The following is a 54,423-nucleotide window of genomic DNA, read 5'->3' as shown; positions in this document are numbered from 1 at the left end:
TCGAATTGAAGGTCACAGCCCCGGAACAGGGGTGCGCCAATGCCGCCATGGCGCCGTACTTCTGCGATTACATTTCCCGCCTGATCCTGGACAATCCCGCGTTCGGGCAAAGCGAGGCCGAGCGGGAGCGGCGGTTGTACCGGGGCGGACTCACGATCGTGACCACCCTGGACAGCAGGCTCCAAGCTGCGGCCCAAGCACAGGTGGACGGGACGGCAGGCGCCAACCCGGACCGCTGGGCCGCATCCCTGGTGAGCATCCAGCCGGGCACCGGCAAGATCCTGGCGATGGCCCAGAACACGGTGTTCCTTCCACAACCGGGCAAGTTCGACACGAACCTGAATTTCAACGTGGACGCCAAGGACGCGCAGGGGAACGACCTCAACGGGGCAGGCGGGTTCCAGCCGGGATCGACCATGAAGCCGTTCACGTTTGCCGAGTGGCTGAACGAGGGGAAGGCCCTTACCGCGGTGGTGGACGCGTCACGCCGGGTCTATCCCCTCGACTTCCCGTGGAAGGACAGCTGCGGCAAAGTACTGGGCGCCTATGACACAGCGCAGAACAATCCCACGCTCGGCGCGGCGGACGACCTGCAGAACGCAGAGGACGGCTTCTACCGGCCAATGCCTGTCAATTTCGGCCTCTACAACTCGATCAACACCGCCACGTTCGCCTCGGCAGCACAGCTCGACTTCTGTGGCATCCAGAAGATGGTGGACTCGGTGGGCCTGCATAGCGGACTGGACAGCACCCCGGTCAACATGCACCAGCTGGGCAACTTGCTGGGCGGCACAGGAGTCGCACCCCTGACCCTTGCGAACGCTTTTGCCACCTTCGCCACCGAGGGCCGCTATTGCACGCCCATCGCCCTTGTGGAGGTCACTGATGGCGCAGGCGCGAAACTTCCCGTACCGGCCCCGGACTGCCGTGACGCCGTCAAGCCTGAGGTGGCCCGTGGCGTGAACTCGGTGCTGCAGGACGTTTTGAAGCGGGGATCAGGCGTGTGGATCAACCCGAAGGTGCAGGACAAGTTCCCCACCGCAGCCAAGACCGGAACGTCGAACAATAATGGCTCCACCTGGGTGGTGGGCTACACCACCGGCCTGGTCACCGCGTCCTTCTTTGGGGATGCCCTGGGAGGCCAGACGCGTGCCGGCCAGAACGTCACCATCAACGGCACGTTCTATCCCAGCCTGGACGGTTACATGATTGCCGGGCCGCAGTGGGCCAACTACATGCTCAAGGTGGCGGCCCTGTATCCCGCAGCACCGTTCGCTCCGCCGCCAGCATCGATGATTGGCCCAAATCCGACACCGAAGCCCTAATACCCGAGTCCCTGGTACCCGAAGCCCTGATACCAGCGCGGGATCGGCCTGCGCCGCAAATTGCGCTAGCCCCGGCCGGGCCCTTTCCACAGCCGCTGCCACCAGGAACGCACAGGCTCCGGCTCCGCGGGTACTTCCACAACGCGCGCTGCCCGGCGGTTCCGCCAGCGGTCCAGTTCCACTTCTACGTCCCGCGTCTTCGTGATGACCGGCGGACCGCCCTGCAATTGCCGGCGTGCATCGACAACCCGCTTGTTGAAGTCCTGCAGGAGGTCCTGCACCTGCTGCTCCGTGGACAGGGCGTCGAGAGTCGCATCAAGGTGGGCATCCTCAGCGCGGAGCAGGATGGCTGCCGGCCCCAGGCCGCTGATATTCTCCCGCTGGATCAGCCCCTTGACCCACCAGTCCGGATCATAGGAATCGCCAAGGCCGGGAATCGGTTTGCCGGCGTACTTGAGGTTGTCGAACTTGCCCTGCGCCATGGCATCGCGGACCAGGTATTCCGCGCGGGCGGCGTCGCTGACCTTCCGGCGCTTGTCGCGCTCCTGAGCGTCCAGGGCATCCAACGTGGCTTCTTCCTCGGCGCTGATGCCCGCACCGCGGTATGAACGCACTTCGGCCGCCCGCTCCAGCCGCCTCCGGAACCCCGCCGACCCGCCACTCATTGCCGCCACCGCCTCACCTCAGGTTGGTCCGCCTTCCAGTATTGCGGCGCCGGCCTGCGCGTTCAACGCCCGCAGGTGGGCGGACGACGGCGGGACGTCCCGCCGTGGTCCGCCCATTTGGCGCCGCCGCAAGGTTCCTGCCGGTTGCCGGGTTCAGATGCAGGTTCAGATGTTGGCGGGCTCTGCGAGGATGCCGTCGATCTGGCCGGCGGCCAGCGTCATCCCTTCCTCCATCCCCATGGCAACCATCTTCTCCAGCTGCTCTTCGGACTCGAACGCGGAATGGATGGTCATGCGCGTCCGCTCCCCCAGCGGCTCGAGCGTGACCGTCGCATGGGTGACGCCCAGGTCGCCCGTGGGGTTTCCGTCGCTGTCCGCGAACCCGTCGTCGAACTGAAGCTCCCGGGGTGCCTCGATGGCCGTAAACTCCCACCAGCCATGGGCCTTCTCGCCCTCCGGGCCGGTCATGTAGTAGTTTGCGCGCCCGCCGGGGACGAAGTCGTGCCGGTGGAACGTAGCCGGCCAGGTGGGTGGTCCCCACCAACGCTCGAGCTGGCGGGGATCTTCCCAGAGCTGCCAGACGCGTTCGACGCCGGCGTCGAACTCGGCGACCAACGTGAGGGAGAGCGCCTCGGGGTTCTTGTCCATACTGATGACTGCCATGGCCGTGCCTTCCTAACCTTCAGCAAGAATGTCTGCCATCCTGGCGGCCCGCTGCCGCCAGATCTGTTCGTATTCGTCGAGCAGCCGCCGGGCTTCCTGGAGCCCTTCGTGATTGCCCCGGACAACCTGCTCCCTTCCGCGTTTTTCCTTCGTGACCAGCGATGCGCGTTCCAGCACCGCCACATGCTTCTGGACGGCGGCGAAACTCATGGAATAGAAGGCCGCGAGCCCGGACACGGTGTACTCGCCCACCGTGACCCGGCGGACGATGTCACGCCGGGTGTGATCGGCGAACGCCTGGAAGAGGCGGTCACGTTCGGACTCACGGAGCTGATCTACAACCATTTGGTTGTACGTTAGTCCGCCAGTATGGAGGTGTCAATGGGTTTCTTAACAGCCTTGGACGCCGGAACGGCCGGCATACAGTTACGCCTCGAAATGGGTCCTGACGCCATTCCCGGTCAACTGCTCGATGAGTTCGTTGGCGACATCCCGGAGTTTCCGGTTGCGGTTGCTGGAGACCCGGGCGAGGATATCCATCGCCTCCTGCTGTGAGCAGCGGTTCTGCGCCATGATCACCCCACAGGCAAGGTTGATGGCGGTCCTGCTCTCCAGGGCAGCCTCCAAGTTGTCAGCACGGTTCCGGGCGGTATCGATGCGCACCGACAAATGCAGTGTGTTCTGGGCGGCGGCCGCAAAGCCGAGTGCCTTTTCGAGGACGTCCGCTGTGAATACGCCGGGCCGCGAGGCGAAAAAATTCAATGCCGCGGCGGTCTCGCCCGTGATCTCCAAGGGAACACCGAGCGAGCTGTGGACGTTGGCCGCCAGGAGCGCCCGGTTGTATTCAGGCCATCGCGAATCGGACTCGACGTCGTCGATCAACACCAATGACATCTCACGCAACGCCTTCACGCAGGGACCATCACCCAACGTCTGTTCCAGCTGGTCCAGCTCCAGGGCACGTGCACTGCTGGCCGCAGCCGTGGTGGGCCGTCGCTTCATCTTCAGGGTGACGGCACACTCCACCACACCCCCGCCTGCCTCTGAAACGGCGGCGGCGGCAAGGCGTGACAACCCGGAAAGGAACTCGATGCCATTCTCTGAGCCCACCAGGATGCTCTGGAGGTCTTGGGCAGATTCAGGGTCGGATGAACTCAACATGTCCTCCAGCGAACCGCCACCCACCCATCCAGTCAAGCCCTCGCTGCCTGGGCGGGTTTCGGACGGTCCGGGCCGCGCGGAGCCCCGGTGCGGGTATGGATCTATGCTGGGACCATGGCGCAACTTCCCCTTGACGAGCTAACCGCAGTGATCGCTCGCATCCAGGGATTACTGCTAACGGAAGAAAAGGTCACAACCGCCATCCGTTTGCTGGCCCGGGCCGCCAAGGAATCAGTCCCCGGCACCATCGGGGCAGGCGTCTCACTCATCGACGGCCGGGGACGCCGTACCAGCAGTGGATACACCGACACGATCGTTTCCCAGGCGGACACGGTTCAGTATGAATATGGCGAAGGACCTTGCCTTACGGCGTGGGCGTCAGAGCGGCCCGTGCTGGTCACCGACCTCAACGTGGAACAGCGGTGGCCCCAGTGGCGCAACGGCATCGCCGGGCTGCCCATACTCGCAGTAGTCAGCGCGCCGCTGTTGGCGGGGAAGGAATCCCTGGGTGCCCTGAAGTTGTACGCCGCAGCCCCCGACACCTACGACCACGGGAGCGCTGCACTGCTCCAGCTCTTCGCAGCGCCGGCCGCCACGTTGATCTCCCATATCCAGGCCAATGAGGCTCCGCATCGGATGACGGCGGAACTCCAGGCGTCGCTGTATACCCGCGACTTGGTCAACCGTGCCACCGGGGTCGTCATGGAACGGATGGGTTTGCGGCAGGAAGACGCCGTGCGGTTCCTCATCAGGCAGGCCCGGGAGGAAAAAACATCGCTGCAGCAGGTCAGCGAACGCGTCGTGGCCGGGACGCCGGCCTCCGGAACCTAGGTTCGCCATGGGCTTCGACCCCAACGAACCGGAACAGCGACGCCAACTCAGAGCCGCGATGAAGGCTGCCGACATCTCGGTCCCCGACCTCTGGCTGAAGTACTTTGGCCTCTCCGGAGACGCCGGCGAGTACGAAGTGGAGGCCTACCTGCAAGGGCTTCTTTCCCTCCCACCGATCCAACGGGACCTGCTTGCCTTGGCGGCGAACGAGCTGATCGACGACCTTCCCCGGCCCCGGGCGCCCTACTCCGACGATTTCAACGGCTCCCACCGCTCCGAAACGGAAGACAGCGGCGAAAAGGACGGCGGCGACCAGGACGGTGGCCACCGTGCAGGTTCCGACGGGTAGCGCGTGCCGGCGCCCGCGTACCAATTGCGGGTGCGGAGGCGTAGTGTCGGATATAGGAGATTTCCGGATAGCCAGCAGATCCAGGGGTTGCCACACGGGCCAGCCGCGCAGAGAGCGGGGGTCGCAAGCCGGGAGCAGCAACCCTGGCGTACTGAGGATCGAGGCCCGATGGCCAAGGAAAATATCATCTCCCCGTCAGACAGGCTGCAGGACCTGCTCCTGGACAGCCCCGGCTTCCCGGACTTCCTCCTTGGCCTGGCAACTATCTCCGCTGCGCAGCTGGGCGCGGACGGCCGCACCATGGAGTGCACCATCACGGTGGAGCGGAACGGCGGACTCGCCACCGTGGCCGCGAGCAGCCAGGAAGGGTACCGGCTCGACGAGACGCAGTATGGTTTCGACATTGGACCCTGCCTTACGGCCCTCCGGCAGCAAAGAACGGTACTGATTGGCGACCTGGCCAGTGATCTGCGCTGGAGCCGGTACTTGGACAGCATCGCTGAAGACAATGTCCGCTCCGTACTGGCGGTCCCCATCCACACAGACTCCACCGCACGTGCAGCGCTGAACTCCTACGCTTACACCACACATGCCTTCAATCCGGACACCATTGCCTTCGTGGAGGACCACGCGGCCTCGATGTCCCGCATCCTCCGCCTGGCGCTGCGGTTGCATGCTCCGGAGGCCCCTGGAGACGATTTCCGATCTGCGCTCAAATCCCGCGCCGTTGTGGACGCGGCCGTCGCCCTGGTCATGCTCCAGACCCGCGGCGGCAGGAACGGCGCCCTCACGGTGCTGCAGGCCGCTGCCGCATCAAACAACAAGCGGATCCGGGAAATTGCTGCCGAGATCGTTGATGGGGGCTACATCCCGGGATCGCCGGATGGACGGCAATGATGAACGCGGACTGGATGGGTGGCCCGGACCAAGTGAACGAGGCAGATGCGCACCGCCGGATTGCAGCGAAGCGGTTCCAGGCCTCCAAGGTGACGCTGGTTGAACTCTGGACGTACTACTACGGCATCGGCGGGGACGTTGACGAACTGGCTCTGGATGCCTACCTCAATGAAGCCCTGCACCTGCCCGCAGCACAGGTGGGACTCGTAACGCTGGCTATGAACGAATTCATTGGAGGCGACGGCGCATGACCGACAACGAAGGTTCCCTTCCTACCGGATTCAGGAGTGGATGGGATGCAGATTTGTCGCTGCAGGAACTCGTCCTTGAGAGCAGCGACATCAGGGCATTCATGACGGAATTGGCCGTCCTGGTGTCTTCCCGGCTGAGCGTCCCCGGCAACACCATCCACAGCGGCGTCACGGTTATCCGGCAAAAGAAACCCGAAGCCGTTGCCGCCAGTGACGCCGCCGCGAGCGCGTTGGATGAATTGCAGAACGGCTTTGGCGAAGGCCCCTGCCTGACATCGCTGCGCGAGGAGCGCACCCTCCTGGTTCCCGACCTTGCCGCCGAAACCCGCTGGCAGGACTACGTCCGGACCGCCTTGCATCAGGGGGTCTCCTCCATCCTCGCCGTCCCGTTGGATCTCGGTGGAGATGGCGAGGCAGTGCTGAACCTCTATTCCGGCCGCACCAACGGCTTCTCGGTCGAGGACATCGCAACCGTGGAGACTTTCGCCCGGCACGCGGCAAACTCGCTGCGCCTGGTCTTGCGGATTGCCCGCTTGCGTGAAACCAGGAACGACCTCTCCGCGGCCATGCAGTCCCGGACAGTCATCGATATGGCGGTGGGGGCGGTCATGGCCCAAAACCGCTGCACCCGGGACACGGCGTTCGGCATCCTCACCCGCGCCTCGAATACCCGGAACATCAAGCTCCGGCAGGTGGCCGCCGCCGTCATTGCATCAATTTCCGGAGAGCAAACGATCCCGGCGCACTTCGACGAATAGACGCCGCGCCCCGCTTAAACGTGACGAGAAACACCCGCAATAAAGCGCTTTTTGGTTTCGAGCGCCGTTCCTGCTTGGGCACTATGGATATGGAGGGCGGGCAAGCTCCCGCTCCGAAATCCTGGTGACGCAACGAGGCCCACCGGTGAGCGCAGGCCACCGATCCCCGAAGCGTGGACAGGCCACTCCAGCGGCCCGATGGGGGCCGCACTGACGAAGGAAAGTACTGAACAATGACGTTTAACGCTGCCAAATCCGTGACGCTGAAGATCTGGGACCGGGCGTCTTTCCACGAGACCCTTGATTCCGCGGTAACGGACCTTTCCGCCCGGCACAACACCACCACCTGCCGCATCGCCGTCACGTGCAGCGGCCCCAACACCTTCACGCTGAGCGTTCGAGGCGACGAAGCGGCCCTGGCGGCCGTCTAAGCAGCGCCCCACGGGGAGCGGACGACGACGGGACCTCCCGTCGTGGTCCACTCCCCTTTTTCACGCCCCCAGTCAGGTGTGACAGGGGTCACTCAAGAAACTGCGTGACGTTTTCCGCCCTGGCCCCGTCCTTACTTGTGAAGGCGCAGAACGCGCCCTTGGAACCCTTTCCAGAGCAAACAAGGAGTGACGCAATGACTACCCAGGCGCAGAACCCCGCAGCAGTCCAGCAGAAGAAGGCAGCCACCGCACCCGGCCATGAACTGTCCCCCGCCAATGGCGCGGACGGCCGCGGACGCACCACGGTGGCCGACGGCGTGGTGGCAAAAATCGCCGGCATCGCCATCCAGGAGATTGACGGCGTGTACGCGCTGGGCGGTGGGGCAGCCCGCGCCATTGGCACCCTCCGCGAGAAGGTGGGCCAGAAGGACCTCACCCAGGGTGTCAGCGTGGAGGTCGGCCAGACCCAGGTGGCCGTGGATGTCACCTTGGTGGTCGAATACCCGCACCCCCTGCAGCAGGTGGCGGACCGGGCCCGCGATGCCGTCTACACGGCAGTGGAAGACCTGGTGGGCATGGAAGTCACCGAGGTCAACATCACCATCACCGATATCCATGTCCCGTCCGAGGGCGATGACGCGGACGACGCCGAGCGCGAACCGAGGGTCGCATGACCCCCGTCGTCGCCGGCACGGCCGCAGGGGCCGTGCTGGCTGTGGCCGCCCTCGCCTTCGGTTTCTGGGGCTTCCTGCTGACGGCCATCTTCATGGCCATCGGCGCGGTCCTGGGCCGGGCGGCCGAGGGGCAACTGGACCTCGGCGCCGTGCTGGACGCCCTGCGCGGCCGGCGCTCGTCGTCGTGATCCGCCGGGGCCATACCCGGATCGCCCCGGCTGCCCTGCGGCACACCTTGGAAGCCGTGGCCGCCGGCGCGTACGGCGTGCCCCGGGATGACGTTTCCGCCGCCCTCCGGGACGATGCCGGAAAACTCGGGGTCGATCTCCAGATGCGGCTCCCTGTTCCCCCGCTCCTGGCCGCGGCCCCGGCGGGAAGGGAGCAACACTCCACATTCGAGCAGGCAAACATTGCCCGGCTGAGGATCGCCTTCGCCGGGCGGCGGATCACCGGGATGGACATTGGCCGGATCAACATCCAGCTCACCGCGGCCCCACGGGCGGCCAAAGCAGCCCGCACGGACCGGGCACGGAAACAGGACGGGAGGCAGCCATGAACCAGGGCCGCATGCAAAAGCGGATGCTCCGGAGGGAGACGCACTCATCGCGCACCGGACTGTCCTTGGCCACGGCCGTGCTGCTGCTCGCCGGCTTCGTGTGGCTGGGGGCCGAGTGCGTCCTCGCACTCCTGGGCCGCGGTCCGCTCGTGGCCGGCCCCGATGCCATGGCGAATGCCATAAGGGACCTGCCACAGGCGGTGCAACCGGCCGGGCTGACAGCAGCCGGTACCGCGGCGGCGGTACTTGGGGCAGTGCTTCTCGTGGCTGCGCTCAAGGGCGGCCGCCGGGGCCGGCGGACCATGCACAGCGAGCGCGTGGCGTTGGTGGTGGATGACGAAGCCATTGCCGCCGCCGTTTCACGCCAAGTGCGCCTGGCCGCCAACCTGGCGCCGGAGCAGGTGAGCACAACGGTAGGACGGCGCCGCGCGCACGTGTCGGTCCGGCCGACGTCGGGCCAGCCCCTTGACCGGGAAGCGCTCACCGAAGCGGCAGCCCGGGAAGTGGCTTCCTGCCGGCTGGCCAGGAACCTGGCAGCGGATGTGGCCATTGCCGCGGAAGGGGCAGTAGGACGATGAACAACACGAACAGGGCAATGAACAGGACCTTTCTGGCCCTTGCCGGAGTGATCCTGATCGGCGCTGGAATCCTGGTGGCGGCCGCCGGGCTGAGCGCGGACGTACGCACGGGCTGGACCGCCGTCGCCGGCAGCGCCTTGACGGCGTGGCAGGCCCTCCGGGACACCGCGCCGTCGCCGGAACCGCTGGGCAGCTGGTGGTCCTTGGCCGTGCCAGCGGTTCTGCTGCTGGCGGCGCTCACCACGATTCTCTGGCTGGCCCGCCAAGCCGGCGGCCGGACCAGGACGGCGGCGCGGGAAGACGACCCGGAACTGGGGGCTACCGCAGTGGAGGTCTCCTACCTGGCAGCCGCCGTGGAGGCGGCGCTGGAAGGCAACCGGTCCGTCGTCGGCAGTTCCCTGACCGCGTGGCGCCGGCGCGGCTCCAAAAACGCCGCGCGCACCTCCCTGCGCCTGACCCTCCAGGCACGCCGCGGCGCCTCGCCGCGGGAGGTGGCGGACGTGGCCGAGGAACTGGTCCGCAGCATTGATGCACTGCTGGGCCATCACACCGACGTCCTGGTCCGAATAGGAACTGGAACCAGGACCAAACTGGCCCGGGCACTGCGCGCGGGCTAGCACGAAACCGAACACGACAGAAAGGCACACCATCATGGGACTCGACGACAAGCTCAACAACGCGGCAACCAACCACCTCGGCGCCGCCAAGGAGGGTGCCGGCAAGCTGACCGGCAACGAGGAGCTGGAACGTGAAGGCCAGCGGGACCAGGCGCAGGCGAAACTCCAGGAAGCGGGCGAGAAGGTCAAGGACGCAGCCAAGAGCATCGGCAGCAACCTCAAGGACGCTGCCGCCAAGGTCAAAGAAGGTTTCCGCAAAGACTAGCCAATCCCGGCGGCAGGCCCGCGGCACCGCCACGGCGGTCCGCGGACCTGCCTGCCGCGCGTCAGGCGTTCGCGCCGATAGTGAAAGCAGGGTTCGGTGACAGGTTCACCCTTGATGCGGGACCAGTTGGATCTGGTCCCCGATGCCATTTTGGTGGGCAGGGCGGCCGACGGCGACACGGCGGCCTTTGAAGCCCTCGCCCGGCGCTACGGCCCACACATGCGGGCCTCCGCGCGCAGGCTGACAGGTTCCTACGCGGACGCCGACGACGCCGTGCAGGAAGCGCTGGTCCAAGCGTGGAAGCAACTGGACACCCTGCGCGACCCGGCGGCCGTCAAAGGGTGGCTGCTGCGGCTGACCGGCAGCCGGAGCATCGATTTGCTGCGCCGCCGCAGGAACCACACCAGCCTGGCCGGCGGGGAGGACGACGCGCCGCCGGACACTGTCTCGCCCGGAGCCGGGCCCGAGACGACAGCGGTGGCCGGCGCCGGCATCGAATCGCTGAAGGCGGCCCTGGCCACCCTGCCCGAAGAGCAGCGGCGCTGCTGGATCCTGAAAGAGATCAACGGACAGAGCTACGAAGAAATTGCGCAAACCCTGAACATCAGCCCAGCCAGTGTCCGGGGGCGGCTTGCCCGTGCCAGGACTGCCTTGGTCCGCGAAATGGAGGATTGGCGATGAGCATGCCCCACGACACATTCGAGTGCGGCCACACACTTGAGGAACTCAGCATCTACCTGGACACGGGTGAATTCGCCGACCCGCACCACCTGGAATCCTGCCCGGAATGCCGCAACGGGCTCGACTCCCTCCGCCGGCTTTCCGCCGCCGGCAACGAGCTCTTTGCCAGCGACGTTGCCGCGGCCGGCAGTGGCACGGACGAGTGGATGAAGGACATCCTGGCGAACCTGGCCTTGGAACTGCGGCCCGGCAGGACCATCCCGCTGCGGTCCGACGACTCCGCCGACACGCTGTCCGAAACGGAAGGGGCCGTGCTTGCGCTGGTCCGGTCCGTGGCTGACAACCTGCCAGGGACAGTAGCCGGACGCGTAAAGCTCGACGGCGACGTCACCCTCCCCGGAGAGCCGGTGACGGTCCGTGTGGACCTCGCCGTGCTGTTCGGCCAACACCTCATGGACAGTGCGGCATCGCTGCGGCAGGACCTGGCCGAGGCGTTGGCGAGGCACACGGAATTGACCATTGCGGCCATCGACATCACCATCACCGACGTCATCGACGCCCCCCGGGAGGAACAGTGACCACACCATTGAAGAACGTCGTCATGGCGGTCGACGGCGTCACGGAAGTATTTCCCGCACGGAGCCTGTGGCAGCGCCTTCCGGCCCGGGCCGCGTCCGTACTGAACCCGCGGGCCGCGGAGCCGGAAAACGACGCCCTGGTGGACGTCCGTGACCAGGACGGCCGCACCGAGGTGACGGTGCGGGTAGGCGTCAGCGCGGAGGCCCGTACCCCGGATGTGGTCCGTGGTGTTGCCGCCGCGGTCCGGAAGCACTTTGCCCCGGCGGACGTTTCCGTGAAGGTCACGGTGGCGCGGATTGCGCCCGCAGGCCCGGTGACGGCAGGAAGCCACGACGCCTAGGGACGTTCCCCGCACGCCCCGGCCCTGTCACGACCGGTCCATACCGGCGGCTCCATCCCCGCCGCTTCGTGCCGGAGCAGGACCGGCGTAGCATTCGTCAGGTAGGCGCAGCCGGCCCGGGAGGCATGAGTTGAACAGCGAGCGGAAACCACGTCGGTTCAGTCCCAGGTCCCTGGAACTGCCCGTCATCCAGGCGCCCATGGCGGGCGGGCCGTCCACTCCGGAGCTGGCGGTTGCGGTCAGCGCCGGCGGCGGCCTGGGTTTCCTGGCCGCCGGCTATAAGACGGCGGACGCGATGCGCGCTGACATTGAAGCCGTCAGGGAACACACGGGCGCGCCCTTCGGTGTCAACCTCTTTGTCCCCCAGCCCTCCGTTATCACTCCCGACGCCCTGCAGCGCTATGCCGCCTCGCTCGCCCCCGACGCCGAACGCTTCGGCGTCGAACTGGGGGATCCACGGCACGACGATGACGGCTGGGACAGGAAGCTCGAGGTCCTGCTGGACCTGGCACCGGCGGTGGTGTCCTTTACCTTCGATTTTCCCGGTGCAGACGTTGTGGAATCCCTGAAGAAACGCGGCGTGTACGTCATGGCCACGGTGACCGGCCGGGACGAGGCACTCCAGGCACTTACCCGGGGTGCGGATGCCCTCTGCGTCCAAGGGCCCGAGGCCGGCGGCCACCGCGGCACCTTCGACTCCGCCGGCGCCCCGCCGGAGGTGCCCCTGCACGGGATCCTCGAGGAGCTGTCCGACCTCGACGTGCCCCTGGTCGCGGCCGGCGGGATCACCACTGCGGACGAAACGCGGGCCGCCCTCAGCATCGGTGCAGCAGCCGTCCAGGCCGGCACGGCTTTCCTCCGCGCCGACGAAGCCGGAACCAAACCGGCGCACCGGGCGGCACTGGCGTCCCCGGAGCATTTCACCACCACCGCCGTTACCCGTGCATTTTCCGGCCGCAATGCCCGCGGGCTGTACAACGCGTTCATGCGCCGCCACGACGCCGATGCCCCCTACGGGTACCCGGAAATCCACCACCTCACCACTCCCCTGCGTGCCGCGGCGGCAGCCGCGGGGGATCCGGAAGGGCTGAACCTCTGGGCAGGCATCAACTACCGGACCACCATGGCGGGCCCGGCCGCGTCGATCCTGCGAAGCCTCGCGCCGTGAGGCCGGTCCGGCGTCGTCCTTCACCCACGGGTTAAGCACGACGGCGGGCCGGCCCCTTTCGGAGCCGGCCCGCCGCACGTGGTGGTGCCTTAGAGGGTGGCGGTATCGATCACGAACCGGTACCGGACATCCGAGGCGAGGACGCGCTCGTAGGCCTCGTTGATTTTCTCGGCCGGGATGACCTCGATCTCGGCGCCCAGGTGGTGCTCGGCGCAGAAGTTGAGCATCTCCTGGGTTTCACGGATGCCGCCGATCATGGAACCGGCGAAGGAGCGGCGCCCGCCGATCAGTGCGAAGGCGTTGACGGGAAGCGGCTCGGCCGGGGCACCGACGTTCACCAGCGCGCCGTCCAGCTTCAGGAGGCCCAGGTAGGAGCTGATGTCGATCGAGGCACTGACCGTGTTGATGATCAGGTCGAAGGATCCGGCGAGCTCGGAGAAGGTGTTCTCGTCGCTGGTCGCGTAGTAGTGGTCGGCGCCCAGCTTCAGGCCGTCTTCCTGCTTCTTCAGCGACTGCGACAGGACGGTCACTTCGGCGCCCATGGCGTGGGCGAGCTTGACGGCCATGTGGCCCAGCCCGCCGAGGCCGACGACGGCAACGTTCTTGCCGGGGCCGGCACCCCAGTGGCGCAGGGGTGAGTAGGTGGTGATGCCGGCGCACAGCAGCGGCGCGGCAACGTCGAGGTCGATGCCCTCGGGGATGGTCACCACGAAGTCCTCGGTGACCACGACGTGGGTGGAGTAGCCGCCCTGGGTGATGGTGCCATCGCGGTCAACGGCGCCATAGGTGCCCACGTTGCCCTTGAGGCAGTACTGCTCCTCGCCCTTCTGGCAGTTGACGCACTCCTTGCAGGAGTTGACCATGCAGCCAACACCCACGCGGTCGCCGACTGCATGCTTGGTGACGGCCGAGCCAACCTCGGTGACGATGCCGGCGATTTCGTGGCCGGGGACCAGCGGGTACTGCTGCGGGCCCCAGTCGCCGCGGACGGTGTGGATGTCCGAGTGGCAGATGCCGGCGAACTTGATTTCGATCATGACATCGTGCGGACCCACCTCGCGGCGTTCAATGGTGGTGGCCACCAGGTCCTCCGTTGCGGACGGGGATGCATAAGCCTTGACGGTAGTCATGGTTCTCCTCTGATCTGTTGGGGGATAACTCGATGCTACAAGGGCTTCCCTGGTGAAACCCTGTGCGTTGGGGCGGCCAGGGTGGCCCTGTTGTAACTGGTCTTGGGAGTCCTACCCTCGACGGCCTCCAGTCGGGGGCAGGACCGTGGTCACGGGCGCAGGAGCACCTTGATGGCCCGGCGTTCGTCCATGGCCTTGTACGCCTCCGCTGCCTGTTCCAGGGGAAGTTCAAGGTCAAACACCTTGCCGGGATTGATCTCGCCGCGGAGGATCAGGTCGATCAGCTCGGGCAGGTACTGCCTGACCGGGGCAGGGCCGCCGTGCAGGTGGACGTGCGAGTAGAAGAGGTCCCGGCCGGGCAGCGCCACATCATGGGAGACGCCCACGAACCCTACGTGGCCTCCGGCGCGGGTGGCGTGGATGGCCTGCAGCATCGATTCCTGGGTGCCCACGGCCTCCAGCACCGAATGCGCGCCAAGGCCGCCGGTGAGTTCCTTGATCTTTTTCACGCCTGCGTCACCACGTTCTTCGACAATGTCGGTGGCACCGAACTCGCGGGCCAGTGCCTGCCGGTCCGCATGCCTGGACATGGCGATGATCTTCCCGGCGCCCATCTGCTTGGCTGCCAGGATCCCCAAGAGCCCCACCGCGCCGTCGCCCACGACCGCTACAGTCTTGCCAGGGCCCACCTCGGCTGCCTTGGCGGCGAACCATCCGGTGCCCAGCACATCGGAGGCGGCAAGCAAGGATGGAATGTGTGCGTCGTCGGGCATTTCCGGGGTAGCCACCAAGGTGCCGTCCGCCAGCGGGACGCGCAGGTATTCGGCCTGGGCGCCGCCCACGCCCTGGCGGTGGACGCAGCCGCTTTGGTAGCCGGAACGGCAGATCTCACAGGTGTTGTCCGAGGCGAAGAAGGACCCCACGACGAACTGGCCCGGTTGGACGTTCTTCACGTCGGCGCCGATTTCTTCGACTATGCCCACGTACTCGTGGCCCATGGGCTGCGGCCGGGCCAGCTTGTCGGCGCCTCGGTAGGGCCACAAATCGGACCCGCACACGCAGGCGGCAACGAGCTTGATGACCGCGTCCGTGGGCCGCTGGACGGCTGGTTTGTCACGGTCCTCGACGCGGACGTCTCCGGGGGCGTGCATGATGGTTGCGCGCATGCTGGGTCCTCCAAATGCTGAACGGCTGAAAGCGGACAAGTACATCAAACCCGCAGCGCCGGCAGTTGGCGAGGGTCTTGCCGAAACTGGTTTTGGCAGACCCTCCTTACGGTTCGCGGAATCGTCGTAACGTGGTCCCTATGGATAACCGAGCCGAGGTACGGCAGTTCCTCTCCTCCCGCCGTGGACGCATCACCCCCGAGCAGGCAGGCATTGAACCGTACGGCGGCCGGCGCCGGGTCCCGGGGCTGCGGCGCGAGGAGGTAGCCCGGCTGGCGGGCGTCAGCGTGGACTACTACACGCGCCTGGAACGGGGCAACCTCAATGGCGTCTCGGACAGCGTCCTGGATGCCATTGCCGGCGCCCTGGAACTGGACCGGGCCGAACACGACCACCTCTATGACCTGGCACGGACAGCCAACACCTCGGGACGCAAGCGGGCTGCGGGCGCCGGCGGTTCCGCGTCCACGGCGGTGCGGCCGGAACTGCAGTACCTCCTGGACACCATCACGGGGGCACCGGCCTTTATTGGCAACAACCGTTTGGACATCGTGGCTGCCAACACCCTGGGCTATGCGCTCTATTCGGACATGTACCGCACTCCGTCGCGGCCGGCCAACCACTCGCGGTTCATCTTCCTGGACCCCCGAGCCCACAACTTCTATACGGACTGGGAGCGGGCAGCGAACACCAACGTGGCCATCCTCCGCCGCGAGGCCGGCCGCAACCCGCATGACAAGGGGATCGCGGAACTCATCGGCGAACTGTCCATGCGCAGCGACGAATTCCGCACCCTGTGGGCCGCGCACAACGTCCGGCGCCACTACGCGGGCACCAAGTTCTTCCAGCACCCGGTGGTGGGGCTCCTTGAGCTGAACTACCAGGTCCTCGGGCTGGAGGAGGACCCCGGACATACCCTCACCGTGTATCCGGCCACCCCCGGCAGCCCCTCCGAGGAAGCCCTCAAGCTCCTTGCGTCCTGGGCGGTCACCGAGAATATTGCCGGCTTGGCCCAGGGCCGCGTGCGGGCCTGACATCGGGCCTGACACCGGGTTACCGTTCCATCCTCAGTCAACAGAAAGCCGGTGACCTGTCCGTGCGTGACCTAAGAGCGGATCCGTTCGTCATTGAAGGGCTTGAACGGCTCAGCCGTGAGGCCTTTGGTCCCGCCGGGTTTGCCCGCGGGACTGAGGAAGTGGTGCAAGTGCTGGTCCACCGGGGCTCCAGTACCCTGGGCCACGGCTGTGCCCGTACCGGCGGCAAACTTCGTGACCTTGTGGATGGCAAGGAAGAGTTCTCCTACGAGGCGCTGATCGTATGGCTGGACGAATACCGCAGCCGGGCCTACGAACCGGGTATCGGAACCTGGACCTCGGCGGAGGTCCATGTTTACCCTGACCGCCCCGGAGTGGTGGAGCTCTTTGATGAGGAACTTCTCAAGAAGACGGACGACGGCCGGTGGCACCCCGGCGCGGAACCGGCTGGTGCGTCCATCTGGGCACGCCAACTCCTGGCCTACCCCCGGACGGCGGACTGCATCCCTGACTGGATGTGGGCCATCTTCACTGCGGAAGGGGTAGACCCGCCGCTCTACAATCCGGAGTTCGGGGCGGTCGACTGGAACAACAGGCGCCGGCCGGTGGAACGTTGGGGGACGGATCCCGGTGCACGGCCGGCCGTCATCGACCCTGCGCTGGAACCGGGGTTCTTCCAGGGCCTCGGCAGGAGGCTTTTCCGCGCCTGACGACGGGCCTTCGCGGACGTCCAGTCACATTAACGTCCGTTGCGGTTCATGGCGCCGGGTTGCCTGCTTTGTCTCCAGGATGGCGCCATAAGTAGCGCCATTTCGCCGCGTTGAGCGTCCGTTGCGTGGTGCTGGCCAAGATCCCACAGGCCGTGTTTAGGTGTTTCCACGGCACCGGCCAAGCCGTACGCACCACCTGAGGCATCAGCGCAAAAACACGCACCCAGCGCCGTTCAGGCGCCACCAACCTCCCACGCCCACCCGGGCACCCATCCCGGGTGCCGTCGTCGTACCCGGAATCTTCCCGAAAGGAACACCATGTCCTTCCCAGCATCCCCGCCCCGCCCCGGCCCCGCTCGGACGTTTACCCGCCGCCGCGCCCTGGGCGCCCTCCTGGCCCTGCCTGCCGCGGGGCTGCTCTCAGCCTGCGGCGGTGCCGCCACCGCGGGCGGCGAACGCATCAGCCAGTCATCCCTTGGACCGCTGGCCGCCTCCGTCCCGGCCGGGACCACCATCACGGTGGGAGATCCCAGCATCAAAGTGGCCTTGGAACTGTCCGGCCTGATCAAGGACCTGGACGGCTTTACGGTGGAATTCGCCAACATCTCCGGCGGCCCGCAGACCACCGAGGCCTTCCGCGCCAACGCCCTGGACGTCGGGTCAGTGGCGGACATTCCGCCCATCCACGCCACCTGGACCGGGCTGGACGTCCGCATCATCGCCGCCGGCTACCGGCAGGACGCGGTGAACCACCCCATCTACGAGCTCGGTGTGGCGCCGGGAGCCGGCATCCGCAAGCTCGAGGAGCTGCGCGGGAAGAAAGTGGCCTACTCCCCGGGCCAGGCACAGGGCGCCCTGGTGCTGCGCATCCTGGACAAAGCCGGCCTCAAGCAGGAAGACGTCAAGCTCGTGGAGCTCCCCAGCACCGGGGACGCCTACGCCACGGCGCTGGCCAGCAAGCAGGTGGACGCGGCTCCGCTGGGCGGCGTCCAGATCAAGCGCTACCTGGCCAAGTACAAGGCCGACGGCGCCAGCACCCTCCGCCACGGGCTGCGCGATGATCCCAGCCTCCTCTACTCCCCCGCCAAAGTCCTGGCCGATCCCGCCAAGGCTGCCGCCCTTGCCGGCTACGCGAAGGTCTGGGGCAAGGCGCAGCGCTGGATCGAGGACCACCCGGCCGAGTGGCTGGAGGGCTACTACGTCAAGGACCAGGGCCTGTCCCGTGAGGATGGCCAGTACCTGATCGACGCCACCGGCAAACGCGACCTGCCCACCACGTGGACCGACGCGATCGCCCGGCACCAGGAAACCATCGACCTGCTGGCGCGCGAGCAGAAGAAGCCGCAGTTGACGGCGGCAGATCTTTACGACACCCGCTTCGAGGCCATCGCCGGCACGGCGTTCGCCTCCGCCGCCAAGGCTGGCGCGGCATGAGCGCGGTCCTGGACCGTCCCGTCGTCGCACCGCACCAGGACCCGGCGCAGGCTGGCCGGCCAGACGTGCGGCCCACAGGCAGGAGGCTCGGGCCCGGACGACGACGGCGGCTCGCCTGGGTGGGCCCGTCCGCTTTGCTGCTGCTGTGGACAGCTGCTTCCGCCACCGGGGCTCTGGACCCGCGCATCCTCTCCGAACCCTGGACCGTCGTGGCCGCCGCCGGTGAGCTCATCGCCGACGGCCGGCTCCAGGAGAACCTGGCGATCTCCGCCCAGCGCGCCGGCCTGGGACTGTTCTTCGGCATCCTGGTGGGAGCGGTGCTGGCCCTGCTGTCCGGGCTGAGCCGGATCGGTGAAGCACTCATCGACGGGCCGGTGCAGATCAAGCGCGCCATCCCCGGCCTGGCCCTGATCCCACTGCTCATCCTGTGGTTCGGCATCGACGAGACCATGAAGGTCCTCACCATCACCCTGGGCGTCTTTGTCCCCGTCTACCTGCAGACCCATGCCGGGCTGCGCGGCATCGACCTGCGGTTCGTCGAACTTGCCCAGACGGTGGGCCTGGGCCGGGCCGGCTTCATCCGCAAGGTGGTCCTCCCCGGAGCCCTGCCCGGTTTCTTCCTGGGCCTGCGCTTCGCGGTGACCGGCGCCTGGGTGTCCCTGGTGGTGGTGGAACAGATCAACGCCACCAGCGGGATCGGCTACATGATGGAGCTCGCCCGCACCTACGGCCAGACCAACATCATCATCCTGGGCCTTGCCGTCTACGGCATCCTTGGCCTCCTCTCCGACGGCATTGTCCGTTTCATCGAACGAAAGGCCCTCTCATGGCAGCGCACCCTGGCGGGCTGACCGCCCTCGCCCCCTCCCCCGCCGGCACTAAGTCCGGCGCCGCTGTTTCAGTCCGCGGGCTCATCCGCAGCTTCGGTACCAAGAGTGTCCTGGACGGTGTGGACCTGGACATCGCGCCCGGCGAGTTCGTGGCCCTGCTCGGACCCAGCGGCTGCGGCAAGAGCACGCTGCTGCGCGCCCTCGCCGGGCTGGACCACGACGTCCGCGGCAGCGGCGTGATCAGCGTCCCGGACCGCGTCTCCGTGGTCTTCCAGGACTCCCGGCTGCTGCCGTGGGACAGCGTGCTGGGCAATGTCACCCTGGGCGTCCGGGAGCACGACGCCGGGGCCCGGGCCCGCAAGGCCCTCGCGGAAGTGGGGCTCGCCGGACGTGAAAAAGCATGGCCGCACCAACTCTCCGGCGGCGAACAGCAGCGTGTGGCGCTGGCCCGTTCACTGGTCCGCGAACCCCAGCTGCTGCTGGCCGACGAGCCGTTCGGCGCCCTGGACGCGCTGACCCGGATCAGGATGCACGGACTGCTCCAGGACCTGGTGGCAGCACATCGTCCCGCCGTCCTGCTGGTCACGCACGACGTGGACGAGGCCATTGCGCTTGCTGACCGGATCGTGGTCCTGGACCAGGGCCGGATCGCCACGGTCCGGCCCGTGCCGGAACCCATCCGCGCCTCCGCAGACGCCGCCGGACACGAGGCCCTCCGCCGCGATCTCCTGGCCGCACTCGGCGTCGAAGCAACGGCGGGCCACTGACCCCGGTGGCTGCGCCTGCCGAAACCCACGCCCCTTCCCTCCATCCAGCAAGGAAACAGCCATGACTGCCAACAACCAGCCCACCGACCGCCAGCTTCACCTCAACGCCTTCCTGATGAGCACTGGCCACCACGAAGCATCCTGGCGGTTGCCGGAAAGCGACCCGCACGCGGGCACGAACATTGGGCACTACCAAAAGCTCGCCCAAACAGCCGAGCGCGGCAAGCTCGATTCGATCTTCTTTGCCGACTCCCCCGTCCTGTTCGGCGAGGTGGGCCGCCGCCCGGGCGGCAAGCTGGAGCCCACCGTGTTGCTGACCGCCATCGCGGGCGCCACCGAACGCATCGGGCTGATCGCCACCGCCTCCACCACCTACAACGAGCCGTTCAACCTGGCCCGCCGTTTCGCCTCGGTGGACTGGGCCAGCGGCGGCCGCGCCGGCTGGAACGTGGTAACCACAGCCGGCCCCGACGCCGCCCGGAACTTCGGCGTGGACGATCAGCCCGCCCACGCCGTCCGGTACGAGCGTGCCGCCGAATTCATCGAGGTGGCGCAGAAACTCTGGGACAGCTGGCAGGACGACGCCGTGCTCGCAGACAAAGCCGCCGGCGTATGGGGCGACGCGGACAAGATCCGCACCATCGACCACCAGAGCAAGCACTTCAAAGTCCGCGGCCCCCTCAATGTCCCCCGCTCACCGCAGGGCCATCCCCTGATTGTCCAGGCCGGATCGTCCGAGGACGGCAAGGACCTCGCCGCCCGTTATGCGGATGCCGTCTTCACCGCACACCAGACCCTGGCCGACGCGCAGGACTTCTACCGCGACCTCAAGGCCCGCACCGCAGCCGCCGGCCGCGACCCGGAAACCATCAAGATCCTGCCGGGCATTGTCCCGGTCATCGGTGCCACCGAGGAGCAGGCCCTGGAGCTGGAGCGCGAACTGGACCGGCTGATCAAGCCGGAGTACGCCCGGATCCAGCTGGCCAGAACCCTCCGCGTGGACCCGGAGGACCTGCCCCTGGACCGCCAACTGCCGGCCAACCTGCCCAGCGAGGATGAGATCGAGGGCGCCAAGAGCCGCTACACCTTGATCGTGCAACTGGCCCGCCGCGAGCAGCTCACGGTGAGGCAGCTGATCGGCCGGCTGGGCGGCGGCCGCGGACACCGCACCTTCACCGGCACGCCCGAGCAGGTGGCAGACGCCATCCAGGAATGGTTCGACGGCGGCGCGGCGGACGGCTTCAACATCATGCCGCCGGTGCTCCCCTCCGGGCTGGAAACCTTTGTGGACCAGGTGGTGCCCATCCTCCAGGAGCGCGGACTGTTCCGCACCGAGTACACCGGACGGACCCTGCGGGAGCACTATGGGTTGGCGCGTCCGGAGAACCGGTACGCCGGAGCTGCCGCCCCTGAACTGGCCTCGATCGGTTCGGCGTTTTGATGGGCAGGCGGCGGCGGCGTTTGCGGCAGCAACTGTGTGATACCGAAGCATGACGGGGGTACTCCCTAGACTGGCAGGTGGACATTGCGCCAGGACTAACGAAGGAGTGCAGGATGAGTGGAGTAGTGGTTGTAGGCGTGGACGCGAGCCCGTCGGCACGGAAGGCAGCGGAAGTGGCCTTGGGCCTGGCGGAATCGCTGGGAGCATCACTGCATGTGGTGACCGGGTTTGAAAGCGAAACCGCCGAAACTTTCGGCGTGGGTTCGGACAAGGTCAGGATTTCCAATGCGGACAGCTCGGAGATCGTGGCGAAGGACCTGGCCAACTCCCGGCCCGGGGTGGAGGTCACCCACTTCGCTGCCCGGGGCAAGCCCGCCGATTCCCTGATCAAGGAAGCGATCCGCCTGGACGCCCGGTTGATCGTGGTGGGTAACCGCAGGATGCGCGGCATCGGCCGGCTCCTGGGCAGTGTCGCCAACAGCGTGGCGCACAACGCCCCGTGCGATGTCTACATCGCCAACACCTACGACGACTGATCCTTCCCGCGACGAGGAGAGCGGACGGCGCCGGATTCTTCCGGCGTCGTCCGCTCTTTTTCCTGTCCGGGACGGGAGCTAGGCCCCGTATTCCTCGTCAGTGACGTGGTCGAGCCAGGTGACCACCTGGCCGTCCGCATCAGCTTCCTGCATGGCCACGTGCGCCATGAACCGCTCGGGGGTGGCCCCGTGCCAGTGTTCCTCGCCGGGTTCGATGTAGACGACGTCGCCCGGGCGGATTTCCTGGACCTCGCCGCCGCGGCGGGCCACCAGGCCGATGCCGTCGGTGACGTAGAGGGTCTGGCCCTTCGGGTGGTGGTGCCACGCGGTGCGGGCACCCGGGGCGAAACGGACATGGGCGCAGCCGATGGCCGACTGTTCATCGGGATTGCGGATCCCGTCGATCTGCACCGTCCCCGTGAACCATTCCTTTGGCCCGGCGCCGGTCTGGCCGCCGCTCTTGGTGAACTTCATGGTCTCCTCCTGTTGATTCGGTTAGCTGGAAATCCGTTGGTCACGCCATCCGGTGCGTGGCCTTGGCAGTCACGAAGGCCAGGACGCCGGCGGCGGACAGGACCGTTGCGCTGGCAACGAAGGTGCCGCCGTAACCGGCGGAGTCGAACAGGAGGCCGCCCAGGGTTGAGCCAATGGCGATCGAGGTCTGGACTACGGCCACCATCAAGCCGCCGCCTGCCTCGGCGTCGTGCGGCATGGCCTCGGCGACCCAGCTCCACCAGCCCACCGGCGCGGCCGTGGACAGCAAGCCCCACAAACCCAAAAGAACCACGACGGCGGCGAACCAGCCGCCGGCCGGCACGAGCAGCGCCGCAATGACGGCCATGAGCGCGGGAATGGTGGCGAGCGTCCGGTACAGGCGTTTCCCCAGGAACCGGCCGATCAGCATGGTGCCGGCAAAGCCTGCCACGCCCAGCACCAGCAGGACCAGGGAAACCGTAGCCGCATCAACCCGCGTCACCCGTTCCAGGAACGGGCGGATGTAGGTGAACAGGACGAACTGTCCCATGAAGAAGGAACCGCATGCGGCCATGCCCCAGGCCACCGGGCGGTTCTGGAACGCGGCGAAGATCGCCAGGACGCTGCCGGCTTCCCGCGGCTTGTCCACCGTCATGGACGGAAGGCTGAACCACTGCCAGGCCAAGGCAACGGCGGCCAGTGGAACCAGGCAGAAGAAGGCCGCCCGCCAGCCCATGACGGCGCCCAGCCAGCTGCCCAGCGGGGCGGCCAGGACGGTGGCGAGGGCATTGCCGCCATTGAAGATCGCCAGGGCCCGCGGCACCTGGTGGGGCGGGACCAGCCGCATGGCGGTGGCCGCGGAAAGGGACCAGAATCCCCCGATCACCACGCCGATGAGGGCGCGGCCGATCATGAAGAGCAGGTATCCCGGCGCCAGGGCCACCAGTGCCCCGGAGACCGCCATCAACGCCGTGAGGCCCAGCAGCAGGGCCTTGCGGTTAAGGCTGCCGGCCAGGCGGGAGACGGACAGGCTGGTGAGGACCGCGAACAGGCCGGAGACCGCGATGCCCTGCCCCACCATCCCTTCGGAGACCTGGAGGTCCGCTGCCATGGGTGTGAGCAGGCTGACCGGCATGAACTCCGAGGCGATCAGGGCGAAGACGCACAGCGACATCGCAAAGACGCCTCCCCAGTGGGCCTGGCGATGCTCGCTGCCAGAGGTTTGTTGCGGCGCCCTGGTACTGCTGGTTGTGGTTTCGGGAGACATACAGTCCATCAAAGCGTGGTCCCGAAGCCCTAGCGAGGGCCCTGCTGAAACGGGTCTTGGCAGACCCCCCTTTAGCGCGGCAGTGCAGCCGACGGAATGTCCCTGCGTCGTATGCCTCGTGGTTCCGGCGGCCGGGGCTTGTAGACCCAGGCCACCAGCACCACGGAGATGAGCATCAGCAGGAACCAGGCCACGAGTTTCTCCAGGCCCACCGGATGCCAGCCTGCGGCCTGGCTGGGGTAGAGCCAGGCCCCGGACCAGGTGGCAATGTTCTCGGCGATCCAGATGAACAGTGCCACCAGCAGGAAGGAAACCACCAGCGGCATGCGGAACTCCTTGCGGAAGACACGGAAGTGCATCACGCAGCGGCCATAGACAACCACGACGGCGGCCAGCAGCACCCAGCGCAGATCCCAGATGTAGTGGTGGGTGAAGAAGTTGGCGTAGATGGCGCCGGCGAGGATGGCAGTGATCCAGCGCCTCGGGTAGGCAGCGAACCTGAGGTCGAAGAGCCGGTAGACACGCACCATGTACGAGCCCACGGCGGCATACATGAAGCCGCTGAAGAGCGGTACAGCCCCGATCCGGAGGACGCCCTCGGCCTCGTAGGACCAGGAGCCGACGTCCGTCTTGAACAGTTCCATCACGGTCCCCACCAGGTGGAACAGGACGATGACGCGCAGCTCCCTCAGGGTTTCCAGTTTGAACGCGACCATGAGGACCTGGATGACGACGGCGGCGAGCGTCAGGAAGTCGTTCCGCGCCAGCACCGCATCGTCCGGGTACCACAGCCGGGCGGCCATGAGCACGGCCAGGAGCGCGGCTCCGAAGATGCAGGCCCAGCCCTGCTTGAGGCCGAAAACGGCGAACTCGGTGAGCCGTGCCTTGGCGCCGCGGGCCGGGGCCGTGGCCAGGAAGCGGCGGGCGTAGTCGTCGGTCCTCTGCTCGACGGGGGTGGAACTACGCACGGCTCCCCTGGCGCTGCTGCAGCCGGCCGTTCCCGTGCAGGTCCTTGTCGAGCTCGCCCAGGCAGTAGTCCTTGAACCAGTGCCGGGTTCCCCGTGGAAGTTTGGGGTAGGCCACCGCCAGGACGCGCATGGTCAGGTTGAAGCGCCGCTCGTGACGGTCGCTCCAGGCGAGGCCGAAGTCCTTCCGCAGCTGGCCCGGCAGCAGCCCGGCGGTCAGGAAGCGGGCCGAGGGCATCATGGCCCGGTACCAGAAGGCGGTGTTTTCCGGGTACAGCAGGCCACGGCCAACCTGGGCGCCTTCGGCTTCCACCCGCAGGGCGGCGAGCTGCTCCTGCCAGTAGCGGCCGAACGCTGCCCGGTCCGCGGGCCACATGGCCGGCGGGACCTGCAGCGCCGTACCGAGCCGTGCATAGTCCCGATACATGGCGTCCGCGGCGGCTTCATCGAGCGGGCCGTAGATCTTCTCGATGACGGTGAGTGCTGTGTCGTAGAGCGTGGCCGCCACCCAGAGCTGCAGCGCGGGATCGAAGGCGCTGTACCCGGCGGACGATTCGTCGGGAATGCGCCGCACGGGGGCATGGGCCCGGTTCACCCTGCGGCGCACCTCATGCACCTGCTCATCGGTTCCGTACACGACGGCGTAAACATAGGTGAGCGTGCCCTTGAGCCGGTTGACGGGACGCTCGGTGAAGATGCTGTGTGCCGCCACCCCGCGGCCGATGGCGGGATTGGCAAGCTGCAGCAGGATGGCCCGTCCCGCCCCGGCGAGCAGGATGCCTTCCGCCCGGTAATCGGCCACTTCCTGCACCATGTGAAAAGGGTACCGGAGGGGCAGGACGGCAGGGCGGGGCGTTGGTCCCCCCATTGGCCGGGCGCCCCCCCTGCCAACAGCGTCCGGCTAGTGCTGCACCGGCCGCAGCGAGGTGATCATCTTCCTGATGTCCGAATACTCGGACGTGCCCCGGTACTTCCGGGCGAGGTCCAGGTACGGGAGCGACGGGTCCCCTGGCGTCGCGTTGTTGTTGGGGTCGTAGGACGCCCCGAACATGGCAGCGTTTGGGGGCCACCTGAAGAACTGGAAGATGGGGCACGCGTCCGGTCCGCTGGCCGCGGGGCCCGAGGTGATGCCGTAACCGGCAGCCGGGGTGCTGTACAGGCCGGGGGTCGGGGCATTCGCACGGGATTCGAACACGAACTGCGGCACCTCTCCGCCCTGGACAAGCGCCGGGACGTCCACCGTGTCCAGGATTTCGTAGGGGTACCTTTCGGTGCAGGTGGATCCGGTGGCCATGTTGGTCCTCAGCGTGGCCATTATCTTTCCGGCCTGGTTCCGGACCTCGGCGAATGCCCCGCCACCCTCGGCCAGTTCACCCGCGGGGTCCTTGACGCGCCAGCCGGCGGGAAGGTCGAACGCCATGCTGCCATCCGCCGTCGTAAACGTGGTCCAGGCCGCCGCGGCGGAACTGACCGCGGGAGCGCCGGGCGCTGTTTCTGCGGGCGGTGAGGACGGAACGTCCGACGGCGTCGGCGGGGCGGGCGCTCCGGTCGCCGGTGCGGAGGCAGCAGCGGAGGACCGCGATGGCTGTGGACTTGCCGGCTGCGGAGAGCAGCCCGCCAGCAGCACCATCACGAGGGCGGCTGCCGCGAGGGACGGTTCAAACCTGCGCACCACACCTCCCCGGGCCCGACGATGACCCTTCAAGTGTGGCGCCGTATTCCCTGGCGGAGGAGGGCCAATGGACCTGCCCTTCCCCCGCCAGGAACCAGCGTTACCGCTCCAGCAGCGACACGTCCCGGACGGCGCCCTTGTCCGCCGAGAGGGCCATGGCGGCGTAGGCGCGCAGGGCAGCGGAAACCTGGCGGTCCCGGTCCTTGGGCTTGTAGCCGCCGTTGACCTCCAGCTTCTCGCGGCGCTCGGCCAGGACCTCGTCAGAGACCTCCAGCTGCATGGAGCGCTGCGTGATGTCGATGCTGATGATGTCGCCGTCCTCCACCAGGGCGATGGCGCCGCCGGAGGCAGCCTCCGGCGAAATGTGGCCGATCGACAGGCCGGACGTGCCGCCGGAGAAACGGCCGTCGGTGATGAGGGCGCACTTCTTGCCCAGGCCGCGGCCCTTGAGGAACGACGTTGGGTAGAGCATTTCCTGCATGCCGGGACCGCCGCGGGGGCCTTCGTAGCGGATGACCACCACGTCGCCTTCCTTGACGGTCTTGTTCAGGATCTTCTCCACGGCTTCATCCTGGGATTCGCACACCACGGCCGGGCCGGAGAAGACCCAGATGGACTCGTCAACGCCTGCGGTCTTCACCACGGCGCCGTCGACGGCCACGTTGCCGTGGAGCACGGCCAGGCCGCCGTCCTTGGAGTACGCGTGCTCCACGGAGCGGATGCAGCCTTCCGCCGCGTCCGTGTCCAGGGAAGTCCACTCGTTCGACTGCGAGAACGCGGTGGAGGAGCGGACGCCGCCGGGGGCCGCGTGCCAGAGTGCCTTCGCTTCTTCGGTGGCCTTTCCGCCGCGGATGTCCCAGTCATCCAGCCAGCCGTCCAGGTCATTGGAGTGGACGGAGTGGACGTCCTTGTGCAGGAGTCCGCCGCGGTTCAGCTCGCCCAGCAGGGCCGGGATGCCGCCGGCACGGTGCACGTCCTCCATGTAGTAGGTCTTGTCCTTGGCAACGTTGGGTGCCACCTTGGCCAGGCAGGGCACCTGGCGGGATTTGGCGTCCATCTCGGCCAGGCCGTAGTCCACGCCTGCCTCCTGGGCGGCGGCCAGCAGGTGCAGGATGGTGTTGGTGGAGCCGCCCATGGAGATGTCCAGGGCCATGGCGTTGTCGAAGGCCTTGGCAGTGGCGATGGAGCGCGGCAGCACGGACTCGTCGTCGCCGTCGTAGTAGCGCTTGACCAGCTCGACGACGGTGGCGCCGGCCTTCTCGTACAGCGCCTTGCGGGCGGTATGGGTGGCCAGTACGGAGCCGTTGCCCGGCAGGGACAGGCCGATGGCCTCGGTGAGGCAGTTCATCGAGTTGGCGGTGAACATGCCGGAGCAGGAACCGCAGGTGGGGCAGGCATTCTCCTCGATGAGGTTGATGTCGGCATCCGAGATGGACTCGTCCACGGCGTCGGCAATCGCGTTCACCAGGTCCAGTGACCGGACGGAGCCGTCGGTGAGGGTGACTCGGCCGGCTTCCATCGGGCCGCCCGAGACGAAGACCACGGGGATGTTCAGGCGCAGGGCCGCCATGAGCATGCCCGGGGTGATCTTGTCGCAGTTGGAGATGCAGACCAGGGCGTCGGCGCAGTGTGCGTTGACCATGTACTCCACGGAGTCGGCGATCAGGTCGCGGGACGGCAGCGAGTACAGCATGCCGCTGTGGCCCATGGCGATGCCGTCATCCACGGCAATGGTGTTGAACTCGCGCGGCACGGCACCGGCGGCGAGGATCGCATCGGAGACGATCCTGCCCACGGGGGCAAGGTGGGTGTGGCCGGGGACGAATTCGGTGAAGGAGTTGGCCACGGCGATGATCGGCTTGCCGATGTCCGCGTTGGCGACGCCGGAGGCGCGCAGCAGTGCGCGGGCTCCGGCCATGTTGCGGCCGTGGGTGACAGTTTTAGAGCGAAGTGCAGGCATGCTTACCATCCTGCGGGCATGCCCCTCCACACGGAAGACGCTCTTACTACTAGTAGCAGGAGTACCAGAGTAATAGTATTTTCTGGTGACTGAACCAGGGCGCCGCAAAGAACTCGGCCTCTTCCTCCGCGCCCGCCGGGACCAGGCGCTCCGGGCGGATTACGGCCTGCCGCCGATCGGCCGGGCGCGCGACCGGGGACTGCGCCGCGAAGAGGTGGCGTTCCTTTCCGGCGTCAGCGTCACCTGGTACACCTGGCTGGAGCAGGGCAGGGACATCAGCCCGTCCCGGCAGGTGCTGGAGGCGGTCAGCCGGGCCCTGCATCTCTCGGCAACCGGCGTGGGCTACGTCCTGTCCTTGGGCGGTTACGCAGCAGCGGCCCCTGCCGGCCCCGCAGCCGATTCCGCCCCGCCCCATATCCAGCGCCTGCTCGATGCACTGGACCCCAATCCGAGCTTCGCGCTGTTTCCGGACTGGGGCGTGGCCGGCTGGAATACGGCCTATGCCGCCCTGTTTCCGAACATCGCCACGGTGGCCCCGGCGGACCGCAACCTCCTCTGGCTGGTGTTCACCGATCCCTACGTCCGCAACCTCCTGCCGGACTGGGAAACCACCAGCAAGCGGTTCCTTGCCGAATTCCGCGCCGAAGCCGGGCAGCGGCTCGGTGATCCGGACATCCAGTACCAGGTGGAACGGCTGAAGGAAGCCAGCCCGGAATTCCGGCAGGGCTGGGACCTGTACGACATCCTGGGCTTCGAATCCCGCGAGCGCCTTTTCCACCACCCGGCCGTGGGTGTGCTCCAGTTGGAACACCACCAGGTGTCCCCGTCCGACCGGCCGGACCTCCACATCGTGGTGTACACCCCTGCACCGGGCAGCGACGCGGCCGCGCAGATGAAGTCCCTGCTGGCTCGAAACGGTTAGGAAGCCCCGGCGCCCAAGTACGCGAGGGCCGCAGCAGCCTGCGCCTGCGTAGCCACGCGCAGGGTGGGATCCACGGCGGGCAGGAAGAACGGTGAGTGGTTGGCTGGAATATCGGTGTCCACGGTGCCCGCTGCCACCGCTTGCCGGTAGGTTTCCCGAGGCACCGACCCGACAACCCAGTACACGTACGGGGCCCCGAAAGCGTCGGGGATGCGGCTGAAATCCTCCGACGCCGTCTGCGGGGCGGTGCGGTAGACGGCGTCGGCACCGAACGTCGTGGTGAAGGCCGCCGTGACCCTGGCGTTGGCCTCGGGATCGTTGCTGGTCAGCGGGTATTGGTCGTAGTACTCGAACTCCGGTTCCTGAGGCGAGCCGGCCGCGACGCACTCGCCGCGGACGATCCGCTCGATGGCGGCGAGCATCCGGCTCCGGACCGCCATGTTGTAGGTACGGAGGTTGAGCAGTAGTTCTGCCCGGTCCGGGATGATGTTGGCCGTGGCACCGGCGGTCACCGAGCCGATGGTCAGCACCGCGAACTCCCCCGGGCGCGTTTCACGGGACACCACGGTCTGCAGGCGGAGGACGATCGAGGCAGCCAGCACCACCGGATCGACCGACTTGTGCGGCATGGATCCGTGGGCTCCCCGGCCGTGCACGGTGATCCGCACCGAATCGCCGGCCGAGAGGATGGGACCCGGCGTGGTACCGATGGTTCCCGCCTCGGTGGGCATGACGTGCTGGGCCAGCGCAACGTCCGGCCGCGGGATTCCGGCGGCCAGGCCGTCGTCGAGCATTGCCCGGGACCCCGCCGCTGTCTCCTCCGCCGGCTGGAACAGGACAACGTAGGTGCCGCGCCATCCGTCCCGGTGGCCGGCAAGGTACCGTGCCGCGCCCAGCAGGGCCACCACATGCAGGTCGTGGCCGCAGGCGTGCATGACGCCCGGGACGGTGGAGGCGAAGGGCGCCCCGGTGGCCTCAGCCACCGGCAGGGCATCCATGTCCGCCCGCGCCAGCACGCAGGGACCGGCGCCGTTGGCGAGGACGCCCACGACGCCGGTCCCCCCGAAGCGCCGGACGTCGAAGCCCGAGCGGACCAGGTTGTCCGCTGCGGCGGCGGACGTTTCGTGTTCGGCGAGGCCCAGCTCCGGATGCCGGTGGAACTGCTCGTACAGCGGAATCTGCCAGGCAAGTTCCTGCCCGATGCTGTCCTGAAGGCTGGCCATGAGGTCCATTCCGGCACTCCTCCCGGCCGGCGGCGCCGGCCCTTTTTCGGCCACTCTAGGCCAGGACCCCCTGCCGCACCACGGCCGGCTGGAATTGCGCACCCGCGCCCGGGAAGACCGGTACGTCAATCCGCGCGTGCGTGTGGACCTCCGTGACCGAGGCCTTGGTGTGCCGGGCAATCTGTTCCATGGTGGCGACCCACATGCCGTCCATCGCTTTCACCCGCTCGATCAGCTGTTCAAGGGCCACGGCCTTGGACGGCCGGCCGGAAATGAACGGATGGTTGGTCAGGACGAAGCAGCTGCCCTGGGAGTGGTGGGCCTGCGCCTCGAGGGTCCACATTTCCAGGACCTTCGCCGGGCTTTCGATGACGCCGCTGCCGGTCACACCGGGGTAGAAGGCGTACTGCTCCCAGTCATCAAGGGTCCAGTCCACGGGGATCTCCACGATGTCCCTGGGATCATCGGCGGCGACGGCGAAGCGGTAGGGGGCATCGCCGTCGAGCAGGCTGGAATCGTAGAGGAAGCCGCGGTCCGCGAGGAGGCCCGGGGAGTGCCAGTTCAGTTCCCACCACGGTGCCCGGTACCCCACCGGCCGGACCCCGGCCACCTTCGCCAGGGCTTCGAGGCCGCGGTCAAGGTAGCCGGCCTCGGTGGCGGCGTCGATGCCCTGCATCGGTTCGTGCAGGTAGCCGTGGTGGCCCACCTCATGCCCGCCGTCGACGATCCGCCGGACCACGTCCGGGTAGGACTCGGCGGTGAAGCCCGGGATGAAGAAGGTGGCTTTGATGTCCTGGCGCTCGAGGATTTTCAGGAGCCGCGGTACGGCGACTTTGGGACCGTACGACTGGTGGGTCATCAGCGACATGCGCCGGGTGGAGCTGGGGTCGTGGGCGATCGTGCAGGACTCCGCGTCCACGTCGAAGGTGAAGGAGGCTGCGGCTTTGGCGCCGTCGGGCCAGGTGACCGGATGCAGGGCGTCCGCGATGGCGGGCTGGTTCACGGGAAATCCTTTCGGCGGGCGCAGGGCGCCCGCCAGGTGTTGGGGGATGGGAAGCTGTGCGGCCTAGCGGGCGGGCAGGACAGGGGCGGCGTCCGTTTCCTTGCCGCCTGCTCCGGGGGCGGGGTTCACGGCGGTGACCGTCCGGGGCTTCGCTGCGAGGTACCGGATGTGCTGCCGCGGCCCGAGGATGGCGTACACCCCGGCGCTGGTCAGTCCGCCGGCCAGCCAGGACAGGTCCCAGCCGCCCAGTGCCACCGCGATGGGGCCCTGCATGATGGGGATCAGGCCGTACATGAAGAGCCAGGTTGCGAAGATCCCGGCCACGAGGGAGATGACACCGGCCCAGTTGACGCCGGGCAGCCGCTTGGTTCCCACGGCGTCGAACAGGCGCTCCGGCTCGCCCGGCCAGCGCTTGTCCAGCCAGAAGTAGTGCACCAGCATGATGCCGCCCCAGGCGGCCACCCAGGCCACCAGGCCGATCAGCCAGGCGTCGAGCACCGCGGCGAAGTCCTCCTGGAAGATGAAGAAGACGACGGCGGCGAGCGAGAAGACGCCGACGAACAGGTTGAGCTTGCGGCGGCTGATGGAGATATCCAGTGCCTGGGTCGCGACCGAGAACGTGTAGATGTTGAGGATATTGGTGGCGATGGGGCCGTGCAGCACCATGAGCAGCACCGGCAGAGCCATGGCGCCGAAGTTGAGGACGATCAGCTTGCCGGGATCGATCTCCCCGGAGTTGGTGGCCAGGCTGGCGCCCAGGACACCCAGCCAGACCACAGGAATGAACTGGCCCAGGACCGAGGCCAGGTAGACCTTCTTCTTGGGGACGCTGGTGCTGACGAACCGGGAGTAGTCCGCGGCGTAGGTGAACCAGGTGATACCCCAGCCAATGCCGATGGCAGTCATGACGGCGCTCATGGCGGCGATCCGTTCCGAGCCTTCCAGGATGGCGCCGGCCGGTCCGGCGTAGCCCCAGTCGATGTCCATGCCGAACCAGGCGACGGCCGACATGACGGCCAGGATGAGGATGGTTGGCGGTACGGTCCATTTTTCGAAGGCCGCGATGGCTTTGTAGCCGAACCAGGCGATGGCGACCTGCAGGGCCATGATGAAGGTGGCGACGCCGATCTTCCAGGCGTAGTTGGGGGCTTCAGGGTCAACCCAGCCGAGGGTTCCGAAGAGTGCCATGACCAGGTCGAGGATGATCCAGGTGTTCACCGCGCACCAGCCGATGACCAGCAGGGCCTGGATGGCGGCCGGCAGGTAGTTGCCGCGGCGGCCGAAAGCGGCCCGGGCCAGGACCATGCCGGTGGCTCCGGTCTTTTGGCCCAGGAGGACGAAGCAGCCAAAGAGGAGCATGCCGATCAGGTTGCCCAGGACCAGGACGGTGACGGTGTCCGCCAGGCCGAGTCCCAGCTGGATACCGAGTGCCCCCAGCACCCAGTTGATGGGAGCCAGGTTGGCGCCCGCCCAGATCCAGAACTGGCCGGATACCTTGCGTGTGCGCGCTGATTCGGGGATGGGCTGCAGCCAGGCTTCGTGGTCCACGACGTTGTGGTCCTGGCCGGCAGGGGCCGCGTGCCCGTGCGTTGCTGGTGAAAGCTTTTCTTGCATGGGGGCCTCCGTGAGGTGGATAAGTACTCAAAGGCTATGTGGCCCCCATCACAAGGAACAAGATACAATCTGTCGAACAGATTCCCCTACTACGTTACGGAATGTCGTGTCAGTGTTTCTTGGCGAAATACTCGCCCACCCCGCCCTTGCCGCCGCCGATCCCGTACTCCATCCCCTGGGCGTGGTGGCCGATGCGCAGCCGGTGCGCTGGGTCCATTCCAGCGAAGTCCTGGACATCGCTCCCCTGCTCCGTGGCGGCGAGCTGCTGCTCTGCGGCGGGATCACCCTGGCCACGGCCACCCCCGCCAAACGCGAGGACTATGTCCGCGAACTGGCCCAGCGGGGTATCGCGGCGCTCGCCATCGAGACGGGGGGCGCCCTCCCGGAAATCCCTGCGGACATGCTGCGGACGGCCGAGGCATACGGCCTTCCGGTGGTCGAGCTGCGGAAGGTGGTGCCCTTTGTGGGCGTCATGCAGGCCATCAATTCCATGCTGGTCAGCGAGTCGGTGGGGCACCTGCAGCAGGCCGACGCCGCAACCCGTGCCATGGCGGCGGAGCTGGCCCACGGGGCCTCGCTGGACAAGATCCTGGCCGTACTGGCGGGCATCACGGGTTCCGCCGTGCACCTCACCTCCCCGTGGGGAGTGACCATGGGCAGCGCCGTCCCCGAGGGGTGGAGCAGCGGGGTGGACGCGGACGCCGGGGAGGGGCCGGCGGACGACGACGGCTCCGGACCGGGCGCTCACGGCAGCCTTGCCGGCGGGGCCGGGCTGCCCGGCGGAACGGTGGTCAGCGTGGACATTCCAGTGCGCGGCGTCCTGATGGGGCGGCTTGAGGTGCGGGTACCGGAGGCCGCAGACGTGGCGCTGGCGCAGGTGGCCGGGGAACGCTCCGTGGACATCCTCGGGCTGGCGCTGCTGCAGCACACTCCACCCGGACTGCACGCCCTGGCCGGAGCAGAACTGATGCGGGCAGTGCTCAATTCCGCCCCGGAGTGGCGGCTTGAGCAGCTTGCCCCCGGGGCCGGCTTTCCCACGGATTCCCCGGCAGTGGTGGCGGCAATCCATGCGGCGTCACCGCAGGAGGTGCGCGGCGCCGTCGAAACCTTCCTGAGCTCACGCCGGATTCCCTGTGCCGCGTACCTGGACGACGCCGAGCTGGTGGTGATGATCGGCCTCCCCTGCACCGATGCCGCCGGTGAGCGGCGGCGGCTGTTGGGATCGTTGCAGGGCCTGGCGGGGGACCCTGACGCGGTGATTGCCGTGGGGCCCCTGGCCGGCGGGGTGGCTGGGGCTTCCTGGTCGCTGGCAGAGGCGCGGCGGGCCTTGGAGGTGCGCCAGATCCGGCGGCGGAACGCCTCGGCACGCCGGCAGTATCCGGCCCGCGGCCTGGTGGTGGTGGACGCGGAGGATTCCGCGGTTGAAAGCCTGTCCCTGACCTGCCTGGATGCCTCGGCGCGGGAGGCGTTCGTGAACCGGCAGCTGCGGGCGGTCCTGGAGCATGACGCGCAGCGGCAGTCCCAGTTGCTGGAGACTTTGCGGGTATGGCTGGACTCGGGCTGCAACACCGCGCAATCGGCGCGCGAACTGCACTTGGAACGGCAGTCCATGCACCACCGGCTTCAGCGGATCTTTGAGCTGTGCGGTGGCGATCCCCGCGGGACGGGGCGGCTGGCGGCATTGCATCTCGCTGCCCGGATGGCGGGGCTCCCCTGAGAGGCCCGTCCCGGTAAATTTGCCGCCCTATCCTCAAGCGCGGAGGCAGGCCGCTTTGAGTCTTGGCCTGCTCAGCGACGAACGTCGTACCGGGCCAGGACCGCGCCACCGGGAAAGGCCCTGGTCTCCACAAGCTTCAGCTGCACCCAATGGTCCAGGGAGGTAAAGAAGGGCGTCCCGCCGCCCACCAGGACCGGATGGGTGACCATCACGTACTCGTCGATCAGTCCGGCCCGCATGGCCGCCGCGGCGAGCGTGGCACCGACGATATCAATCGGACCGCCTTCCCCTGCCTTGAGCCGCGCGATCTCCGGAACTGCATCGCCGGTGACAAGGCGGGTATTCCAGTTGACCGGGCGGGGCTTGGAGGAGAACACCACCTTCGGCATGTCCCGCCAGCGTTGCGCGAACTCAATCTCCGCCGGCGTGGCACCAGGCTCCTGGTCCGCGGTGGGCCAGTGGGAGCTCATCGCCTCCCACAGCCTGCGTCCGTACAGGGCCAGGCCCGTCGCCGACACGCGGTCGGACCACCATTGGAACAGTTCATCGTCCGGCATGCTCCAGCCGAGGTCGTCCCCGCGAGCTGCGGTATAGCCGTCCAGGCTGACGTTCATGGCGAAGGTTAGTTTGCCCATGGCGCCAGTTTCCCGCGGGCCGGTGCTGGTTGTACAGACCGGCACGGCTCCGACGAGCGCCCGGACAGGCCGTGAAGAAGCCCGGGGCCGCGCTCCTTTGCGTCCATATCATGAGACATTCGGCATACGACAGCGGCCATCTTCCGGATGCAGTGTTTGTGGACATGGACGCCTGGTTGTCCGGCGATCCTGGACCCATCACAGAGGTCCGGGCCGCACTCGCGGAGGTCGGGCCGCCGAGCGGAGCTGGGCTGATAAGGGGCAATGCCCGACCGGACCCGCATCCACCTCCCGTCACGCCTCCGGCTTCGGACGTATGCTTGCCGTGCATTGCTCTTGGGGGCCGGCGCCACGCGTCCGGCGGCCCAGCCGGATTCGAGGGGGCGCACTATGGCCAAGCGGGATACATCGTCGGTAGGTGCACCCTGCTGGGTGGACACGTGGCAACCGGACCCCCGGGCAGCCAAAGAGTTCTACGGCCAACTTTTCGGCTGGAGCTTCGACGAGGCAATTCCCACGTCCGGCATTGACGGTGACTACTACCGGGCGCGCCTCAACGGACGCCTGGTGGCCGGTGTGGGACAGGCCCCGCCACAGTCGCCTGCGGGCTGGCTGACGCACATCCGGGTGGAGGACGTCGCTGAGGCATCGGCACGCGCTGAACAGGTTGGGGGCCGGCGGCTGATGCTCCTGGACGCCCACGCCCCCACTGCGCTGGTTGCCGACTCCTCCGGCGTGCTGTTCTGCCTGCGGCAGGCAGGCGAAAATGACGGCGTTGAGCTTGCCGACCAGCCGAACTGCTGGGCGATGAGTTCCTTGCACACCCCGGATCTTGGAAAAGCCGGGGATTTCTACAGGTCAATGTTCACGTGGGAGCTGAAGTCACCGCCTGACTCCGCCTTCTCACTATGGCTTCTGCGAGACCGTATGGTGGCAGTGGCCACCTCAACGGAGGGCGTGGACGTTCCGCCGAACTGGAGTGTGAACTTCGCGGTGGCCAGTGCAGACTCCACTGCCGACCGGGCCGTTGCGTTAGGGGGCGGCATCCTCATGGCACCCTCGAACACCCCGGGATTCCGGAGCGCGGTGATCAGCGATCCGTGGGGTGGCGTCGTCGCAGTCAGCGCGGTCACAGCGTGAACCAAGTATTCATCCTGGCCACCTGAACATCCGGCCACCTGAACATGCCGGATCAGCTTGCCGGACGGCCGCCCAGACGGGTGGTCACCTTGGCGGCGGCGGCAACGCAGGCTTCGGCCAGACGCTCGAACTGCTCTTTCGATACCCGGAAGCGCGGGGCCGGAATCAGGACGGCCGCTACCACGTCGCCACGATGGTCGCGGACCGGGGCCGCCACGCCCACTTCATCCATGGACGATTCACCGTAGTTGCCCGCCCAGCCCCGCCGCGCCACGTCCTGGAGCCGGGCCTCGTAAGCCGCCAGGCCGGCGTCGTCCATTCCGGGAAAGGTGATGGCTCCGCTCCGCAGCAATTCACGCACCCGCTCGGCCGGCAGCGTGGACAGGAACACTTGGACGGAAGCGCTCATGGCGTCCCGGTACCGGGCGCCCAGCGGCGTGGTGTGCTTGATCTGGTGGTGGCTGGCGATCTGCTCCACGCAAATGGCTTCGTCCCCGTTCCAGAGCATGAGCGCACTGGTTTCGCCGGTCTGCTCCGCCAGTTGCCGCAGCACGGGGTACGCAACGCGCCGTTCCTCCATCTCGGCCAGCAGCGGCCCGGCGACGGCGATCAGCCCCAGGCCCAGCCGGAACCGCTTGGTTTCCGGGTCCCGTTCCACCAGGTTCTCCTGCTCGAAGGTGGCCAGGATCCGGGAGACACTGCTTTTGTGCATGCCCACCCGGTTGGCGATTTCCGTAACCCCCAGCAAGGGTTCGTCCGCGGTAAAGGTGCGCAGGACGGCGATGGCATTGACGACGACGGAAGCGCCCTTGGCGTCCGTCCCGCCGTTGGTGCTGGTGCCTGTGCCGTTGCTGTCGGAAGTCGTTGCAGGAGTCATGGTGGACACCATCTTTCCTCATGGACGGCAGAAGCGGCGCCACGTGCATGGCGCCGCTTCGCTGTGGTGATGGTTAGGCCTGGACGATGTTGTGTTCCGGGCCGAAGGGGAACTTGGTGATGTTCTCCACCGTGTTGTCCTCGCCGATGACCAGGATGTCGTGCTCGCGGTAGCCGCCCGCGCCCGGCTGGCCGTCCGCCACCGTGATCATGGGTTCCATGGAGACCACCATTCCGGGTTCCAGGACGGTTTCGATGTCCTCGCGCAGCTCCAGGCCGGCCTCCCGGCCGTAGTAGTGGCTGAGGACGCCGAAGGAGTGTCCGTAGCCGAAGGTGCGGTTGGCCAGCAGGCCGTGGCTGATGTAGATCTCGTTGAGTTCGGCGGCGATGTCCTTGCAGACGGCGCCGGGCTTGATGAGTTCCAGGCCGCGGCGGTGCACCTCCACGTTGATGTTCCACAGCTCCAGGGACCGCTCGTCCGGCTGGCCCAGGAAGAGCGTGCGCTCCAGGGCCGTGTAGTAGCCGGAGGTCATGGGGAAGCAGTTCAGGGAGAGGATGTCGCCCTGCTGCAGCTTGCGGGTGGTGGCCCAGTTGTGGGCGCCGTCGGTGTTGATGCCGGACTGGAACCACACCCAGGTGTCGCGGACTTCGCGGTCGGGGAAGGTCCGGGCGATCTCGTGGACCATGGCTTCGGTGCCGATCAGGGCCACCTCGTACTCGGTGATGCCTTCGCGGATGGCGTTGCGGATGGCCTCGCCGCCGAGGTCGCCGATGCGGGCACCGTGCTTGATGACCTCGATTTCCTCCGCGGACTTGATCATGCGCTGGCGCATGGCGTCCTGGGAGACATCCAGGAGCGTGGCGCCGGGGAACGCTGCGGCGATCTTTTCGCGGGTCAGGCCCGGGAGGAAGTCGTCCTCGACGCCCAGCCGGGTGGCCTTGACGCCGCGGTGGCGCAGTGCCTCCTGGAGGCCGAAGTAGAAGTTGTCGCGTCGCCAGTCGGTGTAGACGATGTTCTCGCCGTAGGAGGTGCGCCATGGCATGCCGGCGTCGATGTTTGCGGTGACGGTGACCGAGTCGTCCGCGGTGACAACCAAGGCGTAGTTGCGGCCGAACGTGGTGTAGAGGAAGTCGGAGTAGTACTTGATGCCGTGGTAGCTGGTGAGGATGACCGCGTCCAGCTCCTTGGCGGCCATGATCTGGCGCAGGCCGCCGAGGCGGCGCTCGAACTCTGCGTCGGAGAACGTGAGCTTGCCCTTGGTGCCGTTGTGCAGGACCTTGAGGCGCTCGAGTTCGGCGATGGATGAGGCGTTGTCGGTGGTGATGGTCACGGGTGTGCCTTTCGATATTGCGGGCAGGTATTTGGCCGCACATGGGTGGGTAGGAAGGAAGAAAGTTCCGGGGCCCTGCAGGATCAGAGGTGCTTGAGCGGCTTGCGCGAGGTTTCGGCGGCGAACAGGACTGCGGCGAGGGACACGGCGGACGCGGCCACGAGGTACCAGCCGGGGGCCAGCTTGCTCTGGGTCAGGCCGATCAGCAGGGTGGCCATGAACGGCGCGGTCCCGCCGAAGATCGCGTTGGACAGGTTGAAGCTGACGGCGAAGCCGCTGTACCGGACCTTGGTGGGAAACAGTTCTGCCAGGAAGCTGGGCAGTGTGCCGTCGTTGAGGGTGAGCATGCCGCCCAGCAGGATCTGGACCAGGACGATCACCAGGAAGTTGCCGGTATCCAGCAGCATGAACGCCGGAACGGTGAGGAGCATGAACAGCACCGAGGCGGTGATCAGCATCCGCTTGCGGCCGAACCGGTCCGAGGCCATGCCGGTGAGGAAAATGAAGCCGATGTAGCTGGCCAGGGCGATGGTGGTGGCCAGGAACGATTCGGTGGGGCCGAAGCCCAGTTCCTCGGACAGGTAGGTGGGCATGTAGCTGAGGATGACGTAGAAGCCGACGGCGTTGAGCAGCACCGCTCCGCAGGCGATGAGCAGCTGCTTCCGGTAGGTCCGGAACATGTCCAGCGCCGGCGCCTTGGGGGCGGACTCTTCCTGCTCTGCCAGGGCGCGGAAAGCGGGAGTGTCCTCGAGCTTGGTGCGGATGTAGCGCCCGATCAGCCCCATGGGGGCGGCCAGGAGGAACGGCAACCGCCAGCCCCAGTCGTGCAGCTGCCCGGTGCTGAGTACCGAGCTGAGGAGGGCCGCGATCAGCGAGCCCAGGAGCAGGCCCGCAGCCGTGCTGGCGGGCACGACCGCAGCGTACAGGCCGCGGCGGTTGGCCGGCGCGTATTCCACCAGGAAGGCCGACGCCCCGGCGTATTCGCCCGCTGCCGAGAAGCCCTGGACGACCCTCACCAGCAGGAGCAGGACCGGGGCCAGCATGCCGATGGTTCCGTACCCGGGAATGAGGGCGATGCAGAAGGTGGAGACGGACATGATGACGATCGAGAGGGACAGTGCCTTGCGCCTGCCCAGCTTGTCGCCGATGTGGCCCCAGAAGAAGCCGCCCAGGGGCCGGACGAAGAAGGAAATCGCGAACACCGCGAACGTGGCCAGCAGCGCAGTCTGGCGGTCGGCCTCGGGGAAGAAGACGGACGAAATGACGGCCGCGAGGTAGCCGTAGACGGCGTAGTCGAACCATTCGACGAAGTTGCCGATGAAACTGGCCGTGACCACCCGGCGTCGAACGTCCTTGCTTGCCACGGGGCTGCCGGCACCCTGGCCTGCCACGGCGGGGCCGTTGGCGTCAGCGGCAACGGCTCCTGCTCCGGAGGAGTTGGAATTGGTACTCATGGAACCACCATCAGAAAGTATGAGTTGCATTGCTTGCAACGTGGTTGTTTCAACATAGGTGGTGATGAGCGACACAGTCAAGAGGTTTCTGTATCTGCTTCATGATTAAAACCAGTGCAGAACGTCCGGCGGGCAATCACGCCTTCGCTTCATCCGTTCTGACTGGCGTTGCATATAGAGCAACATAGTTGTAACAAGCGCGAAATGTGGGCATTAACGCAGCAATGGCCGCCAAGCGAAGGCTTGGCGGCCATTGAAAGGGTTGGGTCCCTAGCGTGCCGGGACGGGCTCGGCAGCAACGACGGGATGGTCCCGATGCAAGTTTCCCAGTGCGGAGGCGCCCTGCGGCGAGCCCAGTTCGTGGAAGAACTCCACGTTGGCGCGGACGTAGTCTGCCCATTCGTCCGGCACGTCCTCCGCATAGTAGATGGCCTCCACCGGGCAGACCGGATCGCACGCACCGCAGTCCACGCATTCGAACGGATGGATATAGAGTGACCGGTCGCCCTCGTAGATGCAGTCCACGGGGCACTCCTGGATGCACGCTTTGTCCTTCACATCCACGCACGGCTGGGCGATCACGTATGTCATGGGACTACACGCCCGTGTAGACGGTTTTGCCCCAGGTAAAGAACTCCAGGGCGGACCTGCCCTGCTCGCGGAACGTGTTGGTGGAAGAATCCTTGACCCCGCCGAACGGCACGTTCAGGTCCAGCCCGGCGGTGGGTCGGTTGACCTTGATGACCCCTGCCTGGGCCCTGGCGGCGAAGTCGGTGGCCAAGGCCAGGGAGTCCGTGCAGATGCCGGCGGTGAGGCCGTAGCGGGAATCGTTGATCCCTGCGAGGCCGGCCTCATAATCGGGGACCTCAAGGACTGCAACCACCGGGCCGAAGATCTCCTCCGTCACCGCAGGATCGTCGAAGTCAAGACCAGTGAGCACGGCGGCAGGGAAGAACAGCGCCTCGGAGGAATCGCCGTCGTACTTTCCGTGCAGGAGCGTGGCGCCGCGCTTAACGGCGCCGCGCACCGCCGCCTGGTCCTGCTCGAACTGCTGGGCGCTCACCACGGCCCCCATGGCGGATTCCAGGCCGTCTCCTGGGGTGTACTTTGCCGCCTCCGCCACCAAGGCGTCGAGGAATGCCGCACGGATACCGGGGGTGACGTACACCCTCGACGTGGCGGTGCAAGCCTGGCCGGTAAGGCCGAACGCGCCGGCAGCAACCACCTGTGCAGCCTTGGCTGGGTCCGCGTCGTCCAGGACCAGGACGCCGTTCTTGCCGCCCATCTCCAGCTGGACGCGGGCACGCCGGCCGTTCAGGATCTCCTGCAGTCCCAGGCCCACGCTGGTTGACCCGGTGAAGGACATCCCGGCGATGCGCGGGTCGCGGGCCAGCGCATCGCCCACCACCCGGCCTTTACCGTGCACCAGGTTGAACACGCCCGCCGGCAATCCTGCGTCCTGCAGGGCACGGGCCAGGTGGGTGGCAGACAGCGGGGTGAGTTCGGCGGGCTTGATCACCACGGCATTGCCGCTGATCAGGGCTGGCGCCGTCTTCCAGGCCGGAATGGCGATGGGAAAGTTCCAGGGGGTGATCAGGCCAACCACGCCCAGCGGTTCGCGCCGGGTGGTGATGGTGGTGTCCGGCAGTCCGCTGGGCAGCACCTCTCCGGTGGCGGCCCAGCCCAGCGAGCCAAAGAAACGCAGCACGTCCGAGGCACGCTTCACCTCGCCTTTGGCCTCGGCCAGGGTCTTGCCCTCCTCCCGGACCAGGTCCTCGGCGATCGCGGACTGCCGTTCGATCAGCAGGTTGCCTGCAGTGATCAGGATGGCCCCGCGGGAAGGTGCCGGCAGGGCGGCCCAGGCAGGCTGCGCTGCCGCGGCGGCGGTGATGGCGGCGTCAACGTCCTCCGCGGTGCCGCTGGGCGAGAGTGCTGCCAGTTCGTCCGGGCGTGCGGGGTTGGTGCGGCGGGTTTCCGCGGTTCCCAGCCATTGCCCGTTGATGAGGTGCTGGGCGGTTTTGCTGCGATCCAGTGCGGTGGTGTTGGGGTCCAGGGCGGTGGAGGTCATGGCATTCCTTTGGAAGTTGGGGCTAGAGGCTGCGGATGAGGCCGCCGTCGCACCGCAGCGCCACACCGGTGATGTACGACGCCGGGGCGCTGCAGAGGAAGGCGGCGGCCGCACCGAATTCGGCGGGCTCGCCGTAACGGCGGGCGGGGATGGTTTTGCGGGATTCCAGCCGGATGTCCTCCAGCGTGGTGCCGCGGCGCTTTGCCGCTGCCTGGTCCAGTTCGGTGACGCGGTCCGTGGCGATCCTGCCGGGCAGGAGCAGGTTCACGGTGACCCCGTCCAGGGCTACCTCGGCGGCGAGCGTTTTGAGGTAGCCGGCAAGGGCTGCGCGGCCGGTATTGGAGACGGCCAGGTTGGGCAGCGGTGCTGCGACACCGCTGGAGCCAATGGCAAGGATCCGCCCCCACCGCCGTTCCCGCATGGCCGGGAGGGTGCGGGAGACCAGGGCATGGTGCGGCTTGACCAGGAGGTCGAACGCCGCGGCGATGTCCTCGCTGCCCAGTGTTGCGGCGGCTCCGGGCCGGGGGCCGGGGCCGTTCAGGACCAGGATGTCGATCGGCCCCAGGCCGGCCTCGGCCTGCGTCACCGCGGCGTCAACACCCTCGGCACCGGTGAGGTCAGCCTCGACGGCGATGGCCGCAAAGCCCGGCAGGCCGCCGAACGCCTCCTGCAGCTCGTCCACGATCTCCTTGGCACGGACGCCGCGGCGGCCCACGATGGCCACCTTGGCGCCTTCCGCGGCGAGGGCGCGGGCCACGGCGAGTCCCAGTCCCCCCGTGGAGGCGGCCACCAGCGCCGTCTTGCCGGCAATTCCCAGCTCCATCAGTTCCTCCCCGCCGGGGCGAGCGCCCGGTTCAAGTCCAGGGCCATGGCGGCTTCGCGGAGATGGACCTCCATGGCATGCCGCAGGTTCTCGGGAAAGCCGGCCGCCGGGGCACGGACGCCCGGGTCCTTGATCCAGCCCCGCTCGCGCAGGCATTCCTTGCGGATGGCCAGGGCCACCTTGGCCTGCTGCTCGAAGTTGATCAGCGGCAGGTAGGGCACCAGTTGCCCGGCGGCCGCCGCATACCCCTGCTCCCGCCAGGCGCGGACGCAGGCAATCAAGGCCTCGGGGTAGGAGAACCCGGTCATGGCACCGGCGGCGCCTGCCAGGAGCTCGTCCAGCAGCCCCTGGCCGCCGAGTCCGCCGAATACCGAAACCCCGGTACCGGCGTGGAGCTCGGCGATGGCCACACTGGTGGGCGGCGCCTCAGCCTTGATGGCGATGACGCAGGGGCTTGCCGCGACCACATCAACCAGGGCGGCGGTGGAGATGGCGACGCCGCTGGCCAGCGGATAATCCTGCAGCACCACCTTGGCTCCGGTGGCGCGGTGGATGGCGTCCAGGTGGGCGCTGACCACCTCGGGCTTCGCCGAGTTGGCCTGCACCATCACAGCGGCCAGCCGCTGCCCGGCAACCTCCTGGGCGGCGCGGATTTCCTCGATGGCCGGCCTGGTGGCCAACGCTGTTACGCCCACCACCAGGGGCAGTTCCGTGCATTCGACGGCGATTTCGAGGACCTGGCGGCGTTCCTCCGGGGTCAGCGCGGCGGCCTCCCCGAAGACGCCCAGGACGGTCAGGCCCGTGGCGCCGATGGTTTCGTAGCGCTCCACGAGGTCCGAGAGGCTGTCCAGGTCCAGATCCAGCGTGCTGCCCTGGAACGGTGTGGCAACGACGCCCCACACGCCCGGCGTCAATGACTCCCGCATCGGGTTCTCCCTTGGTTTGTTGTTCATCTGGCGGCTTTCCCTATCTGCCGGGCCACGCCGGTTTCCGCTTTTCCTGGAAGGCGCGGACGCCTTCGGCGGAGTCTTCGCTGTCCAGGGCTGCCATCAGGGCCGGCAGCCGCAGGCCGCGGGCTTCCTTGGCGGTGAGGTGCCCGGTCTGCGTGACCATCTGCTTCACGGCCCGGACCGAGGTGGGAGCGCAGGCCAGGACCTGGTCCACCCAGCGCTGCACGGCGGCGTCGAGCTCGTCCGCCGGGACCACCTCGTTGACCAGGCCCATGGCCTGCATTTCTGCCGCGTCAGCCTTCCGGCCGGTGAGCAGCAGGCCCATCGCCTGGGTGTAGGGAACGCGGCGCACCAGCTGGTGGATGCCGCCGTCGAGCGCCAACCGCCCGACTCGCGGCTCCGTCAAGCCGAACTTTGCGCTGTCCGCTGCCACCACGATGTCCGCGCCCAGGACAATTTCCATGCCGCCGCCCAGTGCGTAGCCGTTCACCTTGGCAATCACGGGGATATCCAGCGTGGTCCGCAGGCTCAGGCCGCCGAAACCGTTGGGGTCCAGGCCGGCCCAGTATTCCAGGCCCGTCTTGTCCACGGCGGACGCGGACATGTCCGCACCCACGCAGAACGCCCGGGGGCCGGCGCCGGTGATGACCACTGCGCGGACGTCCGGATCGGCCTCAAGCTGCTCCCAGATGGCGTTGAGCCTGGCCTGGGCCGTGCCGTCCACGGCGTTGAGGACGTGCTGCCGGTCGATCACCACGGTGGCCACCTGGTCCTCGATGGCCAGGGTGACCTGGTCAACCGGGGCGGAGGCCTCCGCCGGTGCCTGCGGCTCCGCTGCAACCGCCGTCACCGGAGCACCCCGAGTTCCTGCAGCCGCTTGATGGTGGCTTCGTCGAAGCCGTTCTCCAGCAGCACTTCCACATTGTGTTCGCCCAGGCGGGGCGCCGCCCGGCGGACGCTCGGCGGGGTGGCGGAGAGCCGGATGGGAGCGTTCAGCATCTTCACCGTCCCCACCCCAGGGTGTTCGGCCTCCACGATCATGCCGTTGGCCTCGGTCTGGGCGTCGGCGAGCGCCTGTTCCAGGGTGTGGACGGGAGCGTTGAGCAACCCCTGTTCCTCCAGCTTGCCGGTCCAGTACTCGGTGGTGTTGGCGGCGAAGTGTTCGCGGAAGATCGCCTGCAGCGCGGGCTTGTTCTTGAACTGCTGTTCCAGCGTGGCGAATCCAGGGCGTTCGGTGAGGTCCTCGTCCAGGCCCAGGGCATCGGAGATCCGTGCCAGCGGGTCCGGTGTGAAGCCGCCCACCATGCACACGGCGCCGTCGGTGGTTTCAAAGACGCCGCTCAGGGGCATGGCGCCCCAGTTGACCTCGTAACCGCGGTTGAGCTGCATGCACGCCTCCTGCATCTGCAGGTGCAGCATGGAGTCGTACATGGTCACCTCCACTTTTTGCCCGGTTCCGGTGGTTTCCCGGGTCCGCAGCGCCAGCAGGATGCCCTGCATCAAGTGCATGCCGGTGATGTAGTCGCACAGGGTGGTGGGGTAGATGGCCGGTTTCTGGTCCTCCGATTCCCGCCGCCACATCACGCCGGAGTACGCCTGCGCGATCGCGTCCTGGCCACCCTTGTGCGAATACGGTCCTACGGGGCCGAACCCGGTTCCGGAGGCCCAGATGATGCCGGGGTTGTCCGCCTTGAGCTCCTCGTAGCCGAAGCCCATCCGTTCCATCACGCCGGAGCGGAAGTTGCTGACCACCACGTCCGCCTCCGCCATGATGGCGTGCAGGACATTGCGGCCCTCCTCGGTGCGGGTGTCGATGGAGACGCTCCGCTTGTTCCGGTTGATGGACAGGAAGATCGGGTTGTCCTGGCCGTCCTTGTCCGGGAACGAGTTGCGGGAGATGTCACCGGCGCCGGGGCGTTCCACCTTGATGATGTCGGCGCCGTAGTCGCCCAGCAACTGGGTGCAGGAGGGGCCCATGAACACCTGGGTGAAGTCCACGATCTTGATGCCGTCCAGCGGAAGCGGGGTGGCCGGCCGCGCGCCCCCGGTGAGGGGCGAGGCAGCGGCGGGTGCCGTCGTCGGGCGTTCTGCCGTTGCCATGCTCATGCCGGCACCGCCGCGTCGGCATCGATGGTGGCGTTCGACGACGGGACGTCGCCGGGGTCCGCGCCGTGCCGGCGCATGCCCTGCTGGATGTCCGCTGCCGCGACGTCGCGGACCAGTACGCCGGACTGGACGGCGAGCGCTGCTGCGACGCCGACGGCCTGGCCCATGGCCATGCACGGCGGAATCTCGCGCGACATCTTCTGCGCCTCGGGGGTGGCGGAGTAGTGGCGGCCGGCCACCAGCAGCTGGTCCACTTCCTTGGGCAGCAGCGAGCGGTACGGGTAGTAGTAGTCCCGGCCGCGGGCCACGCTGTCCTGGAAATGCCGGCGGGAGGTGACGTCCTCCTTGGTCATGACGTATTCGCCTTGCAGCAGGCGGGTCTGGCGGACGCCCATCTGGGAGGCGACGTCCAGCATGTAGCACTTTTCGAATCCGGGGAGGTTGGCACGGACGTAGTCCACGGCTTCGGAGATCTTGTCGCGGGCGGCGAATTCGGCGGCGGTCATGTCCGCCGGGTCCACGCCGTCGTAGCCGGTCATGTGCGGGGCGTTGCACCAGACCACGCCTTCGATGGGGGTCTTGAGCCACCACAGTTCCCAGGCGCCACCGAGGAGGCGCTTGATCTTGCGGTTGATGGCGCGGGCTTCCTTGGGGTTGGCCTGTTCGAAGGCCTCCGCGGCCGCGGTGTCCACGTTGCCCAGCCGGAACACCAGGGTGGTGAGGTAGTTGTCCTTGGCGTAGGCGGCGCCGGCGCGGGAGGCGACGTCGATGTCTCCGGTGGTGTCGATGACCACGTCCGCCGTGAAGGCCTGCGGGCCAAGCTTGGTTTCGCAGACCACGCCCTTGATCACGCCGTTGTCCACGATGGGGCGGGAGAACCAGGAGTGCAGCCGCAGGTCCACACCGGCTTCGCGGACCAGGTCGTTGGAGACGCGCTTCCAGCCGTCAGGGTCGAATGCGGCGGCATAGCAGATGGGCTTGGGGGTGGTGTGGGAGTGGAAGTCGAAGGTGCCGTAGCGGCCCCACTTGTTCCAGAGTTCCTCTGAGGTGCGGCGGTCTTCGGCCGGCGGGACGATGGCCAGGCCCAGTTTCTGGAGCCGCTCCACGTACTCGGAGACGATCCCGGTGACCGTGATGTCCTGGCCGTTGATCATGTCGTCCAGCACCAGCACCATGCCGCCGGAGGCGAGGCCGCCCAGTGAGGAGTAGCGCTCCAGGAGGGTGACCTTGGCCCCGGAGCGGGCCGCGGTGACGGCGGCGGCGACGCCGGCGGGACCACCGCCTACCACCAGGACGTCGGAGCGGGAGATCACCGGGGCGGTGAGGTCCGCGGTAGTGGTGGACAGTTCCAGGGACCCGGTTTTGGGCGCGGCAAAGGTAGGTGGGTTGTTCATGGGGAAATCCTTACTTTCCGACGAAGATGCCGTTGGAGCGGCGGGCGGCGAGGTAGAAAACGATGCTGAGGACGGAGAGGGCGGCCACGTAGACCGGGAACACCCAGGTGAGGTTCAGGGACTGCAACCACACCAGGAGGTAGGAGGCGGTGCCGCCGAAGACGGCCACACCGATGCCATAGCCCAGGGCCACGCCGGTGCCGCGGATGTTCTTTGGCATCAGGGACGAGCTGACCACGTTGTAGAGGGTCATGTTGAGGACCAGCACGATCGAGCCGCCGAGCAGCACGGCCGCGAAACCGCCGATGCCGGGCTGGACGTACAGGAGCATCAGGAAGACGGAGGGAATGGCCAGGACCCGCGTCACCAGGAACCACCGGGACATGGACCGGCCGTCGGCGAGCTTGCCGATGATCCAGCTGCCCACCACCAGGATGGCGCCCAGGATGGTGGTGAGGGCGAAGACGGCGGTGGGATCTTCCTTGAAACCGCTGCGTGCTGCGCTGGGCAGGCCCACGTTCCAGGCGTAGTTGTAGGCCTGGGCAGCGCCGACCACGAACACGATGGCCAGGACGGAGAGCCAATGCTTGCCGACTCCGGACCAGACGGACTTTGCCGTGGTGGCGGCCATTTCCTCGGCCTTCAGGGTTTCAGGCAGGGAACGGCGGAGGTAGAGCACCACGAAGCCGAACACGGCGCCGATGATGAACGGGACACGCCAGCCCCACTCCCCCATGGCCGCGCCGCCGATCACCAGGCTGCAGACGAAGCTGACCAGGGACGCGAGCAGGATGCCGATGTTGACGTAGAAGGACATGATGCCGGCCACGTAGCCTTCGCGGCCTTCCGGGGCGAGTTCCACCGCGTGGGAGGTGGAGAGCGGCGCCTCGATGCCTGTGGAGATGCCCTGCAGGATGCGGCAGGCAACCAGGATGATGCCGGACCAGGCGCCGATGGTGGCGTAGCTGGGCGTGATGGCGATGACCAGGGTGGTGCCGGCCATCAGCATGATGGACAGCAGCATCACGCGGCGGCGGCCGATGCGGTCTGCCAGCGTGCCGAGCAGGATGCCGCCCAGCGGCCGGAAGGCGAATCCGACGGCGAACACGGCCAGTGCGTTCAGGGTGGCCGAGAGCGGCTCGTCATTGGGAAAGAAGTTGGGGCCGATGAAGGCGGACAGGAGGCCGAAGACCATCCAGTCGTACCATTCCAGGGCGTTGCCCAGGCCAAGGCCCAGGAGTCCCTTGCGGACTTCGGGCGTGAACTTTTCGCGGTTGCGGGGGGATGAGATGGTGGAGCGGGGTGACGGGACTGCGTTGTCCGTAGCTTGGATGTCGAGCATGGAAGTGTCCTTACGCTGGCGCCGGGAACGGCGCAGGAGGGTATGACGCAGCGGCGCCTGTTGGAGGAGGCGCATGCTGCGAAGGTGGCAAGGATTGTCCGGGGCCACGTGGGGTCCGGGCAGTTAAGGGTGGACGTCGGCGCCGGCGGGGACCGGTATGCCTACCACTTGTGTGGTGCGTTCACCCAGATGGCTACGCATACCTCTTCGTAGCTGTTCTTGTACCAGTGCGGGGTCTCTGCCGGGTAGGTGATGGAGTCGCCCTCTTCCAGGCTGTAGCAGACGCCGTCCAAGTAGACGTCCTTGCGGCCCGAAATGATGTAGCAGAACTCTTCCCCGCTGTGGGTAAAAGGTGTCGCGCTGGTGTCGTGCCCTGGGGGCGTACTGATCCATTGCGCTTCGATGGTGCCGTCGCGGTCCGGGGTGAGCAGTTCATGGACTGCTTCGCCCACGGATTCGCGGGTGACGTTTTTCAGGTTGCGCCGTGCCGACCTGCGCACGACGGGGGATTTTGATTGTTCCTGGCCAATGAAGAACCTTCCCACGGGAATGTCGAGTCCATGGGCCAGCTGGGCAAGGGTCGTGAAGGACGGGTTGGCCATGCCGCGTTCGATCTGGCTGACGATCGCCTGGCTGAGTCCGGTGATGTCCGAGAGCTTGGCGAGGGTCATGCCCTTCTCCTTGCGCATGGCCCGCACCTTGTTTCCAACCGTGGCCAGCAGTTCGCTGGTGGCTGGAGGTGCGGTGGTGCTACTCTCGGTGGTCATCGATTGTCTTTCACTCGGTGAGCTAACTCACACAACTATAGTGAAGATTTCTGCCCAGTCAACGCTTTTTCTTAATTATGTTGAATATTGGCCCTGAACCCTCAAGGGAACGGGCCTAAAGGCACAGGTGAAAGCGGCTGCACGGATCCATACTCGTGCCATGGACGACGCAGCACGAAGACCGGACCGGATCCTCCTCGCGCTGGTGGGTGTGGTGGCCGTGCTGGTGGTGGTTGCGCTGGCAGTGGTGTTCACCCGCGGTGAGCCGGCCCCACTTGACCAGGCCAGCCCCGCCGGAGTGGTCCAGCGGTACAGCAGGGCCGTGATCGACGGCGACATACCCACCGCGGAAACCTTCCTCACGCCGGGTGCCCGGAGCAGGTGCTACGGCTCCTATTCCGGCGAACCCCGTCCGGCCCGCATCGTGTTGATTTCGACGACGGAGCGGACCGATTCGGCCACCGTACGGGTTTCGATCGTCCAGTCCCCCCGGGGCGGCCCGTTCGGTCCGTCCGAGTATGAAATGGAGGACGCCTTCTCGCTCCTGAAGGTGAATGGACAATGGATGATCGACCAGGCGCCGTATCCCCTGATGGCCTGCACGGCAGTTCCGGCGAAGCCGTGAGCACCCCGGCAGGAATCGTTGCCCCCGTCCCGGCCGGAGGCCTGGCAACCCTCCGCCGGCTGATCATGTACGGCCTGCTTTTTGCCGTGGTGGTCATTGCCGCCTCGGGCCTGGGCGGACTCCTCGAGCGGCTCTTCCGGACGGCAACCACTCTGGTTTCCGGTGATGTGGCCGGGCTTGCCCTCTCCCTCGCCTTCACCCTGATCGGCGGGCCGCTGGCCCTGCTGCTGTGGTGGCTCGTGTGGCGGCGCCTCGACGACGCAGCCGAGCGCACCGCCGCGGGCTGGGGCTTCTACCTGACCGGGATGTACGCCGTCTCGCTCATCATCGCCACCACCTCCCTGCTGGACCTCGCCTCCTCCTTCATCGGTGCGAGGGACAGCCAGTGGCCGTCCCCGCTGGCCAACGGACTGGTCTGGGCGGCCATCTGGGTGTGGCACCGGTGGATGTGGAAGCACCCCCGCAAGCCCTCGTCCCACCTCGAGGACGTGCGGGCCGTCGTCGGCTCCGTTTTTGGCTTGGTGCTGGGCGCCGGCGCGGCGATTGCGGCGTTGAGCGCGCTGCTGGACATTGCCATCCGCGGTTTCACGGCCGCTGCGTCCTTTGAACCCTGGTGGTTCGATGTCCTGCGTTCACTGCTGTGGGCGGCCGGCGGAGCATTGGTGTGGTGGTGGCACTGGTTCCACGAGGGCGGCCGGCGTTTCCGGACCGGCCTGGTGGACGTTGCCATCATCGCCGTCGGCATCTTCGTTGCCGGCATCACCGCCCTGGGTGGCCTGGGCATAGCCCTGTTCGTGCTGCTGCGCCTGGCCTTTGACCGGACCGATCCCCTGACCGCCCCGCTGGAGCCGCTGGCCCCGGCCATCGCGGCCGCCGTCATCGGAGCCGTGATCTGGCGCTACCACCGCACGGCCTCCGTCCGGCGTTCCACCCCGACCCGGCGTGCCAGCCTCCTGGTGACATCCGCCGTTGCCCTGGCGGCAGCAGCCTCCGGGGTAGGCGTGGTGGTCAACGCACTGCTGGCTGCCGCCGTCTCGCCGCTGGCGGGCGGCGCCACCCGCACCCTGCTCCTTGGCGGCATCAGCTCGCTGGCAGTGGGAGGCCCGGTCTGGTGGCTGGCGTGGAAGCCGCTGCACCAGCCCCGGACGGCGGACCAGATCCCGCCCGGGCGGCGCGTGTACCTGGTGGCGTTCTTCGGAGTCAGTGCCGTCGTTGCCCTGATCACGCTGCTGGTGATTGGCTACCGGCTCTTCGAGTTCCTGCTCAGTGACATCACGGCCGGGAGCGTCCTGGACCGGATCCGCGCCCCCTTGGGCCTCCTGGTGGCGGCCGGGCTCGTGGCGGGATACCACTTTGCATTGTGGCGGCATGACCGGACACTGCTCGCCGCCGCGGCCCCGGCGGGCAAGCGGGTGATCGAGCACATCACCTTGGTCAGCGGCTATCCGCCAGGCACCGTAGACCCCGAGGCCCTGGCCCGCGGCATCGCTGCCGCCGTTGGCGGAGCCAAGGTGACCACCTGGCTGCGGACGGACGACGGCGGTCCCGGCCCCACGCCGTCGTCTGCCCTTCCGCCTTCCCTGGAGGAGCTCACGGCGGATGCGGAGGCAGCGCTGGGCAGCGTGGCGGCACGGCACGTCCTGGTGCTTGCCGGCCCCGCCGGGAGGATGGAAATCATCCCGCTGGCGGGCGCCGATTCGCGGGCGCCGATAAGTGGGGAACCTCGGCGCAGGGCCGCCGTTCCGGGTTCCCAGTAGCGGAGATCCTCAAGATTTGCGCAGTTTATCCCGGCTGTGGACTAACCCTCTTCCCATGCCATTGGAGGGCTCCTAGGGTGTGCATACAGGCTTGTCGAGGGGGACGCGTGAAAAGCTCAGTTGAAGATCCTCAAGGCACCGCAAACCAGGATGCGAAGCAGGCGTCCGTGCCTGAGGTAGACGCAGATACTACCGTCCCCGAATGGTCATCCGACCTCCTCCTCACGCTGCACAGCCAGGTCCGGTTCACCCGCGCCGACTGGCCCTGAGCCCCTGCGCCACCCCGCCTTCCTTCCGGGGCGTCCGCGCGCATTAAATCCGCGTTAAGATTCACGGCCCTGCCGTTAAGGATCCGTTAGGCCCGCCTTACAGCGCCACAACGGGCTATTCACTGGAACCAGGCCCCGCTTCCGGGGCAACAGTGAAAGGAACCTGATGGCCGACGTGGCTGTAATTGGAATCTTCGCGGCCTGCATGGGATTCGTCATGTGGATCGGTCACCTGCTGACCGCCGCGGCCCGCCAGGAGAAGGCGGAGGACTGGCAGTGAACGGGGACGCACTCATGTGGCTGATCCTGCTGCTGGCAGGGCTTGGCCTGTTCGGCTACCTGCTCGCCGCCCTGATCAAGCCCGGGAAGTGGTGAACGGCCGGTGGCCTTTAACGCTCCTTCCTTCCTCATCCAGGTGGCGGCCCTGGTGCTGGCCCTTGCCGCAGTCCACAAACCACTGGGCCTCTACCTCGCGCGCGTCTTCGACGGCACCGCTTCGAGCCGCCCGGAACGGCTGTTCTACCGGCTCGCCGGCGTGGACGCCGGCAGCGAACAGGCGTGGCCAACATACCTCCGCAGCGTCCTGGTGTTCTCCGCCGTCTCCATACTGGCGGTGTTCGCCCTCCAACGGGCACAAGGCCTGTTTCCCGGCAGCCCGGCGCTGCCCGGAGTGGACCCGTGGGTGGCCATGAATACCGCCATCTCCTTCGTCACCAACACCAACTGGCAAACCTATGCACCCGAATCCACAATCGGCATTGCAGTCCAGATGCTCTTGCTCGCCGTCCAGAACTTCCTCTCGGCAGCAGTGGGCATCGTGGTGGCCGTCGCCCTCATCCGCGGCATAGCCCGAACCAGGACGGACAGGCTGGGGAACTTCTGGGTGGACCTGGCCAGGACGTCATTCCGGGTCCTGCTGCCACTGGCTACCCTCGCCGCCCTGGTGATGGTTCTCGGCGGTGTGGTGCAGAACTTCGCCCCCACGGACGTCACCAACAGCGCCACCGGAGTCTCACAGGTTGTCCCGGGCGGCCCGGTGGCATCCCAGGAAGCCATCAAAGTCCTCGGTACCAACGGCGGCGGCTACTTCAACGCCAACTCGGCCCACCCGTTCGAAAACCCGAACGCGCTGGTCAGCCTCTTCCAGGTGTTCCTGATCCTGCTGATCCCCTCGGCGCTGCCGTATGCCTTCGGCAGGATGGTGGGCGACCAAAAGCAGGGGCACACGATAGCCGGCGTCATGGCCACGCTGTGGCTGGCATCCACCGCGCTGACCGGCTGGGCAGTAGCCACCGCGCAGGGGACCGCGACGGCCGCCGCCGGCGGACTCGGCGAAGGGTTCGAGAGCCGCTTCGGCCCGGCGTCGAGCGCGATCTTCGCCGCCTCCACCACCCTCACCTCCACGGGCGCGGTGAATGTAGCCCACGATTCCTTGCCGCCCCTGGCCGGTGGCGTGGCAATGGTCAACATGATGCTCGGCGAAGTGGCGCCGGGCGGCACAGGGTCAGGGCTCTACGGGTTGCTCATCCTGTCCATCATTTCCGTGTTCATCGGCGGCCTCATGGTGGGCCGCACCCCCGAATACCTGGGCAAGAAGATCGGCCCCACCCAGATGAAGCTTGCGGCCCTGTACATCCTGGTGACACCGCTGCTGGTGCTCACCCTGGCCGGGATCACCGTCCTGCTCCCGGATGCAATGGCCAATGCTCCGGCCACGGGACCGCACCAGTTCAGCGAGGTCCTCTACGCCTTCACCTCCGGTGCCAACAACAACGGTTCAGCATTCGGCGGCATCACCACTTCCGGCCCCTATCTTTCGACGATGCTTGGCGCGGCCATGCTGCTGGGCCGGTTCCTGCCCATCGTCCTGGTTCTTGCCCTGGCAGGTTCCCTGGCCCGGCAGGCCCGGATTCCCGCATCCACCGGCACCGTCCCCACCCACGGCCCGCTGTTCGGCACACTGCTGCTGGGCGTGACGGTCATCCTGACCGCCCTGAGCTACTTCCCCGCACTCGCCCTGGGACCCCTCGCAGAAGGACTCCTGAAATGACCCGGTCCACCATGGACACCGCCCCCGGGGCGGAAACCCAAACCTTTGCCGACGGAAATCCGCTCGGCACCCCCGGCGCGCACAAGCACCACACTAAGGCACCCGCCAAACTCACGCCGGCCGTGGTTGCAGCGGCCCTGCCGCTCGCGGTCCGCAAGCTGGCCCCGGGGCAGATGATCCAC

Annotated in this window: 61 protein-coding genes (2 of these 61 cut by a window edge); 33 read left to right on the top strand and 28 right to left on the bottom strand. The window is 67.3% G+C overall.

The genetic code is table 11. The features are described from left to right. Nucleotides 1-1,325, top strand: the 3' portion of a protein-coding gene (locus DC347_RS12835) for a transglycosylase domain-containing protein (RefSeq protein ID WP_109045718.1). It extends 847 nt beyond the left edge of the window; 1,325 of the gene's 2,172 nt are visible here — the last part of the coding sequence; its start codon lies off the left edge, out of view; its stop codon occupies nucleotides 1,323-1,325. Nucleotides 1,326-1,390: 65 nt separating this feature from the next. Here DC347_RS12835 and DC347_RS12830 read toward each other — a convergent pair whose 3' ends face one another. The 4 genes from DC347_RS12830 to DC347_RS12815 form a co-directional block, all read right to left on the bottom strand. Further along, nucleotides 1,391-1,990 (bottom strand): DUF1992 domain-containing protein, encoded by a 600-nt coding sequence (locus tag DC347_RS12830; RefSeq protein WP_109045717.1) that lies wholly within the window; start codon nucleotides 1,988-1,990, stop codon nucleotides 1,391-1,393. A gap of 165 nt (nucleotides 1,991-2,155) precedes the next feature. Further along, complete coding sequence (locus DC347_RS12825; RefSeq protein WP_018761016.1) at nucleotides 2,156-2,653, bottom strand: SRPBCC domain-containing protein; 498 nt, start codon at nucleotides 2,651-2,653, stop codon at nucleotides 2,156-2,158. Nucleotides 2,654-2,665: 12 nt separating this feature from the next. Beyond that, nucleotides 2,666-2,998, bottom strand: a complete 333-nt coding sequence (locus tag DC347_RS12820; protein ID WP_109045716.1) for a helix-turn-helix transcriptional regulator — start codon at nucleotides 2,996-2,998, stop codon at nucleotides 2,666-2,668. A gap of 81 nt (nucleotides 2,999-3,079) precedes the next feature. Beyond that, nucleotides 3,080-3,814 carry a GAF and ANTAR domain-containing protein gene (locus tag DC347_RS12815; protein WP_109045756.1) on the bottom strand — a complete coding sequence of 245 codons (735 nt, stop codon included), beginning with the start codon at nucleotides 3,812-3,814 and terminating at the stop codon, nucleotides 3,080-3,082. 114 nt (nucleotides 3,815-3,928) lie between these two features. Between DC347_RS12815 and DC347_RS12810 the strand changes: the two genes are divergently transcribed. From DC347_RS12810 to DC347_RS12735, 16 genes are all read left to right on the top strand, one after another. Beyond that, nucleotides 3,929-4,645, top strand: coding sequence for a GAF and ANTAR domain-containing protein (locus DC347_RS12810; RefSeq protein WP_109045715.1), 717 nt, complete (start codon nucleotides 3,929-3,931; stop codon nucleotides 4,643-4,645). A 7-nt stretch (nucleotides 4,646-4,652) separates the two neighbouring features. Continuing rightward, nucleotides 4,653-4,994, top strand: coding sequence for a hypothetical protein (locus DC347_RS12805; RefSeq protein WP_018761012.1), 342 nt, complete (start codon nucleotides 4,653-4,655; stop codon nucleotides 4,992-4,994). 168 nt (nucleotides 4,995-5,162) lie between these two features. Further along, complete coding sequence (locus tag DC347_RS12800) at nucleotides 5,163-5,891, top strand: GAF domain-containing protein (RefSeq protein WP_109045714.1); 729 nt, start codon at nucleotides 5,163-5,165, stop codon at nucleotides 5,889-5,891. Continuing rightward, nucleotides 5,888-6,142: a hypothetical protein gene (locus DC347_RS12795; protein ID WP_240617785.1), complete on the top strand. Its 255-nt coding sequence runs from the start codon at nucleotides 5,888-5,890 to the stop codon at nucleotides 6,140-6,142. The genes DC347_RS12800 and DC347_RS12795 overlap by 4 nt, the downstream gene beginning before the upstream one ends. After that, nucleotides 6,139-6,900 carry an ANTAR domain-containing response regulator gene (locus tag DC347_RS12790; RefSeq protein ID WP_109045712.1) on the top strand — a complete coding sequence of 254 codons (762 nt, stop codon included), beginning with the start codon at nucleotides 6,139-6,141 and terminating at the stop codon, nucleotides 6,898-6,900. Before DC347_RS12795 ends, DC347_RS12790 begins: the two co-directional genes overlap by 4 nt. Before the next feature lie 233 nt (nucleotides 6,901-7,133). Continuing rightward, complete coding sequence (locus DC347_RS12785) at nucleotides 7,134-7,331, top strand: hypothetical protein (RefSeq protein WP_018761008.1); 198 nt, start codon at nucleotides 7,134-7,136, stop codon at nucleotides 7,329-7,331. A 194-nt stretch (nucleotides 7,332-7,525) separates the two neighbouring features. Beyond that, complete coding sequence (locus DC347_RS12780; RefSeq protein WP_018761007.1) at nucleotides 7,526-8,005, top strand: Asp23/Gls24 family envelope stress response protein; 480 nt, start codon at nucleotides 7,526-7,528, stop codon at nucleotides 8,003-8,005. Then, nucleotides 8,002-8,193 carry a DUF2273 domain-containing protein gene (locus tag DC347_RS12775; protein WP_018761006.1) on the top strand — a complete coding sequence of 64 codons (192 nt, stop codon included), beginning with the start codon at nucleotides 8,002-8,004 and terminating at the stop codon, nucleotides 8,191-8,193. Before DC347_RS12780 ends, DC347_RS12775 begins: the two co-directional genes overlap by 4 nt. Then, nucleotides 8,190-8,561 carry a hypothetical protein gene (locus tag DC347_RS12770; protein ID WP_109045711.1) on the top strand — a complete coding sequence of 124 codons (372 nt, stop codon included), beginning with the start codon at nucleotides 8,190-8,192 and terminating at the stop codon, nucleotides 8,559-8,561. The genes DC347_RS12775 and DC347_RS12770 overlap by 4 nt, the downstream gene beginning before the upstream one ends. Beyond that, nucleotides 8,558-9,139, top strand: a complete 582-nt coding sequence (locus DC347_RS12765; RefSeq protein ID WP_109045710.1) for a DUF6286 domain-containing protein — start codon at nucleotides 8,558-8,560, stop codon at nucleotides 9,137-9,139. The genes DC347_RS12770 and DC347_RS12765 overlap by 4 nt, the downstream gene beginning before the upstream one ends. A 17-nt stretch (nucleotides 9,140-9,156) precedes the next feature. Further along, nucleotides 9,157-9,756 carry a hypothetical protein gene (locus DC347_RS12760; protein ID WP_240617784.1) on the top strand — a complete coding sequence of 200 codons (600 nt, stop codon included), beginning with the start codon at nucleotides 9,157-9,159 and terminating at the stop codon, nucleotides 9,754-9,756. A 34-nt stretch (nucleotides 9,757-9,790) separates the two neighbouring features. Further along, the gene (locus tag DC347_RS12755) at nucleotides 9,791-10,021 is read left to right on the top strand and encodes a CsbD family protein (RefSeq protein WP_109045708.1); all 231 of its coding nucleotides are present in this window, start codon (nucleotides 9,791-9,793) and stop codon (nucleotides 10,019-10,021) included. A gap of 114 nt (nucleotides 10,022-10,135) precedes the next feature. Continuing rightward, nucleotides 10,136-10,702 carry an RNA polymerase sigma factor gene (locus tag DC347_RS12750; protein WP_018761001.1) on the top strand — a complete coding sequence of 189 codons (567 nt, stop codon included), beginning with the start codon at nucleotides 10,136-10,138 and terminating at the stop codon, nucleotides 10,700-10,702. A 2-nt stretch (nucleotides 10,703-10,704) separates the two neighbouring features. Next, complete coding sequence (locus DC347_RS12745; protein WP_240617783.1) at nucleotides 10,705-11,280, top strand: Asp23/Gls24 family envelope stress response protein; 576 nt, start codon at nucleotides 10,705-10,707, stop codon at nucleotides 11,278-11,280. Then, nucleotides 11,277-11,621, top strand: a complete 345-nt coding sequence (locus DC347_RS12740; RefSeq protein WP_109045706.1) for a hypothetical protein — start codon at nucleotides 11,277-11,279, stop codon at nucleotides 11,619-11,621. The genes DC347_RS12745 and DC347_RS12740 overlap by 4 nt, the downstream gene beginning before the upstream one ends. A 130-nt stretch (nucleotides 11,622-11,751) precedes the next feature. Continuing rightward, complete coding sequence (locus DC347_RS12735; RefSeq protein ID WP_109045705.1) at nucleotides 11,752-12,789, top strand: nitronate monooxygenase; 1,038 nt, start codon at nucleotides 11,752-11,754, stop codon at nucleotides 12,787-12,789. A gap of 89 nt (nucleotides 12,790-12,878) precedes the next feature. Here the strand turns inward: DC347_RS12735 and DC347_RS12730 are convergent, their stop codons facing one another. Beyond that, nucleotides 12,879-13,919: an NAD(P)-dependent alcohol dehydrogenase gene (locus DC347_RS12730; protein WP_018760997.1), complete on the bottom strand. Its 1,041-nt coding sequence runs from the start codon at nucleotides 13,917-13,919 to the stop codon at nucleotides 12,879-12,881. A gap of 149 nt (nucleotides 13,920-14,068) precedes the next feature. Then, nucleotides 14,069-15,085 carry a zinc-dependent alcohol dehydrogenase family protein gene (locus DC347_RS12725; RefSeq protein ID WP_109045704.1) on the bottom strand — a complete coding sequence of 339 codons (1,017 nt, stop codon included), beginning with the start codon at nucleotides 15,083-15,085 and terminating at the stop codon, nucleotides 14,069-14,071. Between the two features lie 140 nt (nucleotides 15,086-15,225). On the opposite strand from DC347_RS12725, the gene DC347_RS12720 reads away from it, so the two are divergent. From DC347_RS12720 to DC347_RS12690, 7 genes are all read left to right on the top strand, one after another. Beyond that, nucleotides 15,226-16,119, top strand: coding sequence for a helix-turn-helix transcriptional regulator (locus DC347_RS12720; RefSeq protein ID WP_109045703.1), 894 nt, complete (start codon nucleotides 15,226-15,228; stop codon nucleotides 16,117-16,119). Between the two features lie 62 nt (nucleotides 16,120-16,181). Then, the gene (locus tag DC347_RS21950) at nucleotides 16,182-16,829 is read left to right on the top strand and encodes a hypothetical protein (protein WP_240617782.1); all 648 of its coding nucleotides are present in this window, start codon (nucleotides 16,182-16,184) and stop codon (nucleotides 16,827-16,829) included. A 318-nt stretch (nucleotides 16,830-17,147) separates the two neighbouring features. Further along, complete coding sequence (locus tag DC347_RS12710; protein ID WP_018760992.1) at nucleotides 17,148-18,263, top strand: ABC transporter substrate-binding protein; 1,116 nt, start codon at nucleotides 17,148-17,150, stop codon at nucleotides 18,261-18,263. Beyond that, on the top strand, nucleotides 18,260-19,114 hold the full coding sequence (locus DC347_RS12705) for an ABC transporter permease (protein ID WP_026264384.1): 855 nt from the start codon (nucleotides 18,260-18,262) through the stop codon (nucleotides 19,112-19,114). The genes DC347_RS12710 and DC347_RS12705 overlap by 4 nt, the downstream gene beginning before the upstream one ends. Then, the gene (locus DC347_RS12700) at nucleotides 19,090-19,860 is read left to right on the top strand and encodes an ABC transporter ATP-binding protein (RefSeq protein WP_109045702.1); all 771 of its coding nucleotides are present in this window, start codon (nucleotides 19,090-19,092) and stop codon (nucleotides 19,858-19,860) included. Before DC347_RS12705 ends, DC347_RS12700 begins: the two co-directional genes overlap by 25 nt. Nucleotides 19,861-19,921: 61 nt before the next feature. Continuing rightward, nucleotides 19,922-21,301, top strand: a complete 1,380-nt coding sequence (locus DC347_RS12695; RefSeq protein WP_109045701.1) for an LLM class flavin-dependent oxidoreductase — start codon at nucleotides 19,922-19,924, stop codon at nucleotides 21,299-21,301. A gap of 113 nt (nucleotides 21,302-21,414) precedes the next feature. Beyond that, nucleotides 21,415-21,837, top strand: a complete 423-nt coding sequence (locus DC347_RS12690; protein ID WP_026264383.1) for a universal stress protein — start codon at nucleotides 21,415-21,417, stop codon at nucleotides 21,835-21,837. Nucleotides 21,838-21,915: 78 nt separating this feature from the next. Here DC347_RS12690 and DC347_RS12685 read toward each other — a convergent pair whose 3' ends face one another. The 5 genes from DC347_RS12685 to DC347_RS12665 form a co-directional block, all read right to left on the bottom strand. Continuing rightward, a complete protein-coding gene (locus DC347_RS12685; RefSeq protein WP_018760987.1) occupies nucleotides 21,916-22,311 on the bottom strand; it encodes a cupin domain-containing protein in 396 nt (131 codons plus the stop codon). A 40-nt stretch (nucleotides 22,312-22,351) separates the two neighbouring features. Then, the gene (locus DC347_RS12680) at nucleotides 22,352-23,578 is read right to left on the bottom strand and encodes an MFS transporter (RefSeq protein WP_165838030.1); all 1,227 of its coding nucleotides are present in this window, start codon (nucleotides 23,576-23,578) and stop codon (nucleotides 22,352-22,354) included. Between the two features lie 71 nt (nucleotides 23,579-23,649). After that, complete coding sequence (locus DC347_RS12675) at nucleotides 23,650-24,546, bottom strand: DUF817 domain-containing protein (protein WP_109045699.1); 897 nt, start codon at nucleotides 24,544-24,546, stop codon at nucleotides 23,650-23,652. Then, the gene (locus DC347_RS12670; RefSeq protein ID WP_018760984.1) at nucleotides 24,539-25,357 is read right to left on the bottom strand and encodes an oxygenase MpaB family protein; all 819 of its coding nucleotides are present in this window, start codon (nucleotides 25,355-25,357) and stop codon (nucleotides 24,539-24,541) included. Before DC347_RS12670 ends, DC347_RS12675 begins: the two co-directional genes overlap by 8 nt. An 87-nt stretch (nucleotides 25,358-25,444) precedes the next feature. Further along, entirely contained in the window at nucleotides 25,445-25,963 is a 519-nt protein-coding gene (locus DC347_RS12665) for a hypothetical protein (protein ID WP_240617781.1), read from the bottom strand. Here DC347_RS12665 and DC347_RS21945 point away from each other — a divergent pair. Continuing rightward, nucleotides 25,962-26,240 carry a hypothetical protein gene (locus DC347_RS21945; protein WP_240617780.1) on the top strand — a complete coding sequence of 93 codons (279 nt, stop codon included), beginning with the start codon at nucleotides 25,962-25,964 and terminating at the stop codon, nucleotides 26,238-26,240. The two genes, DC347_RS12665 and DC347_RS21945, sit on opposite strands and share 2 nt — an antisense overlap. A gap of 75 nt (nucleotides 26,241-26,315) precedes the next feature. Here DC347_RS21945 and ilvD read toward each other — a convergent pair whose 3' ends face one another. Further along, nucleotides 26,316-28,175 (bottom strand): dihydroxy-acid dehydratase, encoded by a 1,860-nt coding sequence (ilvD, locus tag DC347_RS12660; RefSeq protein WP_018760982.1) that lies wholly within the window; start codon nucleotides 28,173-28,175, stop codon nucleotides 26,316-26,318. A gap of 85 nt (nucleotides 28,176-28,260) precedes the next feature. On the opposite strand from ilvD, the gene DC347_RS12655 reads away from it, so the two are divergent. Next, on the top strand, nucleotides 28,261-29,097 hold the full coding sequence (locus DC347_RS12655) for a helix-turn-helix transcriptional regulator (protein WP_109045697.1): 837 nt from the start codon (nucleotides 28,261-28,263) through the stop codon (nucleotides 29,095-29,097). On the opposite strand, the gene DC347_RS12650 is transcribed toward DC347_RS12655, so the two are convergent. From DC347_RS12650 to DC347_RS12640, 3 genes are all read right to left on the bottom strand, one after another. Then, nucleotides 29,094-30,329, bottom strand: coding sequence for an amidohydrolase (locus DC347_RS12650; protein WP_109045696.1), 1,236 nt, complete (start codon nucleotides 30,327-30,329; stop codon nucleotides 29,094-29,096). The two genes, DC347_RS12655 and DC347_RS12650, sit on opposite strands and share 4 nt — an antisense overlap. Before the next feature lie 46 nt (nucleotides 30,330-30,375). Continuing rightward, a complete protein-coding gene (locus DC347_RS12645) occupies nucleotides 30,376-31,323 on the bottom strand; it encodes a polysaccharide deacetylase (protein WP_109045695.1) in 948 nt (315 codons plus the stop codon). Nucleotides 31,324-31,386: 63 nt separating this feature from the next. After that, complete coding sequence (locus tag DC347_RS12640) at nucleotides 31,387-32,937, bottom strand: cytosine permease (protein WP_109045694.1); 1,551 nt, start codon at nucleotides 32,935-32,937, stop codon at nucleotides 31,387-31,389. A gap of 106 nt (nucleotides 32,938-33,043) precedes the next feature. On the opposite strand from DC347_RS12640, the gene DC347_RS12635 reads away from it, so the two are divergent. Then, the gene (locus tag DC347_RS12635) at nucleotides 33,044-34,654 is read left to right on the top strand and encodes a PucR family transcriptional regulator (protein ID WP_109045693.1); all 1,611 of its coding nucleotides are present in this window, start codon (nucleotides 33,044-33,046) and stop codon (nucleotides 34,652-34,654) included. A 71-nt stretch (nucleotides 34,655-34,725) separates the two neighbouring features. Here DC347_RS12635 and DC347_RS12630 read toward each other — a convergent pair whose 3' ends face one another. Further along, nucleotides 34,726-35,289 (bottom strand): dihydrofolate reductase family protein, encoded by a 564-nt coding sequence (locus DC347_RS12630; RefSeq protein WP_018760976.1) that lies wholly within the window; start codon nucleotides 35,287-35,289, stop codon nucleotides 34,726-34,728. A 390-nt stretch (nucleotides 35,290-35,679) separates the two neighbouring features. Here DC347_RS12630 and DC347_RS12625 point away from each other — a divergent pair, with 390 nt between their 5' ends. Next, the gene (locus tag DC347_RS12625) at nucleotides 35,680-36,429 is read left to right on the top strand and encodes a VOC family protein (RefSeq protein ID WP_109045692.1); all 750 of its coding nucleotides are present in this window, start codon (nucleotides 35,680-35,682) and stop codon (nucleotides 36,427-36,429) included. A 52-nt stretch (nucleotides 36,430-36,481) separates the two neighbouring features. On the opposite strand, the gene DC347_RS12620 is transcribed toward DC347_RS12625, so the two are convergent. The 12 genes from DC347_RS12620 to DC347_RS12565 all read right to left on the bottom strand — a co-directional run bounded on the left by DC347_RS12620 (nucleotide 36,482) and on the right by DC347_RS12565 (nucleotide 49,540). Continuing rightward, nucleotides 36,482-37,306, bottom strand: a complete 825-nt coding sequence (locus DC347_RS12620; protein WP_240617779.1) for an IclR family transcriptional regulator — start codon at nucleotides 37,304-37,306, stop codon at nucleotides 36,482-36,484. Between the two features lie 73 nt (nucleotides 37,307-37,379). Then, a complete protein-coding gene (locus DC347_RS12615) occupies nucleotides 37,380-38,636 on the bottom strand; it encodes an aminopeptidase P family protein (RefSeq protein WP_109045690.1) in 1,257 nt (418 codons plus the stop codon). Nucleotides 38,637-38,719: 83 nt separating this feature from the next. Further along, nucleotides 38,720-40,090 carry an MFS transporter gene (locus tag DC347_RS12610; RefSeq protein ID WP_026264380.1) on the bottom strand — a complete coding sequence of 457 codons (1,371 nt, stop codon included), beginning with the start codon at nucleotides 40,088-40,090 and terminating at the stop codon, nucleotides 38,720-38,722. A gap of 270 nt (nucleotides 40,091-40,360) precedes the next feature. Next, nucleotides 40,361-40,681: a ferredoxin gene (fdxA, locus tag DC347_RS12605; protein WP_109045689.1), complete on the bottom strand. Its 321-nt coding sequence runs from the start codon at nucleotides 40,679-40,681 to the stop codon at nucleotides 40,361-40,363. Nucleotides 40,682-40,685: 4 nt separating this feature from the next. Continuing rightward, nucleotides 40,686-42,158, bottom strand: a complete 1,473-nt coding sequence (locus tag DC347_RS12600; protein ID WP_109045688.1) for an aldehyde dehydrogenase family protein — start codon at nucleotides 42,156-42,158, stop codon at nucleotides 40,686-40,688. 22 nt (nucleotides 42,159-42,180) lie between these two features. Beyond that, nucleotides 42,181-42,981 (bottom strand): SDR family oxidoreductase, encoded by an 801-nt coding sequence (locus tag DC347_RS12595; RefSeq protein WP_018760969.1) that lies wholly within the window; start codon nucleotides 42,979-42,981, stop codon nucleotides 42,181-42,183. Beyond that, a complete protein-coding gene (locus DC347_RS12590) occupies nucleotides 42,981-43,934 on the bottom strand; it encodes a dihydrodipicolinate synthase family protein (protein WP_240617778.1) in 954 nt (317 codons plus the stop codon). Before DC347_RS12590 ends, DC347_RS12595 begins: the two co-directional genes overlap by 1 nt. A gap of 13 nt (nucleotides 43,935-43,947) precedes the next feature. Further along, nucleotides 43,948-44,781: an enoyl-CoA hydratase-related protein gene (locus DC347_RS12585; protein ID WP_018760967.1), complete on the bottom strand. Its 834-nt coding sequence runs from the start codon at nucleotides 44,779-44,781 to the stop codon at nucleotides 43,948-43,950. Beyond that, a complete protein-coding gene (locus tag DC347_RS12580; protein ID WP_109045686.1) occupies nucleotides 44,778-46,037 on the bottom strand; it encodes a CaiB/BaiF CoA-transferase family protein in 1,260 nt (419 codons plus the stop codon). Before DC347_RS12580 ends, DC347_RS12585 begins: the two co-directional genes overlap by 4 nt. Continuing rightward, nucleotides 46,034-47,431: an FAD-dependent oxidoreductase gene (locus DC347_RS12575; RefSeq protein WP_109045685.1), complete on the bottom strand. Its 1,398-nt coding sequence runs from the start codon at nucleotides 47,429-47,431 to the stop codon at nucleotides 46,034-46,036. Before DC347_RS12575 ends, DC347_RS12580 begins: the two co-directional genes overlap by 4 nt. Before the next feature lie 10 nt (nucleotides 47,432-47,441). Continuing rightward, nucleotides 47,442-48,773, bottom strand: coding sequence for an MFS transporter (locus DC347_RS12570; protein ID WP_109045684.1), 1,332 nt, complete (start codon nucleotides 48,771-48,773; stop codon nucleotides 47,442-47,444). A 161-nt stretch (nucleotides 48,774-48,934) separates the two neighbouring features. Then, a complete protein-coding gene (locus tag DC347_RS12565) occupies nucleotides 48,935-49,540 on the bottom strand; it encodes a helix-turn-helix domain-containing protein (RefSeq protein ID WP_018760963.1) in 606 nt (201 codons plus the stop codon). 160 nt (nucleotides 49,541-49,700) lie between these two features. Here DC347_RS12565 and DC347_RS12560 point away from each other — a divergent pair, with 160 nt between their 5' ends. The 5 genes from DC347_RS12560 to kdpB form a co-directional block, all read left to right on the top strand. Further along, nucleotides 49,701-50,165 carry a hypothetical protein gene (locus DC347_RS12560; RefSeq protein ID WP_018760962.1) on the top strand — a complete coding sequence of 155 codons (465 nt, stop codon included), beginning with the start codon at nucleotides 49,701-49,703 and terminating at the stop codon, nucleotides 50,163-50,165. Continuing rightward, complete coding sequence (locus DC347_RS12555) at nucleotides 50,102-51,922, top strand: DUF5671 domain-containing protein (RefSeq protein ID WP_240617777.1); 1,821 nt, start codon at nucleotides 50,102-50,104, stop codon at nucleotides 51,920-51,922. Before DC347_RS12560 ends, DC347_RS12555 begins: the two co-directional genes overlap by 64 nt. A gap of 545 nt (nucleotides 51,923-52,467) precedes the next feature. Next, nucleotides 52,468-52,566 carry a potassium-transporting ATPase subunit F gene (locus DC347_RS12550; RefSeq protein WP_018760959.1) on the top strand — a complete coding sequence of 33 codons (99 nt, stop codon included), beginning with the start codon at nucleotides 52,468-52,470 and terminating at the stop codon, nucleotides 52,564-52,566. A gap of 7 nt (nucleotides 52,567-52,573) precedes the next feature. Then, a complete protein-coding gene (gene kdpA, locus DC347_RS12545; RefSeq protein ID WP_109045682.1) occupies nucleotides 52,574-54,241 on the top strand; it encodes a potassium-transporting ATPase subunit KdpA in 1,668 nt (555 codons plus the stop codon). Further along, on the top strand, nucleotides 54,238-54,423 hold the 5' portion of the coding sequence (gene kdpB, locus DC347_RS12540) for a potassium-transporting ATPase subunit KdpB (RefSeq protein ID WP_109045681.1). 1,950 nt of this gene lie beyond the right edge of the window; the window shows 186 of its 2,136 coding nt (coding positions 1-186); it begins with the start codon at nucleotides 54,238-54,240; its stop codon lies off the right edge, out of view. Before kdpA ends, kdpB begins: the two co-directional genes overlap by 4 nt.

This window comes from Pseudarthrobacter sp. AG30 (assembly GCF_003116525.1).
Classification (GTDB): domain Bacteria; phylum Actinomycetota; class Actinomycetes; order Actinomycetales; family Micrococcaceae; genus Arthrobacter.
Note: the sequence above shows the minus strand (reverse complement) of the source record. Positions and strands in the feature narration are given on the sequence as shown.

Bases quoted from the DNA above. Each gene is read 5' to 3' on its own strand.
- DC347_RS12830 (WP_109045717.1), bottom strand. From the start codon at position 1,990: ATGAGTGGCGGGTCGGCGGGGTTCCGGAGGCGGCTGGAGCGGGCGGCC.
- DC347_RS12825 (WP_018761016.1), bottom strand. From the start codon at position 2,653: ATGGCAGTCATCAGTATGGACAAGAACCCCGAGGCGCTCTCCCTCACG.
- DC347_RS12820 (WP_109045716.1), bottom strand. From the start codon at position 2,998: ATGGTTGTAGATCAGCTCCGTGAGTCCGAACGTGACCGCCTCTTCCAG.
- DC347_RS12815 (WP_109045756.1), bottom strand. From the start codon at position 3,814: ATGTTGAGTTCATCCGACCCTGAATCTGCCCAAGACCTCCAGAGCATC.
- DC347_RS12810 (WP_109045715.1), top strand. From the start codon at position 3,929: ATGGCGCAACTTCCCCTTGACGAGCTAACCGCAGTGATCGCTCGCATC.
- DC347_RS12805 (WP_018761012.1), top strand. From the start codon at position 4,653: ATGGGCTTCGACCCCAACGAACCGGAACAGCGACGCCAACTCAGAGCC.
- DC347_RS12800 (WP_109045714.1), top strand. From the start codon at position 5,163: ATGGCCAAGGAAAATATCATCTCCCCGTCAGACAGGCTGCAGGACCTG.
- DC347_RS12795 (WP_240617785.1), top strand. From the start codon at position 5,888: ATGATGAACGCGGACTGGATGGGTGGCCCGGACCAAGTGAACGAGGCA.
- DC347_RS12790 (WP_109045712.1), top strand. From the start codon at position 6,139: ATGACCGACAACGAAGGTTCCCTTCCTACCGGATTCAGGAGTGGATGG.
- DC347_RS12785 (WP_018761008.1), top strand. From the start codon at position 7,134: ATGACGTTTAACGCTGCCAAATCCGTGACGCTGAAGATCTGGGACCGG.
- DC347_RS12780 (WP_018761007.1), top strand. From the start codon at position 7,526: ATGACTACCCAGGCGCAGAACCCCGCAGCAGTCCAGCAGAAGAAGGCA.
- DC347_RS12775 (WP_018761006.1), top strand. From the start codon at position 8,002: ATGACCCCCGTCGTCGCCGGCACGGCCGCAGGGGCCGTGCTGGCTGTG.
- DC347_RS12765 (WP_109045710.1), top strand. From the start codon at position 8,558: ATGAACCAGGGCCGCATGCAAAAGCGGATGCTCCGGAGGGAGACGCAC.
- DC347_RS12760 (WP_240617784.1), top strand. From the start codon at position 9,157: ATGAACAGGACCTTTCTGGCCCTTGCCGGAGTGATCCTGATCGGCGCT.
- DC347_RS12755 (WP_109045708.1), top strand. From the start codon at position 9,791: ATGGGACTCGACGACAAGCTCAACAACGCGGCAACCAACCACCTCGGC.
- DC347_RS12750 (WP_018761001.1), top strand. From the start codon at position 10,136: ATGCGGGACCAGTTGGATCTGGTCCCCGATGCCATTTTGGTGGGCAGG.
- DC347_RS12745 (WP_240617783.1), top strand. From the start codon at position 10,705: ATGCCCCACGACACATTCGAGTGCGGCCACACACTTGAGGAACTCAGC.
- DC347_RS12730 (WP_018760997.1), bottom strand. From the start codon at position 13,919: ATGACTACCGTCAAGGCTTATGCATCCCCGTCCGCAACGGAGGACCTG.
- DC347_RS12725 (WP_109045704.1), bottom strand. From the start codon at position 15,085: ATGCGCGCAACCATCATGCACGCCCCCGGAGACGTCCGCGTCGAGGAC.
- DC347_RS12720 (WP_109045703.1), top strand. From the start codon at position 15,226: ATGGATAACCGAGCCGAGGTACGGCAGTTCCTCTCCTCCCGCCGTGGA.
- DC347_RS12710 (WP_018760992.1), top strand. From the start codon at position 17,148: ATGTCCTTCCCAGCATCCCCGCCCCGCCCCGGCCCCGCTCGGACGTTT.
- DC347_RS12705 (WP_026264384.1), top strand. From the start codon at position 18,260: ATGAGCGCGGTCCTGGACCGTCCCGTCGTCGCACCGCACCAGGACCCG.
- DC347_RS12700 (WP_109045702.1), top strand. From the start codon at position 19,090: ATGGCAGCGCACCCTGGCGGGCTGACCGCCCTCGCCCCCTCCCCCGCC.
- DC347_RS12695 (WP_109045701.1), top strand. From the start codon at position 19,922: ATGACTGCCAACAACCAGCCCACCGACCGCCAGCTTCACCTCAACGCC.
- DC347_RS12690 (WP_026264383.1), top strand. From the start codon at position 21,415: ATGAGTGGAGTAGTGGTTGTAGGCGTGGACGCGAGCCCGTCGGCACGG.
- DC347_RS12685 (WP_018760987.1), bottom strand. From the start codon at position 22,311: ATGAAGTTCACCAAGAGCGGCGGCCAGACCGGCGCCGGGCCAAAGGAA.
- DC347_RS12680 (WP_165838030.1), bottom strand. From the start codon at position 23,578: ATGTCTCCCGAAACCACAACCAGCAGTACCAGGGCGCCGCAACAAACC.
- DC347_RS12670 (WP_018760984.1), bottom strand. From the start codon at position 25,357: ATGGTGCAGGAAGTGGCCGATTACCGGGCGGAAGGCATCCTGCTCGCC.
- DC347_RS21945 (WP_240617780.1), top strand. From the start codon at position 25,962: ATGCTGCCATCCGCCGTCGTAAACGTGGTCCAGGCCGCCGCGGCGGAA.
- DC347_RS12665 (WP_240617781.1), bottom strand. From the start codon at position 25,963: ATGGCGTTCGACCTTCCCGCCGGCTGGCGCGTCAAGGACCCCGCGGGT.
- ilvD (WP_018760982.1), bottom strand. From the start codon at position 28,175: ATGCCTGCACTTCGCTCTAAAACTGTCACCCACGGCCGCAACATGGCC.
- DC347_RS12650 (WP_109045696.1), bottom strand. From the start codon at position 30,329: ATGGACCTCATGGCCAGCCTTCAGGACAGCATCGGGCAGGAACTTGCC.
- DC347_RS12640 (WP_109045694.1), bottom strand. From the start codon at position 32,937: ATGCAAGAAAAGCTTTCACCAGCAACGCACGGGCACGCGGCCCCTGCC.
- DC347_RS12630 (WP_018760976.1), bottom strand. From the start codon at position 35,289: ATGGGCAAACTAACCTTCGCCATGAACGTCAGCCTGGACGGCTATACC.
- DC347_RS12625 (WP_109045692.1), top strand. From the start codon at position 35,680: ATGGCCAAGCGGGATACATCGTCGGTAGGTGCACCCTGCTGGGTGGAC.
- DC347_RS12620 (WP_240617779.1), bottom strand. From the start codon at position 37,306: ATGACTCCTGCAACGACTTCCGACAGCAACGGCACAGGCACCAGCACC.
- DC347_RS12610 (WP_026264380.1), bottom strand. From the start codon at position 40,090: ATGAGTACCAATTCCAACTCCTCCGGAGCAGGAGCCGTTGCCGCTGAC.
- fdxA (WP_109045689.1), bottom strand. From the start codon at position 40,681: ATGACATACGTGATCGCCCAGCCGTGCGTGGATGTGAAGGACAAAGCG.
- DC347_RS12600 (WP_109045688.1), bottom strand. From the start codon at position 42,158: ATGACCTCCACCGCCCTGGACCCCAACACCACCGCACTGGATCGCAGC.
- DC347_RS12595 (WP_018760969.1), bottom strand. From the start codon at position 42,981: ATGGAGCTGGGAATTGCCGGCAAGACGGCGCTGGTGGCCGCCTCCACG.
- DC347_RS12590 (WP_240617778.1), bottom strand. From the start codon at position 43,934: ATGAACAACAAACCAAGGGAGAACCCGATGCGGGAGTCATTGACGCCG.
- DC347_RS12580 (WP_109045686.1), bottom strand. From the start codon at position 46,037: ATGAGCATGGCAACGGCAGAACGCCCGACGACGGCACCCGCCGCTGCC.
- DC347_RS12575 (WP_109045685.1), bottom strand. From the start codon at position 47,431: ATGAACAACCCACCTACCTTTGCCGCGCCCAAAACCGGGTCCCTGGAA.
- DC347_RS12570 (WP_109045684.1), bottom strand. From the start codon at position 48,773: ATGCTCGACATCCAAGCTACGGACAACGCAGTCCCGTCACCCCGCTCC.
- DC347_RS12565 (WP_018760963.1), bottom strand. From the start codon at position 49,540: ATGACCACCGAGAGTAGCACCACCGCACCTCCAGCCACCAGCGAACTG.
- DC347_RS12560 (WP_018760962.1), top strand. From the start codon at position 49,701: ATGGACGACGCAGCACGAAGACCGGACCGGATCCTCCTCGCGCTGGTG.
- DC347_RS12555 (WP_240617777.1), top strand. From the start codon at position 50,102: ATGGATGATCGACCAGGCGCCGTATCCCCTGATGGCCTGCACGGCAGT.